The 55,010-nt window shown below is 70.7% G+C and carries 55 protein-coding genes and 1 pseudogene (1 of these 56 only partly in view); 30 read left to right on the forward strand and 26 right to left on the reverse strand.

Annotated features, from left to right (window positions below; all coding sequences use genetic code 11):
- The 5 genes from ACXIZN_RS00735 to ACXIZN_RS00755 all read left to right on the forward strand — a co-directional run.
- On the forward strand, positions 1-927 hold the 3' end of the coding sequence (locus ACXIZN_RS00735) for an AAA family ATPase (RefSeq protein WP_457951870.1). It extends 1,860 nt beyond the left edge of the window; the window shows 927 of its 2,787 coding nt (coding positions 1,861-2,787); its start codon lies off the left edge, out of view; it ends in the stop codon at positions 925-927.
- Positions 928-1,210: 283 nt separating this feature from the next.
- The gene (locus ACXIZN_RS00740; protein WP_457951872.1) at positions 1,211-2,641 is read left to right on the forward strand and encodes an NAD(P)/FAD-dependent oxidoreductase; all 1,431 of its coding nucleotides are present in this window, start codon (positions 1,211-1,213) and stop codon (positions 2,639-2,641) included.
- A complete protein-coding gene (locus ACXIZN_RS00745) occupies positions 2,638-3,873 on the forward strand; it encodes an aldehyde dehydrogenase family protein (RefSeq protein WP_457951874.1) in 1,236 nt (411 codons plus the stop codon). Before ACXIZN_RS00740 ends, ACXIZN_RS00745 begins: the two co-directional genes overlap by 4 nt.
- Positions 3,874-3,879: 6 nt before the next feature.
- A complete protein-coding gene (locus ACXIZN_RS00750; protein WP_457951876.1) occupies positions 3,880-5,556 on the forward strand; it encodes a thiamine pyrophosphate-binding protein in 1,677 nt (558 codons plus the stop codon).
- Between the two features lie 5 nt (positions 5,557-5,561).
- A complete protein-coding gene (locus ACXIZN_RS00755; protein ID WP_457951877.1) occupies positions 5,562-6,329 on the forward strand; it encodes an alpha/beta fold hydrolase in 768 nt (255 codons plus the stop codon).
- Between the two features lie 268 nt (positions 6,330-6,597).
- Here ACXIZN_RS00755 and ACXIZN_RS00760 read toward each other — a convergent pair.
- The 3 genes and pseudogenes from ACXIZN_RS00760 to ACXIZN_RS00770 form a co-directional block, all read right to left on the reverse strand.
- Positions 6,598-7,082, reverse strand: a pseudogene (locus tag ACXIZN_RS00760) (SDR family oxidoreductase).
- On the reverse strand, positions 7,061-7,297 hold the full coding sequence (locus ACXIZN_RS00765; protein ID WP_457951879.1) for an SDR family NAD(P)-dependent oxidoreductase: 237 nt from the start codon (positions 7,295-7,297) through the stop codon (positions 7,061-7,063). Before ACXIZN_RS00765 ends, ACXIZN_RS00760 begins: the two are co-directional and overlap by 22 nt.
- On the reverse strand, positions 7,294-8,181 hold the full coding sequence (locus tag ACXIZN_RS00770; RefSeq protein WP_457951881.1) for an NAD(P)-binding domain-containing protein: 888 nt from the start codon (positions 8,179-8,181) through the stop codon (positions 7,294-7,296). The genes ACXIZN_RS00765 and ACXIZN_RS00770 overlap by 4 nt, the downstream gene beginning before the upstream one ends.
- A 105-nt stretch (positions 8,182-8,286) precedes the next feature.
- Here ACXIZN_RS00770 and ACXIZN_RS00775 point away from each other — a divergent pair, with 105 nt between their 5' ends.
- Positions 8,287-11,502: a BTAD domain-containing putative transcriptional regulator gene (locus ACXIZN_RS00775; RefSeq protein WP_457951883.1), complete on the forward strand. Its 3,216-nt coding sequence runs from the start codon at positions 8,287-8,289 to the stop codon at positions 11,500-11,502.
- Between the two features lie 84 nt (positions 11,503-11,586).
- Positions 11,587-12,114, forward strand: a complete 528-nt coding sequence (locus ACXIZN_RS00780) for a YceI family protein (RefSeq protein ID WP_457951885.1) — start codon at positions 11,587-11,589, stop codon at positions 12,112-12,114.
- A gap of 62 nt (positions 12,115-12,176) precedes the next feature.
- Here ACXIZN_RS00780 and ACXIZN_RS00785 read toward each other — a convergent pair whose 3' ends face one another.
- Positions 12,177-12,605 (reverse strand): YybH family protein, encoded by a 429-nt coding sequence (locus ACXIZN_RS00785; protein ID WP_457951887.1) that lies wholly within the window; start codon positions 12,603-12,605, stop codon positions 12,177-12,179.
- Between the two features lie 135 nt (positions 12,606-12,740).
- Here ACXIZN_RS00785 and ACXIZN_RS00790 point away from each other — a divergent pair, with 135 nt between their 5' ends.
- From ACXIZN_RS00790 to ACXIZN_RS00805, 4 genes are all read left to right on the forward strand, one after another.
- Positions 12,741-13,487, forward strand: a complete 747-nt coding sequence (locus ACXIZN_RS00790) for a helix-turn-helix domain-containing protein (RefSeq protein WP_457951889.1) — start codon at positions 12,741-12,743, stop codon at positions 13,485-13,487.
- A gap of 54 nt (positions 13,488-13,541) precedes the next feature.
- Positions 13,542-13,937 carry a VOC family protein gene (locus tag ACXIZN_RS00795; RefSeq protein WP_457951890.1) on the forward strand — a complete coding sequence of 132 codons (396 nt, stop codon included), beginning with the start codon at positions 13,542-13,544 and terminating at the stop codon, positions 13,935-13,937.
- 58 nt (positions 13,938-13,995) lie between these two features.
- Entirely contained in the window at positions 13,996-14,382 is a 387-nt protein-coding gene (locus ACXIZN_RS00800) for a hypothetical protein (protein ID WP_457951891.1), read from the forward strand.
- Between the two features lie 69 nt (positions 14,383-14,451).
- Positions 14,452-15,486: an AraC family transcriptional regulator gene (locus tag ACXIZN_RS00805; RefSeq protein WP_457951893.1), complete on the forward strand. Its 1,035-nt coding sequence runs from the start codon at positions 14,452-14,454 to the stop codon at positions 15,484-15,486.
- Between the two features lie 9 nt (positions 15,487-15,495).
- On the opposite strand, the gene ACXIZN_RS00810 is transcribed toward ACXIZN_RS00805, so the two are convergent.
- Complete coding sequence (locus ACXIZN_RS00810) at positions 15,496-16,014, reverse strand: DUF4188 domain-containing protein (RefSeq protein WP_457951895.1); 519 nt, start codon at positions 16,012-16,014, stop codon at positions 15,496-15,498.
- A 142-nt stretch (positions 16,015-16,156) separates the two neighbouring features.
- The gene (locus ACXIZN_RS00815) at positions 16,157-17,320 is read right to left on the reverse strand and encodes a DUF418 domain-containing protein (RefSeq protein WP_457951896.1); all 1,164 of its coding nucleotides are present in this window, start codon (positions 17,318-17,320) and stop codon (positions 16,157-16,159) included.
- 179 nt (positions 17,321-17,499) lie between these two features.
- Here ACXIZN_RS00815 and ACXIZN_RS00820 point away from each other — a divergent pair, with 179 nt between their 5' ends.
- Positions 17,500-18,456: an alpha/beta hydrolase gene (locus ACXIZN_RS00820; RefSeq protein ID WP_457951897.1), complete on the forward strand. Its 957-nt coding sequence runs from the start codon at positions 17,500-17,502 to the stop codon at positions 18,454-18,456.
- Here ACXIZN_RS00820 and ACXIZN_RS00825 read toward each other — a convergent pair.
- Complete coding sequence (locus ACXIZN_RS00825; RefSeq protein ID WP_457951899.1) at positions 18,402-18,659, reverse strand: hypothetical protein; 258 nt, start codon at positions 18,657-18,659, stop codon at positions 18,402-18,404. The two genes, ACXIZN_RS00820 and ACXIZN_RS00825, sit on opposite strands and share 55 nt — an antisense overlap.
- Positions 18,656-19,228 (reverse strand): TetR/AcrR family transcriptional regulator, encoded by a 573-nt coding sequence (locus tag ACXIZN_RS00830; RefSeq protein WP_457951901.1) that lies wholly within the window; start codon positions 19,226-19,228, stop codon positions 18,656-18,658. The genes ACXIZN_RS00825 and ACXIZN_RS00830 overlap by 4 nt, the downstream gene beginning before the upstream one ends.
- Positions 19,229-19,321: 93 nt before the next feature.
- Between ACXIZN_RS00830 and ACXIZN_RS00835 the strand changes: the two genes are divergently transcribed.
- Entirely contained in the window at positions 19,322-19,741 is a 420-nt protein-coding gene (locus ACXIZN_RS00835) for a GNAT family N-acetyltransferase (RefSeq protein ID WP_457951903.1), read from the forward strand.
- A gap of 161 nt (positions 19,742-19,902) precedes the next feature.
- Here the strand turns inward: ACXIZN_RS00835 and ACXIZN_RS00840 are convergent, their stop codons facing one another.
- Positions 19,903-21,195, reverse strand: coding sequence for an amidase family protein (locus tag ACXIZN_RS00840; protein ID WP_457951904.1), 1,293 nt, complete (start codon positions 21,193-21,195; stop codon positions 19,903-19,905).
- Between the two features lie 101 nt (positions 21,196-21,296).
- Here ACXIZN_RS00840 and ACXIZN_RS00845 point away from each other — a divergent pair, with 101 nt between their 5' ends.
- From ACXIZN_RS00845 to ACXIZN_RS00860, 4 genes are read left to right on the forward strand one after another with little or no spacing between them, the layout of a single operon-like run.
- Positions 21,297-22,280: an ornithine cyclodeaminase gene (locus tag ACXIZN_RS00845; protein WP_457951906.1), complete on the forward strand. Its 984-nt coding sequence runs from the start codon at positions 21,297-21,299 to the stop codon at positions 22,278-22,280.
- Positions 22,271-23,617: a Y4yA family PLP-dependent enzyme gene (locus ACXIZN_RS00850; protein ID WP_457951908.1), complete on the forward strand. Its 1,347-nt coding sequence runs from the start codon at positions 22,271-22,273 to the stop codon at positions 23,615-23,617. The genes ACXIZN_RS00845 and ACXIZN_RS00850 overlap by 10 nt, the downstream gene beginning before the upstream one ends.
- Entirely contained in the window at positions 23,614-24,672 is a 1,059-nt protein-coding gene (locus tag ACXIZN_RS00855) for a PLP-dependent cysteine synthase family protein (protein ID WP_457951910.1), read from the forward strand. Before ACXIZN_RS00850 ends, ACXIZN_RS00855 begins: the two co-directional genes overlap by 4 nt.
- A complete protein-coding gene (locus ACXIZN_RS00860; protein WP_457951912.1) occupies positions 24,669-26,051 on the forward strand; it encodes an MATE family efflux transporter in 1,383 nt (460 codons plus the stop codon). The genes ACXIZN_RS00855 and ACXIZN_RS00860 overlap by 4 nt, the downstream gene beginning before the upstream one ends.
- Here the strand turns inward: ACXIZN_RS00860 and ACXIZN_RS00865 are convergent.
- The gene (locus ACXIZN_RS00865) at positions 26,027-26,989 is read right to left on the reverse strand and encodes a hypothetical protein (RefSeq protein WP_457951914.1); all 963 of its coding nucleotides are present in this window, start codon (positions 26,987-26,989) and stop codon (positions 26,027-26,029) included. The two genes, ACXIZN_RS00860 and ACXIZN_RS00865, sit on opposite strands and share 25 nt — an antisense overlap.
- Positions 26,990-27,115: 126 nt before the next feature.
- Here ACXIZN_RS00865 and ACXIZN_RS00870 point away from each other — a divergent pair, with 126 nt between their 5' ends.
- Together ACXIZN_RS00870 and katG are read left to right on the forward strand one after the other, a co-directional pair.
- Positions 27,116-27,541, forward strand: a complete 426-nt coding sequence (locus tag ACXIZN_RS00870) for a Fur family transcriptional regulator (RefSeq protein WP_457951916.1) — start codon at positions 27,116-27,118, stop codon at positions 27,539-27,541.
- Between the two features lie 25 nt (positions 27,542-27,566).
- Positions 27,567-29,801, forward strand: a complete 2,235-nt coding sequence (gene katG / locus ACXIZN_RS00875) for a catalase/peroxidase HPI (RefSeq protein ID WP_457951918.1) — start codon at positions 27,567-27,569, stop codon at positions 29,799-29,801.
- Positions 29,802-29,864: 63 nt separating this feature from the next.
- Here the strand turns inward: katG and ACXIZN_RS00880 are convergent, their stop codons facing one another.
- Complete coding sequence (locus tag ACXIZN_RS00880; protein ID WP_457951920.1) at positions 29,865-30,647, reverse strand: GAF and ANTAR domain-containing protein; 783 nt, start codon at positions 30,645-30,647, stop codon at positions 29,865-29,867.
- Positions 30,648-30,733: 86 nt separating this feature from the next.
- Entirely contained in the window at positions 30,734-31,111 is a 378-nt protein-coding gene (locus tag ACXIZN_RS00885; RefSeq protein ID WP_126734427.1) for a VOC family protein, read from the reverse strand.
- 85 nt (positions 31,112-31,196) lie between these two features.
- On the opposite strand from ACXIZN_RS00885, the gene ACXIZN_RS00890 reads away from it, so the two are divergent.
- Positions 31,197-31,541 carry an STAS domain-containing protein gene (locus ACXIZN_RS00890; RefSeq protein ID WP_457951922.1) on the forward strand — a complete coding sequence of 115 codons (345 nt, stop codon included), beginning with the start codon at positions 31,197-31,199 and terminating at the stop codon, positions 31,539-31,541.
- Here ACXIZN_RS00890 and ACXIZN_RS00895 read toward each other — a convergent pair.
- The 3 genes from ACXIZN_RS00895 to ACXIZN_RS00905 are packed head-to-tail and all read right to left on the reverse strand — an operon-like array spanning position 31,538 to position 33,323.
- Positions 31,538-31,909, reverse strand: a complete 372-nt coding sequence (locus ACXIZN_RS00895) for an Orn/Lys/Arg family decarboxylase (RefSeq protein WP_457951924.1) — start codon at positions 31,907-31,909, stop codon at positions 31,538-31,540. The genes ACXIZN_RS00890 and ACXIZN_RS00895 overlap by 4 nt on opposite strands.
- On the reverse strand, positions 31,843-32,979 hold the full coding sequence (locus ACXIZN_RS00900) for an aminotransferase class I/II-fold pyridoxal phosphate-dependent enzyme (RefSeq protein ID WP_457951926.1): 1,137 nt from the start codon (positions 32,977-32,979) through the stop codon (positions 31,843-31,845). The genes ACXIZN_RS00895 and ACXIZN_RS00900 overlap by 67 nt, the downstream gene beginning before the upstream one ends.
- A gap of 11 nt (positions 32,980-32,990) precedes the next feature.
- On the reverse strand, positions 32,991-33,323 hold the full coding sequence (locus ACXIZN_RS00905) for a plasmid stabilization protein (RefSeq protein WP_457951927.1): 333 nt from the start codon (positions 33,321-33,323) through the stop codon (positions 32,991-32,993).
- Between the two features lie 195 nt (positions 33,324-33,518).
- Between ACXIZN_RS00905 and ACXIZN_RS00910 the strand changes: the two genes are divergently transcribed.
- Positions 33,519-34,304, forward strand: coding sequence for a SigB/SigF/SigG family RNA polymerase sigma factor (locus tag ACXIZN_RS00910; protein WP_457960433.1), 786 nt, complete (start codon positions 33,519-33,521; stop codon positions 34,302-34,304).
- Here ACXIZN_RS00910 and ACXIZN_RS00915 read toward each other — a convergent pair.
- The 3 genes from ACXIZN_RS00915 to ACXIZN_RS00925 form a co-directional block, all read right to left on the reverse strand.
- Complete coding sequence (locus tag ACXIZN_RS00915; protein ID WP_457951929.1) at positions 34,294-35,031, reverse strand: maleate cis-trans isomerase family protein; 738 nt, start codon at positions 35,029-35,031, stop codon at positions 34,294-34,296. The two genes, ACXIZN_RS00910 and ACXIZN_RS00915, sit on opposite strands and share 11 nt — an antisense overlap.
- Before the next feature lie 53 nt (positions 35,032-35,084).
- Positions 35,085-35,465 carry a DUF6292 family protein gene (locus ACXIZN_RS00920; RefSeq protein WP_457951931.1) on the reverse strand — a complete coding sequence of 127 codons (381 nt, stop codon included), beginning with the start codon at positions 35,463-35,465 and terminating at the stop codon, positions 35,085-35,087.
- Between the two features lie 95 nt (positions 35,466-35,560).
- On the reverse strand, positions 35,561-36,001 hold the full coding sequence (locus tag ACXIZN_RS00925; RefSeq protein WP_192742836.1) for an Hsp20/alpha crystallin family protein: 441 nt from the start codon (positions 35,999-36,001) through the stop codon (positions 35,561-35,563).
- Between the two features lie 104 nt (positions 36,002-36,105).
- Here ACXIZN_RS00925 and ACXIZN_RS00930 point away from each other — a divergent pair, with 104 nt between their 5' ends.
- Both ACXIZN_RS00930 and ACXIZN_RS00935 read left to right on the forward strand, forming a co-directional pair.
- Positions 36,106-36,720 carry an HSP18 transcriptional regulator gene (locus tag ACXIZN_RS00930; protein ID WP_457951933.1) on the forward strand — a complete coding sequence of 205 codons (615 nt, stop codon included), beginning with the start codon at positions 36,106-36,108 and terminating at the stop codon, positions 36,718-36,720.
- 62 nt (positions 36,721-36,782) lie between these two features.
- Positions 36,783-36,971: a hypothetical protein gene (locus ACXIZN_RS00935; RefSeq protein WP_457951934.1), complete on the forward strand. Its 189-nt coding sequence runs from the start codon at positions 36,783-36,785 to the stop codon at positions 36,969-36,971.
- Positions 36,972-37,276: 305 nt separating this feature from the next.
- On the opposite strand, the gene ACXIZN_RS00940 is transcribed toward ACXIZN_RS00935, so the two are convergent.
- Together ACXIZN_RS00940 and ACXIZN_RS00945 are read right to left on the reverse strand one after the other, a co-directional pair.
- Positions 37,277-37,402: a hypothetical protein gene (locus ACXIZN_RS00940; RefSeq protein ID WP_007031507.1), complete on the reverse strand. Its 126-nt coding sequence runs from the start codon at positions 37,400-37,402 to the stop codon at positions 37,277-37,279.
- An 82-nt stretch (positions 37,403-37,484) separates the two neighbouring features.
- The gene (locus ACXIZN_RS00945; protein WP_457951936.1) at positions 37,485-38,234 is read right to left on the reverse strand and encodes a nucleotidyltransferase domain-containing protein; all 750 of its coding nucleotides are present in this window, start codon (positions 38,232-38,234) and stop codon (positions 37,485-37,487) included.
- A gap of 86 nt (positions 38,235-38,320) precedes the next feature.
- Between ACXIZN_RS00945 and ACXIZN_RS00950 the strand changes: the two genes are divergently transcribed.
- A complete protein-coding gene (locus tag ACXIZN_RS00950; RefSeq protein ID WP_457951937.1) occupies positions 38,321-38,797 on the forward strand; it encodes a TspO/MBR family protein in 477 nt (158 codons plus the stop codon).
- Here the strand turns inward: ACXIZN_RS00950 and ACXIZN_RS00955 are convergent.
- The gene (locus ACXIZN_RS00955) at positions 38,790-40,106 is read right to left on the reverse strand and encodes a type VII secretion protein EccE (RefSeq protein WP_457951939.1); all 1,317 of its coding nucleotides are present in this window, start codon (positions 40,104-40,106) and stop codon (positions 38,790-38,792) included. The genes ACXIZN_RS00950 and ACXIZN_RS00955 overlap by 8 nt on opposite strands.
- Before the next feature lie 127 nt (positions 40,107-40,233).
- On the opposite strand from ACXIZN_RS00955, the gene ACXIZN_RS00960 reads away from it, so the two are divergent.
- From ACXIZN_RS00960 to ACXIZN_RS00975, 4 genes are read left to right on the forward strand one after another with little or no spacing between them, the layout of a single operon-like run.
- Positions 40,234-42,348 carry a fibronectin type III domain-containing protein gene (locus ACXIZN_RS00960; RefSeq protein ID WP_457951941.1) on the forward strand — a complete coding sequence of 705 codons (2,115 nt, stop codon included), beginning with the start codon at positions 40,234-40,236 and terminating at the stop codon, positions 42,346-42,348.
- Complete coding sequence (locus tag ACXIZN_RS00965) at positions 42,345-43,298, forward strand: AAA family ATPase (protein ID WP_126734414.1); 954 nt, start codon at positions 42,345-42,347, stop codon at positions 43,296-43,298. The genes ACXIZN_RS00960 and ACXIZN_RS00965 overlap by 4 nt, the downstream gene beginning before the upstream one ends.
- A 2-nt stretch (positions 43,299-43,300) precedes the next feature.
- Complete coding sequence (locus ACXIZN_RS00970) at positions 43,301-44,428, forward strand: DUF58 domain-containing protein (protein ID WP_457951942.1); 1,128 nt, start codon at positions 43,301-43,303, stop codon at positions 44,426-44,428.
- Positions 44,425-46,596, forward strand: a complete 2,172-nt coding sequence (locus tag ACXIZN_RS00975) for a transglutaminase TgpA family protein (protein ID WP_457951944.1) — start codon at positions 44,425-44,427, stop codon at positions 46,594-46,596. The genes ACXIZN_RS00970 and ACXIZN_RS00975 overlap by 4 nt, the downstream gene beginning before the upstream one ends.
- Before the next feature lie 444 nt (positions 46,597-47,040).
- Here ACXIZN_RS00975 and ACXIZN_RS00980 read toward each other — a convergent pair whose 3' ends face one another.
- Complete coding sequence (locus tag ACXIZN_RS00980; RefSeq protein ID WP_457951946.1) at positions 47,041-48,447, reverse strand: serine/threonine protein kinase; 1,407 nt, start codon at positions 48,445-48,447, stop codon at positions 47,041-47,043.
- A gap of 102 nt (positions 48,448-48,549) precedes the next feature.
- Here ACXIZN_RS00980 and eccD point away from each other — a divergent pair, with 102 nt between their 5' ends.
- Complete coding sequence (gene eccD / locus ACXIZN_RS00985; protein WP_457951948.1) at positions 48,550-49,932, forward strand: type VII secretion integral membrane protein EccD; 1,383 nt, start codon at positions 48,550-48,552, stop codon at positions 49,930-49,932.
- Between the two features lie 3 nt (positions 49,933-49,935).
- Positions 49,936-51,369 (forward strand): type VII secretion protein EccB, encoded by a 1,434-nt coding sequence (gene eccB / locus ACXIZN_RS00990; protein WP_457951949.1) that lies wholly within the window; start codon positions 49,936-49,938, stop codon positions 51,367-51,369.
- Positions 51,370-51,538: 169 nt separating this feature from the next.
- On the opposite strand, the gene ACXIZN_RS00995 is transcribed toward eccB, so the two are convergent.
- From ACXIZN_RS00995 to ACXIZN_RS01010, 4 genes are all read right to left on the reverse strand, one after another.
- The gene (locus tag ACXIZN_RS00995; protein WP_457951951.1) at positions 51,539-52,744 is read right to left on the reverse strand and encodes a hypothetical protein; all 1,206 of its coding nucleotides are present in this window, start codon (positions 52,742-52,744) and stop codon (positions 51,539-51,541) included.
- A gap of 11 nt (positions 52,745-52,755) precedes the next feature.
- Complete coding sequence (locus ACXIZN_RS01000; RefSeq protein ID WP_457951953.1) at positions 52,756-53,166, reverse strand: hypothetical protein; 411 nt, start codon at positions 53,164-53,166, stop codon at positions 52,756-52,758.
- Positions 53,167-53,177: 11 nt separating this feature from the next.
- Positions 53,178-54,422 (reverse strand): hypothetical protein, encoded by a 1,245-nt coding sequence (locus tag ACXIZN_RS01005; protein ID WP_457951955.1) that lies wholly within the window; start codon positions 54,420-54,422, stop codon positions 53,178-53,180.
- 166 nt (positions 54,423-54,588) lie between these two features.
- A complete protein-coding gene (locus ACXIZN_RS01010; protein WP_457951957.1) occupies positions 54,589-55,008 on the reverse strand; it encodes a hypothetical protein in 420 nt (139 codons plus the stop codon).
- Between the last annotated feature and the right edge of the window lie 2 nt (positions 55,009-55,010).

A 55,010-nucleotide genomic window follows, 5' to 3' on the forward strand; every position in this document is an offset into this window, starting at 1 on the left:
GCCGCGCTCCGGCTCCTGAACCGCCAGAGCTGGGGAGTGCTGATCGGGCTCCCGCTGTCCACCCTCCTTTCCGTGCACATAGCCAAGAACGACCTCACCGCCGCGGGCGAGGTACTGAACCACGTGGTACCCGTCGAGCTCTTCGGAACCACCTTCGGCCTGCGGTACCTGAACGCGCGGGCGCGCTACCACCTCGCGAGCGACCGGCCGCTGGCCGCGATCCGCGATCTCGAGCGCTGCGGTCACCTGATGCGCGAGTGGGACTTCGACCTGCCGGCGGTGGTGCCCTGGCGGGCCGGTCTCGCCGAGGCGTACCTCAGGCTCGGCCGCGAGGAACACAGCCGGGCGATGCTGGCCGAGCAGCTGGACCGGCTCGGTGCCGACAACCTTCCCAGGGTCAAGGCGATGTCGCTGCGTCTGCTCGCGGCGAGCGGCGCGATGAAGGACCGGGTGCCGCGGCTGCGGAAAGCGGTGCAGCTGCTCGAAATCTGCGGGGACCGGGTGGAGCTGACCTACGCGCTGGCCGCGCTGAGCACCGCGCATCGGGAACTGGGCGACGAGGGCCGGGCACGGCTGGTCGCGCGCCGCACGGACCTGGAGGCCAAGGCGTGCGGGATGCCGAATCCGCTCGCGCGGCGCCTTCCGGAGCAGACGGCACCGGAAACACCGCGGCAGCCGGAGGAATTCACGCTCGACGAGCTGAGCGACGCCGAGCGGAAGGTCGCGACGCTGGCCGCGCTCGGGCAGACCAATCGGGAGATCGGACGCAAGCTCTACATCACGGTGAGCACGGTCGAACAGCATTTGACCCGTGTCTACCGGAAACTCAACGTGCGCAAGCGTTCCGACCTGCCGGCCGAACTCACCCGGCGCGCGCCGGGTGACCGGCTGCCGGAACTGGCGCTCTCGGCCCGCGGCACGTCCTGACTCCCCCAGGGGGTGCCGTTCTCCGCGACGAAGGTGACTTTCCCGCGCCCCCAGGGGAAAGTCACCTTCGTCGTGCCCATGGCGAGGTCCGGGTGCCGGTCCCCTTACCGGTTCGACAGGGGCGACTAGGGGTTGGCCGCGCCGGGGGCGCCGCTTAGCTTTGGCATCGGGAATGCAGGCCGGTCGGGTGTCCGGAAATCGTTCCTGAAACCCCGATCGTCAACGCAGCCAAAAGGAGACTGTGACCGTGACTGCCAGTCCTATCGACAAAAAAGCCTTTGACGTGATTGTTGTCGGCAATGGCGTGCTGGGTCTTTCGCTCGGGCTGACGCTGGCCCGCCGAGGGCTCGGTGTCGCGCTCATCGGTGAAGCGCACCGGCCGACGGCGGCGTCGACCGCGGCGGGCGCGATGCTCGGCTGCTTCGGTGAAGTCACCACCACCCTGCTGAAGTCGGAGCACGGGAAGACCAAAATGGACTTCGGTGTCCGTGCGTCGAAGATGTGGGACTCGTGGTTGACCGAGCTGTCCGAGGACGCCCCCGGCGAGGAGATCCGCACGGCCGACGGAACCGTCGTCATGCTGAACACGGTCGGCGTCTCCGGAATCGACGACGACAATTTCGCGGCCATCCGTAAAACCGTCCAGGAATACGACGAGCCGTTCGAGGACGTCGACCCGGCCGACATCGAATGGCTGGACCCGGACCCCAACGCGCGTCCGCTGCGTGCCATGTACCTGCCGAACGAGCACGCCGTCAACACCCCCGAGCTGCTCAACCGGCTTCAGACGGCCTTCGTCGGGCGCGGCGGCACGATCGTCGCCGACACGGCGATCCGGCTGCACCACGAGCAGAACACCATCAACGGCATCACGTTGACCTCGGGGGACCGGCTCTCCAGCGGCAGGGTCGTGCTCGCCGGCGGCGCGCGGACCCAGGAACTGCTCGACACCATCCCCGAGCTGTCCGTGCGCATTCCGCGGCTGGTCAGTGGATACGGCGTCTCGGCGCTGATGCGCACCGAGGGCGGCAGCGGTCCCCGCAGCGTCCTGCGCACGCCGAACCGTGCCTTCGCCTGCGGCCTCCACGTCCTGCCGCGTGGCGAGGGCGAGGTCTACGTCGGCGCCACCAACGTCATCTCGCCGGAGCCGGTCACCACGCCCGCCATGGGCGACGTGCTCTTCCTGCTCGAGTGCTCCGCCCGCCAGGTGCGGCGCGACCTGTGGGGCAGCGGCGTGCACAAGCTGCAGGTGGGCAACCGGCCGGTGTCGCTCGACGGGTTCCCGTTGCTCGGTGAGGCCGGTATCGACGGACTGTGGATGCTCACCGGCACCTATCGCGACGGTCTGCACCTTTCGCCGCTGCTGGCGGAGGAGATGACGCGCCGGCTGCTGGGGGAGGAGCACCGGCTGGATTGGGACGCCTTCCGCCCGGTGCGCTCGCCGATCGCCCCCGCGAGCCGCGAGGAGATCGTCCAGACCGCCGCCACGCATCTGCTCGCCACCGGGTACGAATACCCGTGGCGGATGCCGGTGATGTACCCGATGATCATCGAGGCCGGGTTCCAGGGCGCCTTCGCGGACTGGGCCGACGAACTCGACCCCGAGTTCACCCCGCCCGCCGAACTGCTCGCCGTGTCGCGCCGCCTCTACCCGGTCATCGGGAAGTGGCTGCGTGAGTACTACGCGGCCAGCCGATCCGCGAGGGACGAGTGATCCCCGTTCTGGGCTCCGACCGGTCCGCGATCCCGTTCGCGGACCGGTCCGAGCGGCTGGTGGATCTTCTGGACCTGTTGCGGAACCGGCGATCCGAGGTACTGGCGCTGCTCACCGAGATCAGCAACCATCGGACCGCGGACGGCGAGATCGACGCCGCGATCGCCACCCTCGAAGGCGCCGTCGACGAGGTCGGGCGGTACCGGCCGCCCGAGGTGGGGCAGCTGGCCGTGCTGATGTCGTCGAACGTCCCGCTCTACAGCTACATCCTGTACCTGGTGGTGCCGTCGCTGTTCACCCGGCAGCTGGTGTTCCGGCCCTCGCGCAAGATCGAGAGCCAGACCCGCAAACTGCACGAGCTGCTCAGCGGTGTACACGGGCTGCCGATCACGCTGGACGACAGCGAACAACGGGAGTTCCTCGAAGGCTCCGGCGCCGCGTCGGACGTCCTCGTGTTCACCGGTGCCTACGCCAACGCCGAAAAGATCCGGACGAGCCTGCGGCCCGATCAGCTGTTCGTCTTCTTCGGCCAGGGAGTCAATCCGTTCGTCGTCGGCGCCGACGCGGACGTCGAGTCGGCGGTGGACGGGCTGATCGAAGCCCGGATGCTCAACTCCGGTCAGGACTGCTTCGGACCGGACGTGGTCTTCGTGCACACCTCGATCAGCGCGCGGTTCTGCAACCTGCTCTGCCGCCGGGTCGACGGTCTCCGGTACGGCAGGTACGACGATCCGACGGCGGACTACGGGGCGATGTTCTACCACGACGCTTTCGACGCGTCGCTGGAACTGCTCCGCAAGAACCGGCGCCACATCGCCGCGGGCGGTGAGGTGGACTTCGCCGAGGACCACCTGCGCCCGACCGTGCTGATCAGGCCGGCGGACACCAAGGTGACCCCGCCGGAGCTGTTCGCGCCGGTGTTCAACGTCGTCCCGTTCAGCTCGCTGGAGTGGTTGCACACCATGGTGGACCACCCCTACTTCGAGGAACGGGCGATGGCGGCGACGGTGTACGGGAACCTGCCCGAAACCGTGGAACTGTTGCGGCGCAGGCATATGGTCAGCGTCAACGAAACGATCATGGACATCGAGAGCGGTAACGAGCCGTTCGGCGGCACGGGGATACGGGCCAACTACGCGGCCATCGCCAAGAAGCGGCACGCGCGGCCCCTGCTGCTGAGCAAGACCATCGCCGAGTTCCTGCCCGGCGGCGGCGTGGACCGAGAGGGCTGAACCGGAGTGGAACACGTGAAGGGCGGCTGGCGCGCGGTCGCCGCGGTGTTGCGGGCGGCCGGCGTCCGGTCGGTCTTCGGCCTGCCAGGTGACGACCTCGACGCGCTCGGCGCGTTCGCGGGGACGCCGGTGGCGTTCCGGCTCTGCCGCGACCAGCGCAACGGGGTCTTCATGGCCACCGGGTACGCCCTGCAGTCCGGCGGTGTCGGAGTCGCCATCGTCGGCAAGGGACCGGCGGTGACCAACACGCTGACCGGCCTGCTGGAAGCCCGCTGTTCGGCGGCGCCGGTGCTGCTGCTCGCCGGCGGCACCTCGGCCGAACGGCTCGGAAGCGGCGCCTTCCAGGAGGTGGACCAGCTCGCGGTGATCCGGCCGCTGGTCAAATGGGCGGCGAGGGTGGAACACCCGGCCCGGCTCGTCCCCCTGCTTCGGCGGGCGCTGCTCGCCGCCGAGGCGGGTGTGCCGGGCCCCGTCTACCTCGAGCTGCCGGACCATCTTCTCAACGCGGAGATTCCGTTGCCGACGGCGGAAAGCACCGTCGAGAAGCCGTCCTCCGTGGCGTTCGGCACCGATTCACCGGCGCTGCGGGCGATTCGTGCCGCGCGGCGTCCGCTCGTCCTGGTGGGCGGCGGGCTGCGGCACCGCAATTCCGGTGGTGTGGTGGAGCGTTTCGCGGCCGCCTACGGTGCCGCGCTCGCCTGTACGGCGAGCGGTCGCGGCACGATCGACGAGACGGCGCCGTCCTTCGTCGGGTTGGCCGGCCTCTACACCCCCGAGGCGGCGGCACGGATCTGGGCGGAGACCGACTGCGTGATCGCGCTCGGCAGCAGGCTGGAGGAGACCGCGACCTTCGGCTGGCCCGACCGGATCGGCCGGGACATACCGGTGGTCCAGGTGAACGTCGACGCCGCCGAGTTCAGTACCGACTTCGGCGGTCCCCGGGTCGTGGCGGACGGCGGGGCGGTGCTCGAAGCCTGGCTGGAGCAGGCACCGGCCGAGCCGTCCGGGTGGGGAAGCGGCGTGCGCGAGGTGCACGAGGAACTCCGGGCGGCCCATCGGGCGAAGCTGGAGCTGATGGCCGCCGAGGACGAGCTGCACATCGCCGAAGTGCTGGACGTACTCGACGAGGTCGTACCCGCGGACCGGATCCTGGTGCAGGAGAACGGTCTTCAGGACATGTGGTCCTATTTCTTCCCGGTCCACAGCTGTGCCGGGGCGGCGGGTTCGATCGTGCCGTCGGAGCAGACCAGCCTCGGCTTCGGCGCGGCGGCCTCCGTCGGTGTCAAGGAGGCGGCTCCCGACCGGCCGGTCGTGGCTTTCGTCGGCGATGGCGCGTTCACGGTGTTCTCCGCCGATGTGGGCACCGCGGCCGAACGCGGCGGCATCCTGTATGTGGTGTTGCGCAATGGAGGCTACGGCTGGTTGCAGTCCCAGCTGGACCAGCGCTCCGAAGCGGTGCCCGGAGTGACGTTCGTGGACGATTTCGTGCCATCGGTGGCACCGGGGCCTGCGGGGCTCAGCCAGGTGACCGTGACGGGCAAGGAGAACCTGCGGTCCGGTGCCGCCGAGGCGTGGAAGCTCTGCGAATCGGGCCGTACCGTGGTGCTGAACGTCCAGGTCCGCTTCGTCGACGCCATGTTCGGCGGCGACAAGGCAGGCGGCGACTTTCCCGATCTCCACTGAGCCGCATGACTTCTTCGGAGTTGTCGGCCATGGTCGCCGGTAGCGGTCCGGCGCTCCTGCTCGCCCACGGTGCCGGGGGCGGGATCGAGCTGAACTACCGCCCGGTCCTGCGTCTTCTCGAACGCCGGTTCAGTGTGATCGGGCCGGACTTGCCCGGCTCCGGCTCCACCCCGAGAAGCACCCGGCCCCTGGACATTGACGACCTTGCTGATCGGCTCGTGGCCGCCGCCGTCGAAAGGGGGCACCGGACCTTCGCCGTCTGTGGGTATTCACTGGGGGCGGCGCTCGCGATCCGGGCGGCGACAAGGCATCCGGACCGGGTCACGGCCCTGGTGCTGACCGCCGGGTCCGCCGGACTCGACCGATCGAGCCGCGCGAAGATCGAAAAATGGCGCTCGCTGCTCGACGGCCCGCGGGACGCCGCCGCCCGGTACCTGCTGTCGGTGATGGTGAGCGAGCGGTACCACCGTGCACTGACACCCGCGCAGGCCGACGGGCTGACGGAGCTCATCGGGCTGGGTATCCCGGCTGGCAGCGCCGACCAGCTCGACCTCATCCTCCGGATCGACGTCTCCGCCGACCTGGCGGCGATCACCGTTCCGACGCTCGTACTCGGCGCGGCCGGCGACAGACTGCTGTCCGTCGAGAACGCGAAGTGGCTCGCCGCGGGGATAGCCGGTTCCCGGTATGCCGAACTCGACGGCGGGCACGCGACGGCACTGGAAAGCCCGCTCGCGTGGGCACAGGCGATTCAGGAGTTCCTGCTGCCTTGAGCCCGCCGGAGGTCCTGTGTCGGAAGGAGCGCTGCCGGAAGGCCCTGCTCCACAAAGGACACAAGCACTTCTCCGGTGGGCGCGGCCCGCCCGTTCCTATGGGCGGGCCGCGCCAGCGGCGCACCAAAAACGCGAAATCCTTTGACCAAAAAATCGAAAACGGGAAAGGAAGNGCCCTGCTCCACAAAGGACACAAGCACTTCTCCGGTGGGCGCGGCCCGCCCGTTCCTATGGGCGGGCCGCGCCCACCGTTTTCGCGCGCCGCGGATCACCGCGGGGCGGAGATTCCCTGTCCGAGCCCGCCGTCGACGGTCAGTCCGGCGCCGGTGGTGAAGGTCGCGTCGAAGGCCAGGAACAGCACCGCCGCGGCGATCTCGTCGACCGTTCCGTGCCGTTTCATGGGCGTCGCGGCGTCCCCGGCGGCCATGAAGCCTTCCCGATCCTGGCCGGACATCCCGGTGATGCCCATGCCCGGGGTGTCGATGAATCCGGGCTGAGCGTGTTCACCCGGATACCCCTGGGCAGCAGTTCGCTCGCGATCCCTTTGGCGAACGCCCTGACCGCGGCTTTCGCTCCGGAGTAGACGGTCATGGCAGGGGCGCCGCCCTCGTCGGCGATCGAGGTGGTGAACACGATCGAACCGCCGTCACGGATCAGCGGGGCCAGCCGTTGCGTGGTGAAGAACGCGCCCTTGGTGTTGGTGGCGAAGCCCTCGTCGTAGGACGCTTCGGTCACCTGCTCGAAGGGTTCCATCCTGGCGATGCCGACGTTGACGAACACGAGGTCGGCCCGTGGGCGGGGCGGGACGCGAGTCCGGTCCGCGTCGTTTCGATGTTCCGCTCGTCGCGTCCGGTCAGCACGACTTCCGCGCCGCCGTCGAGCAGCGCCTTGACGACCGCCTGCCCCATACCGTGTGTCCCACCGGTGACCACGGCCTTCTTGCCCGGGTATTTCCCCGCCGGCGTCACAGCGCCGCCTTCCTGGCCAGCTCGATCAGGCCCGGCAGATCGTGGCCGCGGTGGCCGATGAGGTCACGGAGCGGGACGAGCAGGTGGGAGAGCAGTTCGCCGTCGACGCCCTGGCCGGCGCTGGCCTCGGCGATGTTGGCGATGGCGACCGCCTGCATGCTTTCCGGGGACACCGGGTCCTCGGCCTCTCTGACGGCGCCGGTCTGCTCGGCGAGCGCGGGCAGTCCGACGGTCATCGCGGTGGTGAGCCAGGGGATGAGCAGTGACGAGGTGAATTCCGGCAGGTCGGCCTGCTCCGTGCCGACGAGGGCGAGCGCGTGCCGGGCGCCCGCGGCCTGTCCGTACATCGCGCTGAGCAGGGCGAGGTCGTAAAGCGCCGCCAGCCCGGCATCGGTGCCGAGGTACCGGCTGCCGCCGAGTCGGCCGAGCAGGCCTTCATGCTGGTCGAAGGCGGATTTGGAACCGCTGTAGAGCACCAGGGCCTCGGGACGGCCGATCATCGGTGGCACGGCCATGATGCCGCCGTCGAGGTAGTCGGCACCGTGCCCGGCCGCCCAGACCGCGGTCTCGCGGGCCTGTTCCGGGGTGCCGTTGCCGAGGTTCACCAGGAGACGACCGGAAAGGGCGCCGGCGGCGGGGGCGAGCACGTCGTGCGTGACCTCGTTGTCGAGCAGGCAGACGATGACCACCGGGCCGGCAGTGATCGCTTCGGTGATCGAGCCCGCTCGCACGGCTCCGTCGGCGACGAGGGTGTCGGCTTTGGCGGCGGACCGGTTCCACACCGTCGTCCGGTGGCCCGCCTTCAGCAACGCCGCCGCGAGCGCCTTGCCCATGGCGCCGAGGCCGACGACCGTCACCGGGGTGAGGGCATCTTGCTCACTCACGAAAACTCCGTTCTGTCTTTGTGTTCTTCCGATCCGCACCCTGAGGTCAGCCGCACTGGGTCCGGTCAAGGTCTGGTCTAGGTCCGGCGGGGTTACTGTGGTGACGTGCGTTTCGGGGTGCTCGGTCCGCTCGAGGTGTGGACGGCGGACGGGACACCGGTCACGATCCGGGAATCGAAGGTCCGCGCCCTGCTCGCCGACCTGCTGGCCAACGAGGGCCACCTGGTGTCGGCCGACCGGCTCATCGCGGACCTGTGGGGCGACACGCTTCCCGGCAACCCCGCCAACACGCTGCAGACCAGGGTGTGGCAGCTGCGGCGCGCCCTCGCGGAGGCCGAGCCGGGCGGCCGGGATCTCGTGGTGTCGCGCCGTCCCGGGTATCTGCTGCGTGCCGGCCCGGACGCGCTGGACATGCACCGGTTCCAGGCGCTGCTCGCCCGCGCGCGGACCGTCCGCGATCCGGCGGACCGGGCGGCGGTCCTGACCGAGGCACTGGGTTTGTGGCGGGGACGCGCCTTCGCCGGCTTCGAGGACACCGACTTCGCCGGCCCTCTCGCGCAACGCCTTGAGGAACAGCGGCTGTACGCGATCGAGGAGCAGGCAGAGGCCAGACTGGACGCCGACGATCGTGACGGCGCCGCCGTGGCGAGCGAGCTCGGCGACCTCGTGACGGCGCACCCGCTGCGGGAACGGTTACGGGCGGCGCAGATGCGCGCGCTCTACCTCGCCGGCCGCCAGAGCGAGGCGCTGGCCGGATATCGCACGCTGCGGCGGCAGCTGGCCGAGGAACTCGGGGTGGATCCCAGCCCGGAGCTGGCGGACCTTCACCAGGCGATCTTGGCGCGGTCGCCCACGTTGGTCCCCGCGGCGAACCCGGCGCGGCCGCGGACGAACCTGCCTGCTCCGCTGACGCCCTTGATCGGCCGCGCGGAAGCCCTGCCGGTGGTGCGATCGATGCTCGACACGGGCCGGCTGGTGACCCTCACCGGCCCGGGTGGTGTCGGCAAGACCCGGCTGGCGGTGGAAACCGCCCGGCGGCTGGCCGCCACCTTCCCGGACGGCACCTGGCTGGTCGAACTGAGCGCACTGGACCGGGCCGACGACGGCGACCCGGGCACCGCGGTGGTCGATCTGGTGGCGCGGGTCCTCGATCTCCGCGACGACACCCCGGCCGGTCCTTTGCCCGCGGGCGAGCGGCTTCCGCTGATCGACCGGCTCACGTCGTCGCTGCGCAACCGGCGATCGCTGCTGGTGCTCGACAACTGCGAGCACGTCATCGAGCCGGTCGCCGACCTGGCAGGACGGCTGCTGGCGGCCGCGCCGGGGCTGCACATCCTGGCGACCAGCAGGGAACCGCTGGCCGTCGAGGGGGAGCAGGTCCGGCCCGTGCCGCCGCTGGACCTACCCGAGCCCGGTACGCCGCCGTCCGTCCTGCGGCGATCCAGCGCGGTCGAGTTGTTCGTGGCCCGCGCCTCCGCCGCCGTGCCGGGTTTCGAGCTGGACGCGGGCAACGCCGACGCGGTCGCCGCCGTCTGCCGTCACCTCGACGGCATCCCTCTCGCCATCGAGCTGGCCGCCACTCGCGTGCGGGCACTGGACGTGCGGGAACTCGCCACCCGGCTGAACGACCGGTTCCGCTTGCTCACCGGCGGACGGCGTCGCGGACCGGCCCGCCACCGCACCCTCGAAGCGATGATCGACTGGAGCTGGCGGCTGCTGACCCAGGCGGAACGGATCGTGTTGCGCCGCCTGGCCGTCCACGCCGACAGCTGCTCCCTCGCCGCCGCCGAAACCTTGTGCGCGGGGGACGGTGTGCGGCCGGACGACGTCCTGGACCTGCTGGCCAGGTTGGTCGACCGGTCGCTGGTGGTCGTGGTCGACACCCCTTCGGGTGCCAGGTACCGGCTGCTCGAATCGATCGCGGCGTATTGCCGGGAACGCCTCGGCGAGAGCGGCGAGGCGGCGCGAATGCGGCGGAGGCACAGCCGCTACTACACGGAGCTGGCCGAACAGGCAGAACCGCACTTGCGCGGCGGGCAGCAGCGACGGTGGCTGGCATCGCTGGACGCCGAGACCGCCGACCTCCGCCGCGCCCTCGACAGTGTCGTCGACGAGGGCGACGTCGTGCTCGGCCTGCGGCTGGTCGGCGCGCTGGGCTGGTACTGGTTCCTCCGCGGCAGGCTCGGCGAAGCCCGCCGATCGTTCGAACTCGTCCTGGGACTCGACGTCGACCGTGGCGCCGCCTCGGCCATCGCCCGGGTATGGCACGCGGGAATCTCCCTGATGATCAGGGACACCGGCACACCGGCGCCGTCACCCGAGGAACTGCGACGGCTGTGCGACGGCATCGACGACCCGGCCTCCCGGGCCAGAATGGAATGGTTCCTCGGGTTCGCGCAGGCGGGTTTCGGTGCCCCGGCCACCAGTGAGGACTCGGCAGGCCGGTCGCTGTCGGCCTTCCGTGCCACCGAGGACCGATGGGGGATCGCGGCGGTGTCGAGCACGCGGGCGGCACTCGCCCTCGCCCGGGGTGACCTCGGCGTGGCCGAACGGCTCGGCGGGGAGAGCCTGGCCGTCTTCGACGAACTCGGTGACGACTGGGGCCGCCTCAAGGCAGGCCAGGTTCTCGCCGTGCTGGCCGAAGTCGTCGGTGACTACGGCACGGCGGCCCGGTTGCACCGCGACGGGCTGCGCACCGCCGAGGAGCTCGGCCTGCGGACCGAAGCCGCGTGGGAACTGTCCGGGCTCGGCAGGATCGCCCTGCTGGAGGGCGACTACGCCGCGGCGGGCGACTGGCACGACCGGTCGATGCGGCTCGCCGTCGAGCAGTCGCACCATCGGGGTATCCAGTACGCCGAGGTCGGTCTCGGTCTCGGTGCCCGAAGGCAGGGCAGGCTCGACGCGGCGGAGAAGCATCTGCGGAACTGGCTCGACTGGTGCCGCCGGTGGGATGGCGACGCCGGCGTCGCGCTCATCCTCGCCGAGCTCGGCTTCATCGCCGAGCAACGCGGTGACACCGCGCAAGCGCTCGCCCTGCACCTGGACGGTTTCCGCGCCGCCCGCTCCACAATGGACCCGCGCGCGATCGCGCTCGCGCTGGAAGGCCTGGCCGGCGCGCAAGCCCTCGCGGGACACCACGGCCACGCCGCGCACTTGCTCGGCATGGCCGCCGCGCTGAGAGGATCCGCGGGAGCACCCCTGCCTTCTGCCGAACGAGGCGACGTCGAGCGGATCACGGCGGCCACCCGGCAAGCGCTGGGGGAGCAGGACTTCGCCGCCGCGTTCGAGCACGGCGCCGGAACGACTTTCGACGAACTGTGACGCTTCCGGGAACATCCTCACATCCGATGGGGGTGCCTCGTCGTACCACCGAACCGAACACCGTCCGGCGAGGAGCGACCAGACATGACCATGACCACGTTGAGCGAGCTGACCGGCGATTACGTCCTCGACACCGCCGGCACGCGGATCGGGTTCGTCGCCCGGCACACGATGGGCACCAGGGTGCACGGCCGGTTCGACCTGTTCGAAGGCGGTGCGCACCTGGACGGCGACGACCCGTCGAAATCCAGTGGACGGCTCGTGATCCAGGCGAAGAGCATCCAGACCCGCAACGAACGGCGCGACGAACAACTGAGCGCCAAGTTCCTGGGGGCCGGCGACCACCCGGTCATCACGTTCACCACGATCGCGGTGGACCAGGTCGGCGAGACCGGCTTCGACGTCGCCGGTGACTTGACCATCCGCGGCGTGACCAAGCCGGTGACCGTGGGCTTCGAGCTGACCGGCGCCGAGAACGACCGGCGGGTCGCCTTCCGGGGCGGCGTCACGATCAGCCGCGGGGACTGGGGCGTGAACTGGAACGCCGCGACCGGCGTCATGGTCGGCGCGAAGGTACGGCTGGAGCTCGACGTCGTCTTGATCCGGCGGTGACCACCACGGCGTCGGGACCGGGCGGGACACGTGCTGCCCCGCCCGATCCGGCCCGGCGCCGCTCACGTCTCCGGCGGGAACCAGGCCTGCAGGGTCTCCATGTCGATCGGCAGCGAGATGTGCTCGTGCGTGATCAGCCACGCGCCCTCCGATCGGCGGCAACCGACGGTCGAACGCACCCAGATCGAGGTTTCCAGGCCGTTCGTGCGCTTCCCGGAATCCAGGTGAAGCATGTGCGCGAACGCGACGTCGCCGCTCGCCGCGACGGTCAGCTCGTGCGTCCGAAGGCTGATGGGCCCGTCGTAGCCGTCGAACCACCGCAGGAAGTTGCCGCGGACCTCGTCGGTTCCGGTGAACCGGAGCGGGGGAACGGCGTCGTAATAGACGATGCCGGGCGAATAGTGGGACATGAGCCGGTCGATGTCCTTCGCTTCGGCGGCGGCGACCCGGCTCTCCAAGAATTCCCTGACATCGGGATCGAGTGAAGTCATCGTGTTCTCCCTTTCACCGTCCGGTTCGGGGCGGCGATCCCCGTGGTTCCGGTAGCCCGACGACGCGGCCCGGCGAATTGTCAGGCGGCCGGACGAAGGCTTCACCGGCCTCGCCCGAGTGTTAGTTTCTCGACCGTGAGCCTTGATCCGGCTGGTGGCGTCGAGCAGCGCCCGTCCGATTCTCCGTACGTGGAGCGGGTTTACCGGGCCGGGACGGATGCCGTCGCGATGCCGGCGCGGATGCGGTCCATCGCGAACTCGAACTGGGAGCTCGTGGTGTGGCGTGACCGGGGCGAGACGCATGTGGCGGTCCGTGGCCCCGAGACGAGTCCCACGGTGCTGGACCTGGAATCCGGCGAGGGTGAGACGGTCGGGATCATCTTCTCGCACGGTGCGTTCCTGGCGCCGCTGCCGGTGCCGAAACTGGTCGACACCGCCGTGACGAGCCCGCACACCACGGCTAGCTCGTTCGTCCTGCAGGGCGAGGAGTGGGAAACGCCCTCGTACGACAACGCCGACGTCTTCGTGGATCGGCTGGTCCGTGCCGGATTGCTGATGCGTGATCCGCTGGTCACCGACGTTCTTCGCGGCGACGCCGCCACGTTGGTCACGCCGAGGTCGGTGCAGCGGCGGGTGGCCGCGGCCACCGGGCTGACCCAGGGCGCGATCCGGCAGATCGAGCGGGCACGGCAGGCCGTGATGCTGCTGGGGCAGGGGATACCCGCGATCGAGGTCGTGCAGCTGGCCGGGTACCACGACCAGCCGCACCTGGCGCGCTCACTGACCCGGTTCACCGGCTGCACGGCCTCCCGGCTGCGGCGGGCCGACGGCGGCGAGATGTTGTCGCTTCTGTACAAGACCGACGTCGCGGTCCGCCCGTAGTTTCGTGGTGACGCCGGGAGTACCCGGCACACGAGACATCCTGGAGGGCTTGTCATGGCGATCACCCAGATCTACGTCAACCTGCCGGTCACCGACCTGGAAGCGAGCACGAAGGTCTACCTGGCTTTGGGCGGAACGGTCAATCCCGATTTCAGCGGGGACACCTCCGTCCAGGTGGCGTTCGCCGACACGATCATGGTGCAGCTGATGACCCGCGAGACGTTCGCGACGTTCACCAAGCGGTCCACATCGGACGGTCCGATCGAGGTGATCAACGCACTGGCCGCCGGATCCCGCGAAGAAGTGGACCGCCTGGCCGGCGCCGCGCTGGCCGCGGGTGCCACCGAGCCACGCGCCGCCCAGGACATGGGCTGGCTGTACAACCGGGCGATCGACGACCCGGACGGCCACTGCTGGGAGCTGCTGGCTTACGACCCCGGCGCCCTGTGACGGACCGCACGGCGCACTTCGTTGACCTCCAGTCCGATCGAGGTCCGACCATGAGGCCATGACCCTCGAAGCTGACGAAATGCTCCTGTTCCGGAACACCATGCGGATCACCGACGGCCACCTGGAGGAGTTCACCGCCGCCGTCCGGGACGCCATCGACTTCGTGGAGCGCAACGCGCCGCAGGTGATGGTGCAGACGTTCGTGGACGCCGAACGGATGCTGGCCTACAGCTACCAGATGTACGCCGATTCCGACGCCGTCCTCGAACACTGGCGGGTTTCCGAGAACCACATCAACGCCGTGTCGGCGCACTGCACGGTGGTGGACTTCCAGGTGCACGGCTCGCCGGACGAACGGGTGCTGGCGGGGATGCGCGGGATGATCGACGACGGCACCGCCGTCGTCACGCCCCGGATCGCGGGGTTCGTCCGCCCCCTGGCCTGAAGCCTTCCAGTACGGTGACACGGCGACGAAGAGGGGAAACGGGGGCACCGTGGCGGGAACGGCTCGTCGATGACACCCGCTGACGCGGCCATCCCACCGACGCTGCTGAGCGCGGTCGTGGCGATCGGACGGCGAGCCGGACTGCCGGTCCCGGCCTGGTTCTCGGGGACCGGGCTCGAACCCGGTCTCCTCGACGAGGTGGATATCCGCGTGTCGTTGGAGCAAGCCAGGACGGTGCTCCGCAGGGCCGTCGCGGCGATGCCCGGCCGTCCTCTCGGCCTCGAGGTCGGAGCCCGCGACGCGTTGCTGTCCTTCGGCTTCGTCGGCGTGGCGATGAGATCGTCCGCGACCGTCGGCGACGCGTTCCGGGTGGTCGACGAACTGCATCGGGCTTCCGGCAGCCTCGCCGACTTCACCGCGGAGGGCCTGGACGGCGACGAGATCGAACTGTATCTCCGGGAGCGTTGGCCGGACCCCGTCCTGCTGCCGTTCCTCGCCGAGGAGGCGTTCGCCAGCACCATCGCGTTCCTGCGCTCCGTCCTCGGTGAGACCTGGACACCCACCCGGGTGTTCCTCTCCTACCGCCCGCCGGTCCATGCCGCCCGATACCAGCGGTTCTTCCGTTGCCCGGTGCACTTCGACGCCGACGCCGACCGGCTGGTGATCGGTTCCGACGTCTTGCGAGTGCCGATCCCCACGCATCACGAACCGACGCTGCGGACGGCTCTCGCGGTGTGCCGGAGCCTGATCGCGCCGGAGCGGACCAGGCCCGGAGTCGTCGCCGCGGTGGAAGGACTGCTGAAGGCACACCTCCACCGCCCGCTCACCATGACCGACATCGCCGCGCAGATGCACATCAGCGAACGCACCTTGCGACGGCAGCTCGCCGAGGCGGGCGAGAGTTTCGCCGCCATCCGCGACCGTGTCCGCGAGCGGCACGCGACCGCGCTGCTCCGGCATTCCGCCCTGGCGATCTCGGCCGTGGCCGCCGAAGTCGGCTTCAGCGATGGACGCGAGTTCCGCCGTGCTTACCGGCGTTGGACCGGCCGGACACCCCTTGCCGCCCGCACCACGGGCGACGGATGTCCGGCCGGCGAGACCTGACCGCCGAGGTCAACCGGCCCGGCACAGCCGATCCTCCGCGCTTGCCGGCAGCGCGGTGGCGCCGTCCGCAAGACGCGTGCGGGCACGGTGGTATCGCTTCTCGACGGGGACGGTCTTCGTCGCTTTGGGCAGCCCCATGGCGGGCGTCCCGACGAACATGCTTTCGGCACGCTCGACGACGAAGGTCTCGTGCCAGACTCCCACCGCTTCGGGGTGTTTCCTCGCCATCGCGTTGAACCTCGTCCACGCCGGCCGGTGGCTCAGCGACCCGGCGGACGCGTAGGCGTAGAGCTTGTCGGCCGACGACCAGTACTGCACGGCGAACGGCCCTCTGCGGTTGAACAGGAACTCGTAGCCGAGCAGTCCCGAGTCCGGGTCTTCGGCGAGTTCGCGCATCATCGCCGGCATGGCGAAGAAGACCGGAAGCCAGAGATCGGGCCGCCACCACCGGTTGAACGTCATGCCGATGTGGAACACCACCAGCTCCCCGTCGTACTGATGTGTGACCCTGCCTGGGGTGATCTTCATCGGTTCTCCTTCGCCGCACCGTCGATTTCTTCCGGTGCCCAGTTCACCGCGCGGAAGGTCTTCGGGCGGAGGGCATCGACGGCCACCACGGGGGGCGAACCGGACACGTTCCGCATCCTCGGGACCGCCGCGCGGTGAGCCGTCATCGCGTGTAGAGGCGATGCATGAGCAGTTCGAGCGGGCCGCGGTCGAACCGCCGGAGCCACAGGGCGGCGAAGGCGACGTTCACCAGCCCCACGAAGGCCCAGAGGCCGACGATCCACCATGGACGGACGTCCGCGAAACGCTCGGCGAGACCGAGTCCCCAGCCGTAGCACAGGGCGCCGGCCAGCAGGTTCTGGAGGACGTAACAGGAGAGCGCGGTGCGGCCGACCGCGATCAGTCCACTTCGGACGGCTCCGGGCCGCTCACGCATCCGGAGGCTGAGGTGGGTGACCAGGGCGAGCAGGCCCAGGGCGACGAGCGGGGGCAACAGATACCGGTCGACGAGCAGCCAGTCCGGGCCACTGAACCCGGTCAGCACGTTCAGCGGCAGGCCGACGGCGAAACCGAGCACGAGCAGGCGCGAGCGGAGCCGCGCTCCCTTGTCGGTGTCGTCGAAAACGCCTGCCCTGCGGAGGCGGGAACCGAGCAGGAACAGGACGACGGCGGAGGGCACGATCAGCACGATCTCCGCTCGCAGCAGGAAGAAATCGTTCAGCCGGGCGGCGACCTGGGCGGGCCAGCTCGCGGTCTCGGAGGGGTCGACCGGGACGGGTTCTCCGGCGGCCTCCGGGGTGGCGGCGAGCAACGCGGTCGCGGCGAGCAACAGTGTCACGTACACGCCGCCCACCACGACGACGACGTTCCGCACGACCCGATCGCTCCGGCCGACGAGGTACGCCACGAGCAGCGAGGTGAGCCCGTAGGCCATGAGCACGTCGCCTTCGAACACGAGCAGGAAGTGTGCGACCCCTTCCAGGAACAGGATTCCCGCCCGGAGCGGATACCTGCCGGGCCAGGGGGCGCCGCGCCGGCGGGCGGACTGGTACTGCAATTCCAGGCCGACGCCGAACAGGATCGTCAGCAGCGCGAGGAATTTGCCGTTGGTCAGCACGCGTAAGCCGACCTCGGCCCGCTCCGCGAAGGTCGTCGCGGTGCCGACGAAGTCCTGGAAGAAACCGGCGGGCCCGCCGGGATGCGCGAACAGGAACACGTTCGTGCCGAACGTGCCGAGTATCGCCACGCCGCGGAGCAGGTCGAGGGAGGAGATCCGGCCGCCACGGGATTGCCGCGCGGCGGCGACTGCCGACGTTTGGTGACTCATGGTATCGAGCCTGTCACCGCACGCGGCCGCCTACCTCCGTCGTTGGGACGACCTGGCACCGTCACTTCGTAGCACGCCCGATCAGTGATGCGCTTGCCGTTGCACGCAGTGCGTGCATAATGGCGGGGCAGGTCATGCGAAGACGAATCCGGCGTGACGCCGGGAGGGGAGCGGAAGAGATGAGCGACGAGATCGCCGCCGGGCTACGGCCGCCGGAGCCGGACTTTTCGACGATCACGACCGAGGAGCTGATCGCCTACCGCGAAGCGGAAAACCGGGCACGGGCGTCGAAGGCGGCCCGGGCGTTCCTCGGGGAGCCGGACGACGGCGCCCTGATCGACTGGCGGATGATCGCGTTGCCCGGCCGCGATCTGCCGGTCCGGGTGTACCGCCCGGCAGTCGGCGGCGACGTGGCTCTGCCTCTCGTGGTCCACGTCCACGGAGGCTGCTTCGTCGGTACCGCGGTGCAATGCGATTGGCCCAACAGCCGCCTCGCCGCGCGGCTGCCGGCGGTGGTGGTTTCGGTCGAGCACCGTCTTGTCGCGCCGGGCATCGCGCTCCCGGACGCGGCAGGCGACGGCTGGGACACGCTCGTGCACGTGGTGCGGCACGCCGGGGAATGGGGTGCCGACCCGGAACGGGTGGCCGTGGTCGGCGAGAGCTACGGAGGGCTGATCAGCGCGCTGACCGCCGTCCGGTCCAGGGAAGCCGGACCGCGGCTCAAAGCGCAGGTGCTGGTCAATCCGGCGGTCGACGTGACCGAGTCGATGTTCGACTATCCCTCGATCGCCGAGTACGCCTACAGCCCGACCCGGGCACTGCCTCTCCTTCAGTTCGTCCAACGGCTTTCGGCGCCGCCGGGGGTCGACGCCCGCGCGTGGTCGCCGGTCCGCTTCGACGACTTGAGCGGGCTCCCGCCGGCGCTCGTGGTGGTGCCCACCCGTGACGCGCTCGCCGACCACGGACGCCGCTACGCGGAACGGCTGCGTGAAGCCGGGACCGAGGTCCGGCTTTCGGAATATCCGGGAGCGAGGCATGGATTCCTGACGCTACCCGGGGTGGAGCCGCAGGCCGGGGCCGCTCAGGCGGAGATATCCGAATTCCTGCGCGAGGCACTCGCTTCGGCCTCGATCTGATCGAGGTGCGCGGCGAGGATGTCCGCGTAGGCGTCCCGGCGGTCGGTGCCGAGCGGGCGGATCTCGCGGGCGAAATGGGCCACCGCGGGGAACTGTTCCGGGTCGGCCCCGAGCACGGCGACCCGGAACGATTCCAAGCCGTGTTCGCGATCCTCCGTGGCGAGGGTGCCGATACCGCCGTCGGCGGCGATCAGCGCGGTCACGAGAACCGCGATCCGGTGACAGTGGACGGGAAGGCGCTCGTCGGGCAGGCCCGACGAGCGCAACGCCTGGAGCAGCGCTTCCAGTACGGCGCGCGATCCGCTGCCGCCCGAGGCGTAGCGCCCCCAGACGGTGGCGATCTGGGGCCGGCGGGCGAAGACGTCGCGGAGCCGGAACGCGACGTNTCGGGCAGGCCCGACGAGCGCAACGCCTGGAGCAGCGCTTCCAGTACGGCGCGCGATCCGCTGCCGCCCGAGGCGTAGCGCCCCCAGACGGTGGCGATCTGGGGCCGGCGGGCGAAGACGTCGCGGAGCCGGAACGCGACGTCGGTGACGCGCTTTTTCCAGTCGCCTTCGGGGCTGTAGCCTTCCATGGCGGTGAGGAGGGCGCGGTCCGCGACGGCGCGCAGGAGTTCGGCCTTGTTCCGGAAATGCCGGTACAGACTGGAGGAATCGGTGCCGAGCACCGCGGCGAGCTTGCGCACGCTGAACGCCTCCGCGTCGCCGCCCTCCAGGAGTTTTCCTGCCGCGTCGAGGATGTCGTCGCTGGTCCAGCGCCGTCGGCCTGTCATCACCGGTACTTCTTCCTGTCGCCGTCAGTGGCACAGTCTACGATCGCACGCGCCGGGTGCAACGCCGTCGGCTCGGATAAGGGGTGATCAACCATGGACGACTCCTACCGCCTGGAAGCGGGCTCGCCGCCGGTCGACGACTACCTGCGGTTGCGCCGCGAGGCGGGCCTCAGTGAACCGCCTCGGGAACAGGCCGAGCGTGGGGTAAACGGTGCTTGGGCCTCGGTCAAGGTGATCCACCGGCCCACCGGTGAGACGGTCGGGATGGGCCGGGTGATCAGCGACGGCGGGTGGTACTTCCACATCGTCGACATGGCGGTCCTCCCCGCGCATCAGCGGCGCGGTATCGGGGACGCCGTCCTCGACGCCCTGCTCGCCGAAATCGACGCCGCGGCCCCGGGCGCGTACGTCAATCTGCTCGGCGACCCGCCCGGATGGCGGCTGTACAAACGGCACGGGTTCGTCGAGACGGCGCCCGGGACCGTGGGTATGCGGCGGGTGCTCGACTCCTGAGGCAGGCCGCCGCCTAGCTCGCGGCCGGTGTCGCGAAAGCCACTTTCGCGACCTCTGATGTCCCGAAAGTGGCTTTCGCGACGCCACTTTCGCGACCTCTGATGTCCCGAAAGTGGCTTTCGCGACGCGAGCGGGGCGATCACTCGCCCCAGCCCTGCCGCCTAGCTCGCGCCCAGCACCCGCTCGACGAAAACCCCGGCCGCCAGCAGTTTCCGGTCTTCGCCGGCCGGACCGTCGAGGGCCAGCCCGGCGGGCAGGCCGTCGCGGTCGCGCCCCATCGGGACGGTCAATCCCGGGAAGCCCGCGATGCTGCCGGGCTGGCAGTTGCGGATGAAGGTCGGGAAGGTCGGGACCGCGCGCCCGCGGTGGACGAATTCCCCGACGGCCGAGAAATCCCGGGCCGTCGCGGGGGTGGCGGGGAAGGCCAGCGCGTCGATCCCGTTGTCCGCGAAGATCTTCGCGTAGGAGTCGCGCAACACGGAGCGGTTGGCGAGGGCAGCCTCGTAGACGCCCGGCTCGACACCCGGCACGACCGCCTCGGCGAAGATGGCCCGGACGTCGGCGGCGGCGACCTCGGCGACGAGGCGCTCGAACGAGACCTCAGGCACGTATTCGGCGAGATAGGACCGGAGCGCGACGCCCGCTTCGTGGATCACCAGCGGCATTCCCTGGTCGGCGACGAGTTCGGCGAGGGGCGTGTCGTCGACCGGCACCAGGTCGGCGCCCGCCGAACGCAGACGGGCGAGCGCGGCGTCCCACAGTTCTTCGACCTCTTCGGCCAGATCGCCGGTCAAGAAGCCGTGCGGAACGCCGAGCCGGATCGGTGAGCGCTCGATCAAGGGTTCCGGCTCTTCGCCCGCGAGCACCGCGTCGAGAAGGGCGAGATCGGCGACCGTGCGGGCGATCGGCCCGGCCGTGTCCCGGGTGGTGCTCAACGGGGTCATACCGCCGGACGGATAGCGGCCCGACGTCGGCCGGAAACCGCAAACGCCGTTGAGCGCGGCGGGAACGCGCACCGAACCTCCGGTGTCGGTCGCCAGGCCCGCCGGAACGATGCCCGCCGCGACGGCGACCGCGGTCCCGCCGCTGCTGCCCCCGGCGAACCGGGACGGGTCGCGGGCGTTGCGCACCGGGCCGAGCGGGGTCGTGTCGCACGTGATGCCGAACGCGAGTTCGTGCATGGCCGCCTTGCCGACGATCACGGCACCCGCGCCGACCAGGCGCCGGACCACCTCCGCGTGTTCCCGCGGAACGTGGTGCGCCAGCGCCGGGGTGCCCGCGGTGTTCGGCATACCGGCGACGTGGATGTTGTCCTTGACCACCAACGGGACTCCGGTGAGCGGGCCACTCGCCTCCGGTGCGCCGTCTACCGGCGCGAGATGGCTGATCGCGTTGAGATGCCGGACTTCTTCCGCGCGCGAACGGCTTTCCGAAGCGCTCCAAGGCCCACTCACGGTTGCCAGCCTAGCGTGACAAGGGCCACACTCAACGAAAAAGACAATCGTTTTCATTAAGCTGCGGCGCGCCACCTTCCCACGAGAAAGGTCGATCGTTCATGAGCTCCGGTCCCTCGCTGCACATTCTCACGCGCTCGGATCTGCACAACCTCGAACTCACCCCGGACGAGGCGATCACGATGGTCGAAGACGGCTACCTGGCCTACGCGTCGGGAGCCTCGCGGAACCCGGCGAAGCTGATGGTGCCGATGCCGGATCCCGCGCGGGACGCCGTCGCGTACTCGATGCTCGGCTACGACGGCTCCCTCGAGCAGGCCGCGTTCAAGACGAGCTACCGCCAGGGCGGCACGTCGGCCGAGAAGTACTACACGACGATCACCCTGTACGACGACACCACGGGCATGCCGTTCGCGCTCATGGACTGCCACCGCGTCGGCGCCACCCGCACGCCGGCCAGCACCGCGCTGATCGCGCGTTCCTGTGCCCGGCCCGGCGCGCGATCGGCGCTCATGGTCGGCACCGGCGCGCAGGGGATCCGGACGCTGCCGTACCTGCTCACCGCGCTGCCGGAACTGGAGCGGCTGCGGTTGTTCGGCACGCATCCCGACGGCCTGCGCGACAGCGTCGCCGCGGTGAAGGAGCGGTTCCCCGACCGCGAGGTCGAACTCGTCGACGACGTGGAGGCCGCGGCGCGCGAGTCCGACATCGTGGTCGCGGCGTCGGGCCGCGCGGCCCACCCGAAGATCCGGCTCGGCTGGCTGCCGCCGGGCGGGCTGCTGATCTCGGTCGCCAGCAAGGGGGTCCAGGAGGGCACGCTCGCCGAGGCCGACTACACCGTGGCCACCAGCGGCGCGCAGGTCGAGGTGACCGGGCAGCGGATGGCCGGGCCGGACGGCGTCTTCCGGATCGACGCCGAACTGCCGGAGATCCTCGCCGGTCGCGCGCCCGGCCGACGCGGCGGCGAAGACCGGGTTTTCGCCTTCAGCAGCGGCATGATCATCACCGACATCCCGGTGGCGCACGCGCTGGCCGCCCGCGCCATCGCGGCGGGCCGCGGCCGCGAGGTGGCCCTGTGGACCTGATCGACACCCTTTCCCCGCCTTTGCCCGCGCTCGAACGCCCTTGGGCGCCGCGACTGCGTGACTCGGAGACCCTGTGGGAGATCGCGCGCGCCGTCGGCGGCGGGCCGTTCCACGTGATCCATCCGGCCACTTTCGCCGAGAACCTCGAAGGAATGGTCGCGGCGCTCGCCGCCGAGCGCGTCGAAGGCACCGTCTACTACGGGAAGAAGGCCAACAAGGCGGCGGCGTGGCTGCGGGAATGCGTCCGGCCCGGCACGGGCGTCGACGTCGCGAGCGTGCCCGAACTGGTGCACGCACTCGGAAACGGCCTGCGCGGCGAGTCGATCGGGGTCACCGGCGCCGCCAAACCGGACGGCCTCCTCTGGCTCGCCCTGCGGCACCGCTGCCTGCTCGCGGTGGACGCGGCCGACGAACTGGAACGCGTCGCGCGCATGGCCGCCGAGCTCGGGGAGACGGCCCAGGTGCTGCTGCGGGTGCGGCCGCCGTCCGCGCCGGAGAGCCGGTTCGGCTTCGCTCCCGGCGCGGTGAAGGCGGCCGTGCGGCAGTGCGCCGAATCGGTCGTCCTGCGCGGTTTCTCGTTCCATCTCGACGGCTACGATCCCGTGCCGCGGGCGGAACTGGCCGCGTACCTGATCGATCTGTGCCAGGACGCCCGCGCGTTCGGGCAGCCCGCGTCGAAGATCAGCATCGGTGGCGGGATCGCGGTGTCCTATGTGGACGCCGGGGACTGGGCGCGGTTCGAGTCCGGCAGGAACGACGGCTGGTTCCACGCCGGCCGCAATCCGTCGAAGACCTATCCGTACCACCAGGCGCCGGCCGGGGCGGCCATGGTGACCGCGATCCTGCGCCACGAGATCGCCGGGAAACCGCTCGCGGAGCGGCTGCGCGCGGCCGGGATCGAGCTGCTGCTCGAACCGGGCCGTGCCCTCGTCGACGGCGCCGGATTCTCGGTCTTCCCGGTGCTGGGCTGCAAACCCGCCGAGGGCCACCTGATCACCACGGTCGCCGGTCTGTCCATGAGCCTGTCCGAACAGTGGAAGGGCAGCGAGTTCCTGCCCGATCCGGTCCTCGTGCGCCGGGAAACCACGGACGGCGGGCCGGTGCGCACCGTCGTCGCCGGTTCGAGCTGCATGGAGTACGACGTGCTGACCTGGCGCGCGGTGGAACTGCCCGCGCGGCCGAGGACCGGCGATCTGCTCGTGTACCCCAACACGGCCGGCTACCAGATGGACAAGAACGAGAGCGGCTTCCATCAGCTTCCCCTTCCCCCGAAGGTGGTGGCAGACGGCGACCGCTGGCACGTCGACACCGACTACCCGATCCAGGAGATCCGATGACGATCGTCCAGCGCGCGTCCGAGCTGATCGGGAACACGCCGCTGCTGGAGCTCGCGCGCACCGGCACCGGGACGCGCCTCCTGCTCAAACTCGACCACCTCAACCCGACCGGCTCGTGCAAGGTGCGCATGGCCAGGCAGATGATCGACGAGGCGGAACTCGAAGGAAGGCTGCGGCCTGGCGGGCATATCGTCGAACCCACCTCCGGCAACACCGGCAACGGGCTCGCGCTGGTGGCGCTGGAACGCGGCTACCGGTTCACGGCCGTGGTCGACCACCACGCCGCCAAGGAGAAGCTCCGGATGCTGCGCGCGCTCGGCGCGGAACTGGTGTTCGTCGAAAACCCGCCGGACGGCGGGGTCGGCTCGGTGCGGCGGCGGCTGGTCGCGGCCCGGATCGCCGCGGAAACCGGTGCCTACCATCCCGATCAGCACAACCATCCCGGCAACGGCAACGGGTACGCCGGGCTGGCGCGGGAACTCATCGGGCAGCTCGGCGACGTCGACGTGCTCGTCGCGGCGATCGGCACCGGCGGCTCCCTGTGCGGGACGGCGCGTTCCCTGCGCGCGGCGGGCGCCGTCACCCACGCGGTCGCGGTCGAACCCGTCGGCTCGATCATCTTCGGTGGCGCGCCGGGGATCTACCACCAGACCGGGGCGGGCAGCCCGGCCGGTTTCCCGGTCGGGGACAACGTCGACCGGTCGGTGATCGACGAAGCCCACCGGGTGTCCGACAGCGACGCCTTCGCCGGAGCCCGCGTCGTCGCCCGGCGCACGGGCGTCCTGGTCGGCGGGACCACGGGCGGCGCGATCCACGTCGCGCTCCGGCGGCTCTACGCGTATCCGGCCGGAAGCGTCGTCGTGGTGCTGTGCAACGACGCGGGGGAGAAGTACCTCGACTCGGTCTACGACGACGAATGGCTGCGGGCCAGGGGAGTGCTCGACGAACTGGCCCACCGCCGGATGGAGCGCTGGTTCGCCACCTACGCCGCGTCCGTGCGCGCGGCCACCCGCGACCGGACGGCTCGCCCGGCGCCGGTGGCGGTGGGCGTATGAGCACGGCGGTGGAGACCCGCGGCTACCGCGCGCTCGTCGCGCTGGCCGCGCCGATCGCGGGAATCCAGCTGGCGCAGGTGGCGCTCACCAGCGTCGACCTGGCCATGCTCGGGCTGCTCGGCGTGACCGCGGTGGCGGCGGGCGGGCTGGCGATCCTGCTCTACAACCAGATCCGCACCATGTGCGTCGGCATGGTCACCGGCGTCGGGAACCTCGTGGCCACCGCGGCCGGGGCGGGGGAACTCCGCACCGGCACCGGGGAACTCGACGAGCGGGCGCGGGACGAGATCCGGACGCTCCTGCGGTCCGCGCTGCTCGTCGCGACCCTGACCGCGGCGGCGGGCGCGGCGGTCCTTTGTGGACTGGCGGCCGCGCTGCCGTTGCTCGGGCAGAAACCGGAGATCGTGTCGCTCGCCAGGGCGATGATGTTCGCGCTGGCCGGCGGGTTGTTCCCCATGGTGTGGCTGAACGTGGTGCGCCAGTTCGCGGTCGGGCTGCGGCGTCCGGGTTCGCTCCTCGCCGTGACGCTGGTGTCTATCGCGGTCAACGCCGCCCTCAACGCCGCCTTCATCTACGGCTGGCTGGGCCAGCCCGAGCTGGGCGTCGCCGGGATCGGCCTGGCGACGACGCTGGTCCAGTTCTTCACGCTCGCCGTGTTCGCCTCGGCCGTCCGGCGGGATCCCTTGCTGCGCCCCATGGTGTCGCTCGCGCTCTGGCGCGCGGACCCGGTGGTGGTCCGGCGGATCGCCCGGCACGGGACCCCGATCTGTTTCACCTACGGGTCGGAGGCCGCGATCACCTCGATCGCGACCATGCTGATGGGCGCCTTCGGCCCGGCGATGCTCGCCGCGTCGAACGTCGCGAACCAGCTCGCGTACATCGTCTACCAGGCGAACATCGGGCTGTCGCAGGGATCGTCCATTTTGGTCAGTCGCGCGGTCGCCCACGGCGATCACGGGCGGGCGCGGGTGATCGCCCGCCAGGCGTTCACCCTCTCCTGGTCGCTGATGGCGGTGGTGAGCCTGGCGTACCTGGTGGTGCCGGAAGCGCTGTTGTGGCCGTTCCTGCACGACGAGGCCGGCACGGTGGTGCTCGGCACGGCGTCGGCCCTGCTGGTGTTCGCCATCGCGCAGCAGTACAGCAAGGGAACCCAGAACATCCTCGTCGGTTTGCTGCGCGGCCTCGGCGACACCGTTTCCGGCCTCCGCTGCACCCTCGCCGGATACTGGGCGGTGGGTGTGCCCGCGATGTTCCTGTGCGCCTACGTGTTCGGCTGGGGCGGCTGGGGTGTCTGGACCGGGCTGTGTCTCGGTTTCGCGGCGACGGCGGCGCTGCTCGCCCGGCGGTTCGCCGCTCACGGGCCCGGTTCGGCACGGTAGCGGTCGATCCGGTGGAGCAGGTCGCGGGAGGCGGGGTCGGTCGCGTGCCCGCGCAGGAGCGCCGCCAGCGGCGCGAGCCGGTCCTTGGTGCGGGTGGAACCGAGGCCGCGCGCCAGGTCCAGCGCTTCGGAGCCGGTGCGGACGGCTTCGTCGAAATCGCCTTGGAGCGCGTGGTTCTGCGCGAGCATGATCAGGGTGAGCGCCAGGCTGCGGGACATTTCCGCGCCATAGCCGTCGATGGCGTCGCGTAACCGCGCGATCGCCTCGTCGCTGTGGCGCGAGGCGACCGTCCTGGCCAGCTCGGTCAGGACGGTCCCTCGCATCGCGGCCATGTCCGTGGTGCCGAAGAAGGCTTCCCATGGGTGCGCGGGCGCCCAGGTTTCCGCGCTCTCGAACTGGCACTCCGCCCGCGCGAGGCACGCCAGGGTGGAGCGTTCGTCGCCCGTCTTGGCCAGCGCCCACGCCTCGTTGACGGTCAGGATCGCCCGCGCCCGCCGGGACCCGGACCGCTCGGCCGCGGCTTGGCCGTGCCGGAGCTGGCTCAGCCCGTCCTCGAGGTCGTCGTGGTGCAGGGCCAGCCTGCCGAGGCGGTACCGGATGTTGGCGACGAGATTGTCGTTCCCCGCTTCGGCGGCGAGACCGAGCGCGCGGTCGAACCGGATCCGCGCCGGGATCCGGCGGCCGATGTCGAATTCCGTCCAGCCGAGCAGATTGTGCAGATCGGCGAGCACGGTCAGCAGCCGCGGGCGCAGCGCGCCGGGCACCGAACCCCAATTGAGCAGCAGGCTGACCGATTTCACGACGTGCACCGCGTCGCAGGAAAAGGCGCCACCCTGCCGGTAGTCCAGCGCGCGCAGGACGTCGACGGCGTTTTCGAGACATTCGACGTCGGTGGTGCCGATGCGACCCGGCGGTCCGCCTTTTCCGGTCGTTGTCATGAACTCACCTCACGCAAGTCATGGCCTGCCTCCGGCTACCCGGAGCCGCCCCCTCCGAAACCGGACGTCACTCCTCGGGGGGCCTTGATTTGACCGGTTCCAAAAACGCTCTTATGGTCCATGGTGATGTCCGACTTCGAGGCACAGCTGCGAGCGGTTTCGCTGCGCGTGACTCGGCCCCGGCTGGCCGTGCTCGCGGCGCTGCGCGATCATCCGCACGTCGACACCGAAACGGTGATAGCGCTGGTGCGGGCCGACCTGCCCACGGTCTCCCACCAGGCGGTCTACGACGTGTTGCGGGCGCTCACCGAAACCGGGCTGATCCGGCGTATCCAGCCGGCGGGCGCGCTCGCCCGCTACGAGACCCGGGTGGGGGACAACCACCACCACGTCGTGTGCCGGAACTGCGGCGCGATCGCGGACGTCGACTGCGCCGTCGGTCATGCCCCCTGTCTCGCCGCCTCGGACGATCACGGATTCGTGATCGACGAGGCGGAGGTCGTCTACTGGGGCCTGTGCCCCGGTTGCGCGGCCGAACCCGTCCAGCGATGAATTCGCCTGCCCGGAAGGAAAGAAATTGAGTGACACCCCGGAGAAGGGCTGCCCCGTGGCCCACGACTCCGTGACCGCGCACGGTAGCGAGAGCGAGAACCCGGCGATCGATTCGCCGACGCCGAAGACGGGCGGCCGCCCGCGCACCAACAAGGACTGGTGGCCCAACCAGCTCGACCTGTCGGTGCTGCACGCCCACTCGCCCAAGGCCGACCCGCTCGGTGAGAACTTCAGCTACGCCGAGGAATTCGCCAAACTCGACGTCGAGGCCCTCAAACGGGACATCGTCGAGGTGCTCACCACCTCGCAGGACTGGTGGCCCGCCGACTTCGGCCACTACGGCGGCCTGATGATCCGGATGAGCTGGCACGCCGCGGGCACCTACCGCATCCACGACGGCCGTGGCGGCGCCGGAGACGGCGCGCAGCGCTTCGCCCCGCTCAACAGCTGGCCCGACAACGCCAACCTCGACAAGGCGCGGCGGCTGCTGTGGCCGGTCAAGGAGAAGTACGGCCAGCAGATCTCGTGGGCCGACCTGCTCGTGCTCGCCGGGAACGTCGCGCTGGAATCGATGGGGTTCAAGACCTTCGGCTTCGGCTTCGGCCGGGTGGACACCTGGGAGCCCGAGGAGATCTTCTGGGGTCCGGAAGACACCTGGCTGGGTGACGAGCGCTACGCCGGCGACTCCGAGATGGTGCCCGACGTCGGCGCCACCGAGATGGGGCTCATCTACGTCAACCCCGAGGGCCCCCGCGGCAACGCGGACCCGGCAGCGGCGGCGCATTTCATCCGGGAGACCTTCGCCAGGATGGCGATGAACGACGAGGAGACCGTCGCGCTCATCGCCGGTGGGCACACCTTCGGCAAGACCCACGGCGCGGGTATCGCCGACGACCACGTGGGCCCGGAGCCCGAAGCGGCGCCGCTCGAGACGCAGGGCCTCGGCTGGCTGAGCACCCACGGCAGCGGCAAGGGCGCCGACACGATCACCAGCGGTCTCGAGGTGACGTGGACCGACAAGCCGACGCAGTGGAGCAACCGGTTCTTCGAGATCCTCTTCGGCTACGAGTGGGAGCTCACCACGAGCCCCGGCGGCGCGAAGCAGTACGTCGCCAAGGACGCCGAGGCGATCATCCCGGACGCGCACGACCCGGCCAAGAAGCACAAGCCGACCATGCTCACTACGGATCTGGCGCTGCGCGTCGACCCGGCGTACGAGAAGATCTCGCGCCGCTTCCTGGAGAACCCGGACGAGTTCGCCCTCGCCTTCGCCAAGGCCTGGTACAAGCTGCTGCACCGCGACATGGGCCCGGTCAGCCGTTTCCTGGGCCCGTGGGTCCCCGAGCCGCAGCTGTGGCAGGACCCGGTGCCGGAGGTCGACCACGAGCTCGTGGGGGACGCCGACATCGCCGCCCTCAAGGCGAAGGTGCTCGAATCCGGGCTCACGGTCGCCCAGCTGGTCGGCACGGCGTGGGCCTCCGCGGCGAGCTTCCGGTCCACCGACAAACGCGGCGGCGCGAACGGTGCCCGGATCCGCCTGGCGCCCCAGCGTGACTGGGAGGTCAACCGGCCGGAGGAGCTCAGGAGCGTCCTGGCGACGCTGGAAGGCATCCAGCGCGAGTTCAACGACGCCGGTGGCGCCAAGATCTCGCTGGCCGACCTGATCGTGCTGGCGGGCACGGCCGCCGTCGAGAAGGCCGCGCGCGACGCCGGCACCGAGGTGAGCGTGGCGTTCCACCCCGGCCGCACCGACGCCACGCAGGAGGACACCGACGTCGAGTCGTTCAAGCTGCTCGAACCGCGTGCCGACGGGTTCCGCAACCACCTGCGTCCCGGGGAGAAGCTGCAGCCGGAGGTCCTGCTCGTCGAGCGCGCCTACATGCTCGACCTGACCGCCCCGGAGATGACCGTCCTCGTCGGCGGCCTGCGTTCGCTCGGAATCACCGCCGGCGACACCCGCCACGGGGTCTTCACCGACCGGCCGGGCGTGCTCACCAACGACTTCTTCACCAACCTGCTCTCGCCGGGGACCAGGTGGAAGGTGTCGGAGTCCGAGGAGAACGTCTACGAGATCCGGGACGTCACCACGGACGACGTGAAGTGGACGGCCACCGCGGTCGACCTGGTCTTCGGCTCCAACTCCCAGCTGAGGGCGCTGTCCGAGGTCTACGCGGGGCAGGCCGCGCGCGAGCGGTTCGCCGCCGACTTCGCCAAGGCCTGGACCAAGGTCATGGAACTGGACCGGTTCGACCTCGCCTGAGGTCCTTGCGCGTGAAGGCCCCCTTCCCTCGGCTCAGCCGAGGGAAGGGGGCCTTCACGCGCTTCACGGAACGTCGAGTTCGGTGTGCCGGGTGGACAGGGTGCGGGCGAGTTCGGCGAGTTTGACGTTGAGGTCCTGGGAGGTGCGGCGCAGCAGGTCGAAGGCCTCGTCGGCGGTCAGGCCGCGGCGTTGCATGAGGATCCCCTTCGCCTGCCCGATGACGTCACGCGATTCGACGGCCCGCCGGAGGTGACTCGACTCCAGGTCCGCCCGGCTCACGGCTTTCGTGGCCGCCAGCGCGAGTGAGCCGTGGGTCGCGAGCAGCAACGCGGTGTCCTGTGCTCGCGAATCGAGCGCCCCGGGGCGGCGGCTGTAGATGTTCAGCGCGCCGGGCACCCTCGGCGGGGGCGCGTCGGGCACCATCACGGTGGACAGGATCGCCGTGTAACCCTCCCGCACGGCGGCCCGGCAGAAGTCCGGCCACCGCTTCTCCGCCTTCAGATCCTCACTGCGGATGTAACCAGGGCTTTCGCTGTCGGCGGCGTCGACGCAGGGCCCCGTACCCGCGCGGTACTGCACCTGGTCGAGCGCCAGCGCCACTTCACCGGTCCAGACGGGGGTGTGGAAGGTCCCGTCCGGGGCGCGCAGGGTGACCGACACCAGGTCCGCGCCCGGGACGACCCGGTAGGCGGCGTCGACGACCTGCTCCAGTACCTGGGCAGGCGTCGAGGCCGCCAGCAGCAGGCGCGTGAGTTCGACGAACTGCTCGGCCAGCGGGCCGGCCGACGTGTCCTCGCCGGAGCCGAAACCGGCCTTGTCGCGCTGCCACAGTCGTTCGTCCGCCATCACTGACCATCCACTCGTGTCCGCCGTCCCTCACCGGGTACCCCGCGGCGTCGTCCGCCAACCGAGAGTCCGATGTGGACAGTGGCTCAGGGGTCGACCCGGGCACGGAGGAGGCAGAACACGTTCCCCTCGGGGTCGGCGAGCACATGCCACGACTCTTCCCCCGTCTGGCCGACGTCGGCGGGCCGCGCCCCGGCGGCGAGCAACCGCTCCAGTTCCGCGTCCTGATCGCGGTCGGTGGGGTTCACGTCGATGTGCAGGGGCAGCTTGCCCGGCTTCGGATCGTCGCTGCGGCTCAGGATCAACGTCGGCTGAGGTCCGCCGAAGCCGACGCCGGGCGGCCCGATCTCGATGTCTTCGCCGTCCTTGCCGATTTCGACGTATCCGAGCACTTCGCACCAGAAGGCCGCCATCCGGACCGGGTCGGCGCAGTCGAGGATGAGTTCGGTGATACGGCAGGCCATACGGCGAGGATAGCCCGCCTTTGTCCGGAGCGGACCGTCCCGTGCGACGGTTGCGGTCCCGTCCGCGCCCTTCTACCGTCGAGGAATGGCGATCGATACCGAAGCCGGGCAAGCCGCTCCTCTCGTCGTGGTCGAGGCGGCCCGCTCGGAAGCAGCGATCACCGTCGAGGTGGCGGGTGACATCGACATCGCGACCAGTTCCCGGCTCCGCGCCGAGCTCTTCGAGCTGCTGGCCGACTGCCCCGGCGCCGCGGTGATCGACATGACCGGCGTCGGCTTCTGTGATTCCTCGGGCCTTTCCGTGCTGGTGCAACTGCATCGTCACTGCCAGGAAGCCGGGATCGACCTGAGTTTCGCGCCGTCGAAGGTCCTGCGCCGGGCACTGGAGCTCACCGGTCTGCTGCCGACCCTGAAGGTGACCGGCTCCTAAGCGACGACGCGGACCGTGCCCAGCTCGGGATCGGCGGCGTCGTAGATGAACATGCCGGAACGAACGCCGGTGTGGAGATAATCGATGATCGCGTCGGTGAACACCTCGCCGGGAGCGATCGCCGGGACCCCCGGCGGGTAGGGGCTGACCATCTCCGCGCTCACGCGGCCCTCGGCCTTGTCGAGCGGCACATGCTCGGCGTCGGCGAAGAACGCGTCGCGGGGCAGCATCCGCATCTCCAGGGTCAGCTCGGCGGCGGAGGGAAGGTCGACCGCCTGCCGCCGCTCGAAGTCGTGGCGGGTCAGTCCGCGCAGGCCCTGTACCAGGGCGGATACCGTGTCCTCGTCGTCGGCGTGGGTGACCTGCACCGCGATCCGCCGGTGGTCGGACAACCCGGTGTGCAGATGACGTTCGGCGAGATGGTCGGCCGCCGGTAACCGGTGATGCCGAGCCCGGCGACGTCGATCACGATCTTGAGGGGGTCGTGTTCGAAGGCGAGCGGGTGGAATTCCCCGGCGAGCGCGCGCAGGCCGGGGATGTCTTCGATCTTCGCCCGCACGCGGGCGGCCAGCGCCAGCGCGTCGCCCAGCAGTTCCTCGCCGTGCTCGACCATCTGCCTGCGCCAGCCGTCGAGGGAGGCGTACAGCAGGGCGGAAGTGCTCGTGGTGCCGAGAAGGTCCTCCCTGGCCTTGAGCACGTCCGGGGAGACCCGCTCGCCTTGCAGGTGGAACACCGACGCCTGTTCGAGCCCGCCGCCCATCTTGTGCGTGCTCGTGACGCAGAGGTCGGCTTCGCCGTCCATCGCCCAGGTCGGCAGGTCGTCGTGGAACGGGTAGTGGGCACCCCACGCCTCGTCGACGATCAACGGCTTGTCCACGGCATGGCAGGCACGGGCGACACCGCGGATGTCGGCGCAGGTGCCGTAATCGGTCGGGGTGATCAGCAACATGCCCTTGACATCGGGCGCGTCCGCCAGCGCGGCTCCGACCTCTTCCGGGCCGGGAGGATGCGCGAGATGGTGCTCCTCGTCGTACCGGGGGCGGACCCAGACCGGGTGCACACCGCTGATCACCAGCCCGGCGATGACCGATTTGTGGGCGTTGCGGGACACCAGGAGCCGTTCCCCCGGCCCGGCGACGGCGAGCATGGCGCTCTTGACCGAGAGTGAACTCCCGCAGGTGGAGAAGAAGGTGTGCTCGGCGTCCACCGCGTCGGCCATCAGTTCCTGCGCCTGGCTGAGGATGCCGCGCGACATCCTGCGGTCGTCCAAACCGTTGAGGGTCAGCAGATCCGACGCGAACGCGTCACGGCCGAGCAGGTCCAGCACGCGCGGATCCGCGCCGCGGCCCTGTTTGTGACCCGGTGGGGTGAAGGCGAGCCCGCCCGCGCGGCGGTAGGCGTCGATGGCTTCCAGCACCGGTGCGCGCGAGTGGTCCATCCTGTCTCCGATCAGCGGCCGAGCGCGTTCTGCAGTTCCTTCTTGGTCATGCTGGACCGGCCCTTGATATTGCGCTTCTTCGCTTCGTTGTAGAGCTGGTCCTTGGTCGGCCCGCCGGGACCCTGCCGGTTGCCGGACCGCTGACCGCCGCGTTTCTGCGGCGACTTGTCCTTGGTCGAACTCTTGCTCGCGGTTTTGGACTCACCCGACTGCGCGCGGTTCTTGTTCACTGTGCGTGCGGCGATCTCCTCGGCGCGGCCGGTACTCGCGCCGCGTTTCTTCTGAGAGGACTTGATGTGCTCGTACTGACGTTCGCGTTTGCCGCTCCAGCTCTGTTCAGGCACGGTTCCTCCTTCGTCGTGACCTGCGGATACCCGTTCGGCCCACCGGTCAATCGCAAGATCACCCGTCCAGGCAGGGGCGATGTTTACCGATTCCGCTCGCCGGGTATCGATACGGCGACACGGGGAGAGGTGACTTTGGTGAACGCTACGTCGCTCATGGAAGACATCGATCACGTCGTCCTGCGGGAAGACGTGATGCCGGCCCCTCGCGCCCGCCGTACGCGGCGCAAGGACGATTACTCCCATTGCCGTCCCCTGTTCGACGAGATGGCGGCCCTGCCCGCCGGTCACCCGGAACGGGGACGTCTTCGGGAACGCCTGATCCTCGAACTGCTGCCGATCGCCGAGCACATCGCCGTCCGGTTCAGCGGACGAGGACAGCCGCGGGAAGACCTGATCCAAGTGGCGCGGATCGGCCTGATGAAGGCCGTCGACCGGTTCGATCCGGGGCAGGGCGGGGATTTCCTGGCGTACGCGGTGCCGACGGTGATGGGCGAGGTGCGGCGGTTCTTCCGTGACACCGGCTGGGCGGTCCACGTCCCGCGCGGGATGCAGGAACTGCGCACCCGGCTTTCGCGGGCGACCACGGAACTGACCCAGACCCTCGGCCGCGCGCCGACCCCCACCGAACTCGCCGGGCATCTCGACGTGCACGTCGACACCGTCCGCGAAGGGCTGCTCGCCGCGAACAGCTACCAGACGTCGTCCCTCGACCGGCCGGTCAACGACGGCGAGGGTTCGCTTCCGCTGTCCGATGTGGTGGGAGAACTGGATTCCCGTTTCGAGCACATCGAAGACCGGCACACCGTGGTCCCGTTGCTCGAAAAGCTGCCGGAGCGGGAGCGGGCGATCGTCGCGATGCGGTTCTTCGACGGGATGACCCAGTCGCAGATCGCCGAACGCATCGGGATCTCCCAGATGCACGTTTCCCGCCTGCTCACGAAGATCCTGCAGGACCTGCGCGGCAGGCTCAGCGGCTGAACAACGCGCCGAGTCCCGGCCGGGCCGGCGGAATTCCCAGTGAGTGCAAGGAATCCCAGAGGGTGACGGCGGTGGCCGTCAGGACTGGTTTGCCGAGGGCCGTTTCGAGGTCTGCGAGCAGCGGCGTCGTGTGCAGGGCCGTTTCGGGGATCAGCAGCGCCTCGGCCTCGTCGTGATCGGCCGCCGCGGCGAGTTCGGTGATGCGGTCGCCGTCCCACGCCGCGAGCGCCCGGTCCGAAGGCGCGTCGGCGGAGACCGAATGAACGGTGGAGACGCCCGCCTCCGCGAGGAAACCGGCGAAAGTCGCGGTCGTGTCGCGGTGATAGACCGAGGCGAGCGCCACGCGCCCGGCCTCCAGGTGGGCGAGCGCGGTGAGGTACGCCAACGAAGTGCTGCGCGCGGGGACGCCGAGCCGTTCGCCGAGCACACGGGACTGTTCGAGCGCGCCGTCGAGGCCGCGCGTGAAGCTGCAACTGGAACAGGCCCAGCTGACGACGTCCGGCGCCGTATCGAACCGTGCGGCGCTCACAAGACGGCCCGGTGCGCCGAGTTCGCGGACGGCCTCGTGTTTTCCGGCCGCGTCGAGGTCTTCGACGCGGCCGATGTCGGCTCCCCACGGGACATAGGCGAAGTCCACGGCGAGATCCGGACTCAGTTTCCCCGCCAGGGCGAGGAAATCGTCCTCACCGCAGTCCCGCGTCGGGTACAGCAGGCCGATCCTGGTCACGGCTCACTCCTTCCGGGTCGAAGCCCTTCGGGGGTACCCGACGCGAGCCGCGGTCACTCGTGCGAGGCGGGCACGACGCCGAAATCCGGCGGAGTGAGCTGCCCGACGCTGTGGTCGTCCTCCCGGACGGCCGTGAGGAAACGCGCGACCTGGGCAGGGCGCGGGGTGGCGGTCTTCCCGCCGAGGTAACGGAGGACGATGAGGTCCTCGCCGGAGTGGGTTTCGATCGCCACGGCCCAGCCGTGGATCTCGTCCCACAGCAGGGCGACGTCGCGCTCCGGATGGGTGGGGAGCCGCTCGTCGAGCGCGACGTACGCCGAGACCGGGCTGTCGTGGTCGACGGTGCAGGATTCGAGGCCGACGCCGAGGACCCCGGTGACTTCGGCGAGATACCCCCACACGGCGTCGCGGGTGTGCGGGTGACGGACAGGCATGGTGAGCAACGAGGACTTCCCTTCTTCCCCGGCCTCGTCCGGTGCGGGCGCGGGCCCGCACCGGAGGGGGCGCGGGCCCGCACCGGACGGGCCACTCAGGCCTGGATCTCCTTGCGGTCGGACGCGGAACCGGTGATTTCGATGCGCCGGGGCTTGGCCTTCTCGGCGATCGGGATGCGCAGGGTCAGCACGCCCGCTTCGTAGCCGGCCGCGATGTGGTCGGTGTCGAGCGCGTCGCCGAGGAACAGCTGGCGGGAGAACACGCCGAGCGGACGTTCGGAGACCTGCATCTGGACGTCTTTCCCGGCGAACGGCCGCCGCTCCGCCTTGACGGTCAGGACGTTGCGTTCGACGTCCAGCTCGATCGCGTCGGCGGAGACGCCGGGGAGGTCGAAGCAGACGACGAACTCGTCGCCTTCGCGGTACGCGTCCATCGGCATGGTGGCCGGCTTGGACCAGGTGCCCGGATTCGCGGCGCCGAACATGTGCTGGGTCAGCCTGTCCAGTTCGCGGAACGGGTCGGTGCGCATCAACATCGGGTTCCACCTCCTGGGTCGTCGTCTCTGGTGTCAACACGCGCTACTGTTCTAACATGTCATCGAAACGATGACAACCATCAAGTCGTCGATTGGATGACACCATGGACGAAGACCCCGCCCAGACCGTGCGCGCCGTGCGCGAAGTCGTGGCCGAGGCCCGCTCCGGCGTCTCGGAACCGGAGAGGCTCCTGGCTGCGCTGACCGCGTTGAAGGCCGTCCGTGAGCAGCTGGCGGCTTGGGAGCCGGAACTGATCGCGGCCGCTCGCGCGGGCGGCACCAGCTGGACGGCGCTCGCCCCCGCGCTGGGGGTCGCGAGCCGTCAGGCGGCGGAGCGGCGGTTCCTGCGGTTGCGGCCGTCCGACGGCGGGGAGAGCACGGGGGAGGCGCGGGTCGACGCGGAACGCGACCGGCGGGCGGGTGACCGCGCGGTGGCCGAGTGGGCGCGGCGCAACTCGGCGATCCTGCGGCAGCTGGCAGGCCAGGCGGGCGCGCTCGACGGGTTGAACGCCAAGGCGAGGGAAAGCGCCGAAAGGCTGAACGCGGTGCTCGGCGAGGACGACGTCACCGGTCTCCTGGCGCCGCTGGCCGACCTGCGCGCCCATCTGCCCCGCGAGCACACCGGCTTCGCCGAACGGCTGGGTGAGATCGGCATGCACACCGAACAGGTCCGGCGGTCCGCCGTCGACGACCGGAGGGATCGTCACTCTTCACGGTGAGGTGTGAACACGGCGCGGGGCGGGTACCCGCTGCCGTCCGCTGAGTGAGCCGGAGGTCTTCGATGCTGGTCCGACCCGATTCCCAGCCGGCCGCCGACGTCGTCGAGCTGGCGCTGAAAGTGCTCGCCGCGGAAGGGTTGCACGGGCGCGCCGCGCACGCGGCCCTCGAAGCGATGGCGCGGGAACGGGGCCTGCCGGTCAAGCGGTGCGCCGCGCTCATCGTGGCGGCCGTGGACGGGCGAGTGAACTGACGCGCCTGGTCGCGGTGGTTCGTGGGTGCTGGTGCGGATGTCGCGAAAGCCACTTTCGGGACATCAGACGTCCCGAAAGCGGCTTTCGCGACATGATCACCAGGACGGTGCAGGGTCCGGCAAGCCCAGCACCCAGCGGAACCCCGGTACCGAATGGCTCTGGTCTCGTGAGTGGTGAGGANTCGCGAAAGCCACTTTCGGGACATCAGACGTCCCGAAAGTGGCTTTCGCGACATCGGTCACCAACCGCCCCCAGGTGCGCCCGAGTACGTGAAGGGGTCCTTCATGCACTCGGGGCGGCAACCCTACTGGCAGGCTTCGCAGTCCGGGTCGTCGATGCGGCACGCGGCACCATCGGTGAGCGGGAAGTCGAAGTCGTCGAGTGCGGGGACGGCCAGAGCGGTTTCTTCCGGCGTGGCGGTGGCGGACATGTCACTCCCTCGGTACGGAACGGGTCTTATCTCTCTGTAGCGCTGAAGATCGCCCGTCATTCCGTGACGCGCGCCACAGGGCTCAGGCAGCCGCGCGGAACAGCGCCTCCGCGTCGTCCACCGCCTTGGCGAGGGCGTCCGGATCCGCGCGCAAACCCGCGACGACCGTGTCGATCTCGCGCAATCCCGCGCGCAGCAGCAGCCGTTTCTCGTTGGTGACCCATTCGCCGCGGGCCGCGAGGACCGCGTGCGCCGTCTCCATCGCGGCGGTGGCCAGCGCGCCCGCGACCTCCGTGGCCTGTCCGCGCGGGACGAAGCCGCCGCGGGTGTACCGCAGGGTCAGGCCGGCGCGGCCTCGCCACATCGACGGGGCCGTTTCCCGTAACGCTTCCGGGTAGTCCGGCCGCGGCAGGTCGCCGCGCAGCACCCGGTTGACCGCGAGTTCGGCGACGGGCAGGTAACTCGGGACGCCCGCGAGGTGGAACATCAGCGGTTCCCAATGGAACCGGCCTTCCCTGGCCTCGGCGAGATGATGCTCGACGGAGCCGAGGTCGCGGTAGTGGACGTCGACGTGCCTGCCGTCGATCGTGAGCCAGGCGCCGCCGTTGAACACGCCGCCGCCCCACGCGCCGAGTTCGGAGACCTCGCCGTCCCAGCCGGCGGCCCGCAGGTCCGCCGGGTCGAAGCCGCCGCGGTAGTAGACGGCGAAATCCCAGTCGCTGCCGGGGCCGTGGGTGCCCTGCGCGCGTGACCCGCCGAGGGTGACGGCGTGCACCGCGGGAAGTGCGGCCAGAGTGTCGGCCACGTGGGTAAGAAAGGCGTCGTCGTTCATCGCGCGGACGAGTTTAGGGGCGGGCCCGCCCGGACGCGACCGGTTTTGAGCGCGCGAGAGCGAGTTCCCGGCCTTACGCTCGAAGGATGACCGCGATCCCAGGACGATTCCGCGCGCCGCTGGCATTCCTCCCGTTCTTGGTCGCGGTCGCGGTGGTCGCGCTCGTCGGCGGCCTCGCCGCGTCCGGTGCCCGAACTGTCTACAGTGGACTCGACCTGCCGTCGTTCGCGCCGCCCGCGTGGTTGTTCGGTCCGGTGTGGACGGTCCTGTACCTCGCCATCGCGGTGTCCGGCTGGCTGTACTGGAAGTCCGGTGGCGAACGCCGGGGGCTGACCTGGTACGCGGTGCAACTTGCCCTGAACGCCGCGTGGACGCCCCTGTTCTTCGCTGCAGGCGCCTACGGCGTGGCCCTCGCCGACATCGTCCTGCTCGACGCCGCGATCGTCGTCACCGCCCTGTACTTCCGCCGGTCTTCGCGGGTTGCGGCCGCGCTGCTGGTGCCGTACCTCGCCTGGACGCTGTACGCGACCGCGCTCACCGCCGCGATCGTCGTGCTCAACTGACCCCGAGCGGCAGCGTGGCGGCCACTCCCTTGGCGTGCCTGCCGTCGAGCCGGTCGAGGGTGAGCCCGCCCCGGCGGGCGGCGAGTTCCAGGTCCCGCACCGCGTGTTCCACCGCGTGCGTCCCCGCGGCGGCGATCCGGATCGAGGCGCTGACCTGAGGTTCGGTCCCGGCGGCGCCCCGGCGGGCGGTCACGGCGAGCGTCACCGCGGCTCCGGGGGCGGCGGCGAGCAGTCGGCGCGAGAGATCCGCCGTGAGCACCGGGGAAAGCGCGTCCCAGCCGTCGAGGCGGAACGTCGCCTGGCAGATCGGGCCGCTGTGCCAGTACCGCCAGTCCTCGCGGATACGCGCCCGGCCGGCCGTGACATGCGCCAGCGAGGCGAGTACGCCGAGGACCTCGTTTTCGGCGAGCGCCCGCACCGGCAGGCCCGCGCGACGGAGCTGCCGCCGCACCCGCCGGACCGTGTTCCCGAGCGCCTGCCGCACGTCCGCGTCGCGGTGGACGTCGACGGTGCGCAGCGCCTGCAACGCGACCCAGCCCCGCGGCGGCCGTGAACGGTCCGCGCCGACGTGGTGGATGACCTGCGCGGCGACGTCCGACGCCTGTTCGCGGGCAGGTGGCAGCAACGTGAGCGGCGACGGCATCGGCAGCTCGCGTGCGGCCGGTTTCGGTTGCAGCACAGCGGTGATCCCGTCGGCGCGGCTGACCATGAACACCGTCTCGTCGCCGATCTCGCCGGCGGTCCCCGTCGCTTCCGGCGACAGCAGGCGCAGCAGCGCCCGGCCGGCCTCGCCGGCGTTCCGGAGATCCCGGTCGCGGTCACGCGTCAGATAGCCGGACGCCGAACCGAGCCAGGCGTAGAGCCAGCGTCCGCGGATCCGGACGGTGGTCAGCGCGAGGACCACCACGGCGGCGGTGACCACCGCGGCAGCCAGCGGCCATGGCCGCCCCGCCACCAGGACGAGCGCGACGAGGACGAGTTGCCAGCAGACGATCTGCGGCACCCCGATCCTTCCGAACCGGCCGGCACGCCGCGCTGGGGCGGGCTCCGGTGGATTCGGCCGTGGCGCACCGGGCATCGGGGCGGGGACGGGCACCGCCGCGAACCCCCGCGGCCGCTGCTCCGCCTGGCGAGCGGCGGTGAGCGCGGCCAGCGCGGCCTCACGGGCGGCGGCCCGCGCGGCGGGCGCGGCGTAGGCGAGCGGGTCGGGCGTGGCCGCGGTCCGCGGGACGGCAGGCCCCGCTTGGGGAAGCGGTGGAGGCGGCGCCTGGTACCGCCCGCCCGTCCTGGCCGCGCCGAGATCGGTCATCGTCGTGCCTCCTCAAGCCGTGTCGCCTCAGCGTCCCCGGCGAACATGAGGTTTCGATGACAAGCGACCGCGAGGCCGCGACAGGCTGTTTCATCGAAATTTCATGGTCGCTCTCTAGCTTGATCGCGTGAACACCGAGAAGCGGTTCAGCGCGGTGGCCAGGACGCGGATGGCCGTGGCGCTGGTGGTCGCGGGCTGCCTGGCGCTGGTCGGCCTCGCCGTGACCGGACAGGCGGCGACCCCGGAACGGCTGGAGTTCGTCCAGGTCGGGCACTGGGTCTACAACGACGCGGCGCAGTCCGCGTTCCACGTCGACGGTTCGACGAACCGCGTCGACGCGCGCGCGGACGTGCCGGGGGCGAACGGCAGCCAGGTCGCGCAGGGGGACGGTTCCGGTTACGTGGTCGAGCGGAACCGCATCACGGAGTTCGACAAGGCGACCTTGAGCGTGGAGGAGTCCGTGCCGCCGCCCGCGCCGGAGACGCCGTTCGTGCTGGAGATCGCGGGCGGCCCGTACCTGGTCTACCGCAACGCCGGCCAGATCGTGCGGCTCGGGGACCCGGCCGCGACAGTGCCCGCAGGGGGGCCACTGTCCCGGCCGGTCGCGACGACCGAGGGAACCGTGTGGACGCACCGTGTCGACAACGGGTCGGTCTGCGAGCTGCCCAAGGGCGCCGCCGTCATGGCCTGCCCCGCGCAGCTCCCGCCCGGGCACGGCGGCGGGCTCACGCTCGTCGGCGACCGGCCGGTCGTGCTCGACACCACCGGCGACAGCCTCCACCGCGTCGGCCCGGACGGGCTCGGCGACGCGCTTCCGCTCGGTATCAAGCTTTCGCCGTCGGCGCAGGTCGCGAACAGCGCCGTCGGCGACCGGCTGGCCATCGCCGACCCGGAGCGCAACCAGCTGCACCTCATCGACATCAGCGGCCTCGACGAGGACCGCCCGTCCGCGAAGCCGATTTCGGTCGAGCTGTCCAAGGGCAGCCGGTTCAACGGCCCGCTCTCCTCGTCGAACGTCGTCGCCATGGTCGACGAGACCCGCGGCGAGGTGCTGACCTACGACGTCACCGGCAAGCTCCGGTCCACCACGAAGGTGCCGGGGCAGGGAACGGCGCCGAGGCTGGCCAAGGGCGAGGACAACCGGATCTACGTCGACAGCTCCGACGGCTCGCACGTGCTGGTCGTCAACGGCGACGACGGCACGGTGGTCGACGTCGACGTCGACAAGGCGGCCAGCAGCCAGACCGCGGGCGCGCCGTCGGCCGATCCGGAACCGCCCGGGGACCAGCCCGCGCCGCCGCAGCGGCAGCAGGCTCCGCCGAACACCCAGCAGGCACCGCCCCCACCGGTGGCGAAGGCGACTCCGCCCGGCGCGCCGAGGAAGGTGGGCGCGACGTCCGGGGACGGCTCGATCAAGGTCTCGTGGAGCCCGGCCGCGGACAACGGCGCGCGGGTCACCGGCTACCGGGTGACCTGGACCGGAGGCTCCATGCGAGTCGGGGGATCGTCACGAGGGGCGACGATTTCCGGGCTGACCAACGGAACCCCGTACGTGATCACCGTGATCGCGGAGAACTCGGCGGGGGTCGGTCCGGGCGCCAGCGCCAAGGCGGTCATCCCAGGACCCGCGAACCGGCCGGCCGGCGCGCCCGCCGTCACCGCGAACGCCACCGCCGCCGGGAACGTTTCGGTGAGCTGGACCCAGCCCGACCTCCGCGGCGGCACCCTGGTGCATTACCTCGTCAGCGTGACGGGCAAGGGGCAGCGCACGGTTTCGGGCACGTCCGCGAACTTCACCGGGGTCACCGGCACCGCGACCGTCACGGTCCGCGCGGTGACGAGGTTCGGCTCGGGAGCGGCGGTCAACGGCGCCACCGGCAGCCGGAAGATCACCGTGCCGGTGGCCTCGGGGCCGCCGACCATCACGATCACCCAGGTCCGGGGTAAGGACAGCGCCCTGTACGTTTCCGTGAACGTCGACGGGAAGGGCGTTCCCGCGACCTGCACGGCCGAGTTCTTCAGCGAGACCAAGCCGACGGCCTGTTCCGGGGCCACGACCCTGACCATCCCCAGCGTCGCCTGGGTCGGTGCCATCACGATCACGGCGACCGTCAAGACCTCCGCGGGTACCGCCTCGGACACCTGGCGAGGTGTGCCCACGGTGAACGGCGGCGCGCTCCTGTGGCTCGGCCCGCTGGCATTGGTCGGCCTGCGCCGACGAAAGGAAAAGGAAATTCTGTGACGCTCACACCCAGGGTCGCCTACGAGCAGATCGCCGAGAACGTGCAATCGGTGGTGCGCGGCAAACCGGAGGTCGTCCGGCTCACCGTGGCGGCGCTGTTCGCCGAGGGACATCTGCTGATGGAGGACGTGCCCGGCGTCGGGAAGACGACGATCGCGCGCTGTGTCGCCGCCAGCATCGGCGGCCGGTGGAGCCGGATCCAGTTCACCCCCGACCTGCTGCCCGGCGACATCACCGGCGTGATGGTCTACCACCAGAACGCCGAACGCTTCCAGTTCCACCCCGGCGGCATCTTCGCCAACGTGGTGCTGGCGGACGAGATCAACCGGGGCACGCCGAAGACGCAGGCCGCGCTGCTGGAGGTGATGGCCGAACGCCGCGTCACCGTCGATTCGGTCGGCCAGGCGGTGCCGAGGCCGTTCCTCGTGGTGGCCACGCAGAACCCGATCGAACTGGAGGGCACCTACCGGCTGCCCGAGGCGCAGCTGGACCGGTTCCTCATGCGTATCTCGGTCGGCTACCCGGATGTGGAATCCGAGATGCGCGTGGTCATGGGGGACTGCGCCGGGGTGACGCCGGACGAGCTCAAGCCGGTGCTGAGCATCGCCGACGTCCAGTCGGTCATCGACGAGGTCCGGAAGTCCCATCTGGCACCGGAAATCGTCAACTACGCGGTCCGGCTGGCCGCGTCGAGCCGGTCTCATCCGGACGTCCGCTACGGCGCGAGCCCGCGGGGCAGCATCGCGCTGATCCGTGCGGCGCAGGGGCTCGCGGCCACCTTCGGCCGCGACTTCGTCACCCCCGACGACGTCAAGGACGTCGCGCATCCGGTGCTCGACCACCGGCTCGTGCTGACCGCCGACGCGGAACTCAACCAGCGGCGGACCGCCGACATCGTCGACGAACTCCTGGGCGCGACGGCCGCTCCCATGGCCGCGATGGGGAGGTAGGCGTGCGGCTCACCCGCCGCGGCGTCATCGTGCTGGCCTTCGCCGCCGGGTCCTACGCCCTCGGCGAACTGGCCGGGTACACGTTTTTCCGTGCCATCGCGGGGATCGCCGCGGGCGCGGTGCTGATCGCACTGGTCACCACCAGGTTCCGGCCGCGGGTGGAGATCGGCCGGACCGTCCAGCCGGACCGGGTCGAACGGGGGAAACCCGCGCTGGCCTCGCTCGTCGTGCGCAACACCGGCTCGCGGCGGCACGGCGGTTTCGCCGCGGGGGACGGGATCGGGAACGAAACGCACCGCCTGCGGGTCCGCCCGCTCGCGCCCGGCGCCGAAGCGACGTACCACTACGAGCTTCCGACGACGACACGCGGGAAACTGCGCGTCGGGCCGCTCGTGGTGCACCGGCCCGACCTGTTCGATCTCGCCCGCGGCGACTCGACCGTCGGGGATTCCGCGTGGTTGTGGGTGCACCCGCGACGGCACGCGGTGCGCGCGGCGCAGGCCGGGCACCCGAGACACCACCACGAAGGCCCGATCACCGACCCGCCGCTGCGCGGTTCGGCGGATCTGCGCGCGGTGCGGGAGTACGTGATCGGCGACGAGGTCCGGCATCTGCACTGGAAGGCGACGGCAAGGACCGGACGGCTCATGGTGCGCGAGTACGCCGACCCCGCCCAGCCCCGGTTCACCACCGTGCTCGACACGCGGCCCGCGTCGATGACCCCCGCCGTTTTCGAAGAGGCCGTCGAGGTGGCGGCCTCCCTGTTCTACGCGTCGGCGTCGTCGGGGCAGCACTGCCGCCTGATCACCTCCGCCGGCGCGGACACGCTGACCGACAGCGGGGTGCGCGCGGCGAGGACGCTGCTGGACGAACTCGCGCTCGTCACGCAGGACGCGGCCGACGACGCCCCGTTGCTGCCCTCGGCGCTCGCCGCCGGCGAACGCCCCGGCGGGGTGCTCGTGGTGATCACCGGCCCGGACGCCGATCTCGGTCACGCGGCCCGTTGGCGGCCCGACACGGTGGTCCGGCTCGGTGACCTCAGGCCGTCGGCGGGCTCCGGCGGCCTGATCGTCGCGGTCGACGCCGCGGGTGCCGCGGCCCAATGGAACTCCTTGGCGGGGAAGGCATGAGCGCCCGATTCGATCGGCTCGCGGTCGCCGGGCTGCTCGGCGCGACAGGGGTCGCCGGGTTGCTGTTCGCGCCCGTGTTCGGCTGGGCGGAACTGCTCGTGCCGGTGCTCGTGGTCGTCCTGGTCGCGTACGGCTGCGTCGAACTGACCGCGAGGTTCCCCAAACTGACGCCGTATCGGCCGCTGCTCGTCGCGGTGCTCGGTCTGCTCGGGCTGATCGAGACGGTCTTGACGTCGACGACGCTCGCCGCGCTGCCGACCGGCGCTTCGTTGCGCGGGCTGGCGCGCGGCTTCACCGAGGGCTGGCGGCTCACGTTGCAGTCCACCTGGCCGGCGCTGCCGGTCCCCGAACAGCTGCTGTTCGTCCCGCTGTCGGTGCTGCTCGCCGTCGTGCTCGGGCTGGAAGTGTTGCTGCGGCTGGGCAAACCGCTCGTGGCGCTCGTGCCGAGCCTGGCCGTCGCCGGGCTCGCGCAGGCGTACCAGGCGTCGACGGGACTCGTCGCGGTGGCGGCGGCGCTGGGGTACGCGCTGCCCGCCGGGCTCCTGCTGTGGTCGGGGCGACGCGTCCGGTCCGTGAGCCGGGCACCCGGCGTGCCGCGTTCGTGGCGGGTGACGGGATCGGCGGTCTGGCCCGCACTGTCCACTGTGGTCGCACTGGTCGCCGGGTCGGTCGCGTTCGCCGCGCTCGATCCGGTAGGCCGGGATCCGCTGACGCTCAAGGACACCCAGGCCGCGCCGCCGCCGAGGAGCAGGGTCGGCAACCCGCTGGACGAGATCGCCCAGCGGCTCATCCAGCCCGGCGAGGAGGTGTTCCGCTACCGCGGCGACACCCCGGTCGACCAGTGGCGCCTGATCGTGCTCAACGGCTTCGACGGCGCGAACTGGCTGTCCGATTCCCGGCTCCACCGGCTCGGCGCGGGTCTGGAGGGCGCTCCGGGCGGTGCGGGTGGCAGCGCCGAACTCGAGGTGCGCGGGCTTTCGGGCCCCTGGCTGCCGAGTCATCAGGACCTGACCGGGGTGGACGGGGTGACCCCGTTGGTCGACCAGGCCGCGGGCACGCTGATGCTGGAATCGCCGTCGACGACCTCGGTGCGCGACTACCGGCTCACCTGGTCCTCGCCCGAGGTCGATCTCGGTGCCGGCGAAGTCGACGCGCGCGCACCGGGCGGGCTCGGCGGACTCGGCACGGTGCCGCCCGACGTCGAGCAGGTGGCGAAGGACGCCGTGCGCGGGCTGCGCCCGACGTTCCAATCCGCGTTGCAGCTGGAACGGTTCCTCAGCACGAACTACCAGGTCGCGACGGGCACGGAGGATCTGCCGACCGGGCACGGCTGGCCGCAGCTCCGGCACTTCCTGCTGGAGAGCAAGCGGGGGACGAGCGAGCAGTTCGCCGCCGCGTACGTGGTCCTGGCGCGGATGAGCGGTATCCCGGCGCGGCTCGTGGTCGGATTCCGGGGCAATGCCGAGAAAGACGGCGACACGCACGTCGTCCGGAACCGCGATGTGCTGGCGTGGCCCGAAGTCGCGGTCGCCGGGGCGGGCTGGGTCGCGCTCGATCCCACCGCCGCGGCCGTGGGATCGAGCCGGAACCAGGCGGGTCCCGGTAAGGCGGTCGCCAAGGCGAGGGCCCAGCTGCCCGCCGAACAGCAGCTGCGGCCGCCGCAGCTGCCGCCGGGCACGCAGCCGGACTCCGCCGAAGACCAGAGCGCGGAAGCGGGGGTGAGCTGGTGGTGGCCCGCCCTTGTCGGCACGATCGTCCTTTTCGGACTCCTGTGGCTGGTGGGGGTTCCGGTGGCGAAGGTGATCCGCGCCCGAAGGCGCCGCCGCCGGTCCGGTGAGGAAGGCGTGCTCGGCGCCTGGGACGAGATCCGCGACCGGCTGCGCGCGCACGGGGTGCCGTTCCGGATCGGGATGACCCCGCGCGATCTCGCCGAATCGGCCGGATCGCTCGCCGGGGAAAGGATCCGCGAGCCGGTCGCCCGGCTGGCCAAGGTGCTGGACGTGACGCTGTGGTCCGGCGTCCCGGTGGGCGACGGCGCGGTCCGGCGGGCGTGGCAGGAGGTCGCCGAGGTACGCCGGGGCCTGGCCACCAGACCGTTCGCGGCTCGGGTGCTGGCGGCACTCGAGCCGCGGACCCTGGTGCCGGTCAAGGGGCGTAAAGAGGGCTGAAGGACGGGTTGGTCGGATGTCGTGGGTGGCGGCCTCGCGCTCACCCAGGCATGGCGAACCCTTGACTGTCCATAAGGGACTGCTTTGCGCGGGAATGGCGCCCGATTCGGGGCCTTTGTGCTGCTTGGCCCGGGGGTCGTGAGTGGTAAAGGTCGTTCTAACGCTCCTTTTTCACTCACGACAGGGCTCGGGCCGCCCCCCGCACGGCCCGCGAGAGGTGTCGCGAAAGCCACTTTCGGGACATCAGACGTCCCGAAAGTGGCTTTCGCGACATGCACAGCCGAGCCTCAAGCCCGGTCGATGACCGCCTTGAGGAACCGCCGCGTCCGGTCGTGCTCCGGATCGTTGAACAGCTTGTCCGGCGTGGCGTCCTCCNGCCACTTTCGGGACATCAGACGTCCCGAAAGTGGCTTTCGCGACACGGCTGGGAAAGCGCCCTTCGGCTCACGGGTTACAGCGGGCGCCGCGGATCGCGATTGGCTCGGTGATGTAGATGTGGCGGCCGTCGGTCGCCCTGAGCTGGAAGCAGTACCGGCGCGCCGGGTCGACCGGGACGTCGAGGCTGCGCTGGCGGTGGGCGACGAGCTGTTTCGTCTCGAGCCGCTCGCCCGCCATGATCACGACGAAGTCCAGTTCGCCTTCCGCGGTCCAGTTCAGCTGCACGTGATCGCTCTGGTCCCGCGGCGGGGCGAGCGCCAGTTTGACGTCCGGTGCCGGTGCGGAAGCCGGTGCGGGCGGCGGGATCGCGGCCGCGACCGGGACGGCCTGCCCGCCGATCTCCGCCGGGCCGAGAACCAGCGGCACCACGGCCAGCCCGGCGGCGAGCACTCCGGCGCCCGCGAGCGCGACGGGCTTCCAGGGGAGCCGGCGCTCGGTCTTGAGCGGGCCGCTGAACTCGCGGATCAGGGTCCGGCCGCCCGAAGGCGGCGTCTGCACCACCTGGACCGGTGACGGGGCCGCGGGCTGCTGCTGGACCACGGCGAAGTCGTCGAACTCGACGTCGGCGTCTTCCTCTTCGGCCGGTACGTCGACGGGTTCCGCGGTGACGACTTCGCCGCCGGGCTGCCGCAGCTTCGTGAACAACCGCGCCAGCGACGCGACGTCCTGCGGCCGGTCGGCCGGTTCCTTGGCCAGCAACCGGAGGATCGTGGCGGAAAGCTCCCTCGGGACGCCCGGATCCTGGATCGGCGCGACCGGTTCCCGCAGCACCTGGAGGATCCGCTCGCCGGGCTGTTGCCCGGTGTGCCGGGGAAAAGGCGGCGTCCCGGTCAACGCGGCGTAGAGCACCGCGCCGAGTCCATAAAGGTCGGACGCGGGGGAAAGCGTGTCGTCGCGCAGGGTTTCCGGCGCGGTGTACTCGACCGCGTACATCGGATCGCGCGGGAATCGCCGCCGCAGCGCCACCCCGAAGTCGGCGAGCACGAATTCGCCGGAAGCGCGGTACAGCACGTTGTGCGGGGTCACCCCGCCGTGCAGCACGTCGGCGCCGTGCGCCGCGGCGAGCGCCGACGCGATCGCGGCGCCGAGGGCGAGTACGTCGGGAACACCCGGCCTGGCCCCGGAATCCAGCAGACCGGCGAGTGAACCCGGGCACAGTTCGCGGCGGATGCCGGACCGGCCGCCCGCGTCGGTCAGGACGTCGTCGATCTGCAGCACCGAGCGCGTCGGACGCACGGCGGCCAGCGCCTTCCGCTCGCGTTCCAGCCACGCGGAGGTCTCGCGGTCGAAGGCGCCGGGGAACATCTTGATCGCGAAGTCGTTACCCCTGGCGGGATCCCGGCCCGCGTAGACGGTGGCGATGGGGCCCTGGGCGAGCAGCCTCGGTCCGCCGACTCCTGTCTCGATGCTCATGACCCCATTGTCGCGCAAGAAGACCGGATCCGGAGTACTTTCCCGGCGGCAGGTTCCTGCCGCCGGGGCCCGGCGGGCGGGCCGCTGGCCGACCCTTTTCCCATGCAGACTGCCGGCCTGGTCAGGGTCACCATCACCACTCCGCACCGGCGCATCGACATGGCGCTGCCGGAACACGCGTCCGTCGCCGAAATCCTCCCCGGCCTGCTCGCGCGGGCGGGCGAGGGGATGGCGGACGACGGGGTCGCCGGCGGCGGCTGGCAGTTGCGCCGCGCCGACGGGACGCCCTTCGATCTGGACCGGACGCTGGGCGCGCACCGGGTCCGGGACGGGGAGATCCTCCATCTGACGCCGCGCCGCGCCGAATGGCCCGAGCCCGAGTACGACGACCTGGTGGACGCGATCGCCACCGGGTCCGGCCGCACCGGCAAGGCCTGGGGGCCGCGGCACACGCGGCAGGCCGGACTGGCCGTCGGCGGGGTGGCGATGTCCTTCGGCCTGCTCGCCGTCCTGCGTGCCGGCCCGCCGTGGACGTCACCGGCGGCGTGGGCGCTGGCGGTCTCCGCGCTGCTGCTGGCCGCCGGTGTCCTGCTCGCGCGGGCACTGCGCGACGCCGGTGCCGGAGCGGTGCTCGCCGCCGTCGCGCTTCCGTTCGCCTTCGCCGGCGGCGGGCTCCTGCTGGCGGGTGACGACCCGATCGGCGCGCTGTCCGCCGGCCATCTGCTGCTGGCGAGCGCGGCGCTGCTGCTCGCGGCCGTCGTCGGCCATCTCGGGGTGATCGCCGCGCCCGAACTGTTCGCGGGCGCCGCCACCGTCGGCCTGCTCGGGGTGCTCGGCGGCTGGCTCGCCACCTTCGACGACCTCGCCGGGTACCGGTCGGCGGCCGTGATCGGCGGCGGGGTCCTCGTGCTCTCGACCACGTTCGCGCCGCTGGCGCTGCGGCTCGGCCGGGTGCCGATGCCGGTGCTGCCGCGTACGACCGCGGACCTGGTCCGCGACGATCCCCAGCCGCCGCTCGATCTCGTGCACGCCGCCGTCGCCAGGGCGGACGCGCTGCTCACCGGGATGCTGGGCGGTGCGGCGATCGTCGTCATGTACTGCCAGCTGCAGCTGATCCGCGGCGACAGCGAGGCCGCGGTCGTACTCGTCGCCCTGCTCGCGGCCGGTTTCCTGGTGCGGGCGCGGTTGTACCCGATCCTGCGGCAACGGCTGCTGGTGCTGGTGACCGGGATCTTCGGCGCCGGCTGCCTGCTGGCGGGCCCGCTGATGGCGGACCGCTCGCTGCTGCTCGTCCTGGCCGGGCCGCTGTCCTTGGCGGTGGCGGCGGGCGTGATCGCGTCCGGCGTCGTGCTGAGCACCCGCGCCGCCAACCCGTATCTCGGCCGGATCGCCGAGTACTTCGAGATCCTGCTGACGATCGCCGTCGTCCCGGTGGCCTGTTCGGTGCTCGGGTTGTACGGCTACGTGCGCGGGCTGGGGGGCTGAAACATGGCGTCCAAACGGGATCAACTGCAGGCGTACCAATTCCTGGTGCAGCGCGCCATCTCCGCGCTCGTGACGAGGGAGACCGATCCGGAGCAGCCGCCGTTCCGGCGGCCGTCCGGTGCCGCGTTCGCCAGTGTCGCGCTGGCGATCGTGGCGCTGGCGTGCGTCGGGGTCTACGGGATGATCGTGCCCGGCGGGAACAACGCCTGGCGCAAGAACGCCGCCGTCATCGTGGAGAAGGAGAGCGGGACACGGTACGTCTATCTCGACGAACGGCTCCACCCCGTCGCGAACTACGCGTCCGCGTTGTTGCTGCTCGGCGAACACGGCACCACGGAAAGGGTTTCGCGTGACTCGCTCGCCGGAGTCCCGCGAGGACCCCGGATCGGCATCGCCGACGCGCCGGACGGCCTGCCCGGCCCGGAAAAGCTGCTCACCGGATCGTGGTCGCTGTGCTCGGCGCCCGCGAGCGACCTGGCGGGCAGCCGGATCGAGGAATCGGTCCTGCTGGCGGGCGCGTCGCCGTCGGGCGGCGCGGAACTGGGAGACCAGGCGCTGCTGGTGGAATCGACGTCGACCGGTGACCGGTTCGTCGTGTGGCGCGGGCACCGGCACCGGATCAACGACTACGGCGCCGTCGGCACCGGGCTCGCGCTGACCGCCGAGCCGTGGGCGCGGGTGGGCCGGGCGTGGCTCGACGTACTCCCGGAAGGCACGCCGATCGGCCCGCTGCCGGTGGCGGCCGCGGGCGAGGTGTCCACCGCGGTGCCCGGCCGGACCGACATCCGGAACGGGATGCTGCTGATGGTGCAGACCTCCGGCGGTGGGCAGCAGCACTACCTCGCCGAGCGGGATGCCTTGCGCCCCATCACCGAACTGCAGTACGACGTCCAGCGCGCGAGCGCCCAGATGCTCGCCGCCTACCCCGGCGCCGAACCGAAGACCGTGCCGCTGCCGCCTTCGCTGGCGACCATGTCCCGTCAGCTGGACCCGGTCCGCGCCGACGCGGGCGCCGCACCAGCCACCCGCCCGGCCATCGCGCGCCTGCGCGATCAGGACGCCACCGTGTGCGCCACCTTCGGCGACGGCTCCGCGGCCCCCGCGCTGACCGTCGACCCCGCGATGCCCGCCGCGGACCCGATGTCCACCACCGCCCGCCGGACCGCCGCCGGAACACCGCTCGCGGACCGCGTCCACGTGCCACCCGGCAGCGCGATCGTCGTCGAGGCGATGCCCTCGTCTTCTGCCGCCGTTGGAACGCTGACCGTCGTGACCGACATGGGGCGCCGCTATCCGCTGGCTTCGCCCGACGTGCTGAAGATGCTCGGCTACCCGTCGGCGCGCCCGGTGCGGCTTCCCGCCGGTTTGGTCGCGCGGCTGCCCGAAGGCCCGAGCCTCGACCCGGCCGCCGCGCGGCGCCAGACCCTGGGTGGCTGACCGGCATTCGCGTGTCCCTGGGCGTAACTCGCGTGTTTGGAGGCGTAACTCACGAGTTACGCCTCCAAACACGCGAGTTACGCCTTCAATCACGCGAGTTACGGGAACGACGTGAAGGCCCCCTTCACTGCGTCCAGCGCAGTGAAGGGGGCCTTCACGTCCGAGCGGTTCAGCGGGAGGTCGGCCGCCAGAGGTCTTCGTCGAGCATCTGCACCGAACCCGACTCCGACTCACCCGGCCGCCGGCCGCGCGTCAGCGTGAACCCCGCGTCGGGATTGCCGTTGGCGGCCCGGCCGCGCAGTTTCGCCGGAACGCCGTCGCTACCGCCGGAGGACGTCCTTCGCGACGCACCGTTCCGTCCCGTCGGCTGGTCGCTCGAGCCGGGGCGCAGCGTGCCCGCGGTGGACTGCCCACCCGCGCTGGGGGGCATCATCGGCGACATCGGGCTGGCGCTCGCCTTCGCGCCGGACGACGCAGCGGTGCCCGGAAGGACCTCGGACGCGAGGCTGGGTGCCTTCTTCGCTCCGACGGGCTTCGCTGCCACCGGAAGGCCGGCCATACCGCCCGCGACGCCGAAACCGCCCGGCAATCCCGCCGAGACCGGCGCGGAGCCGGAACCACCGGGTAGCCCTCCGAGCGGAGAGAGCGCGTTCGCCGAGGGCGGCAGCGGAGCGAGGCCGGCGAGCGAAACACCGGAAGAGCCGTCGTAGCCCGGAATTTCCGGAAGGGAGACGTCCGAGCTGCCGCCGCCGGCACCCAGTGACTCGCCCAGCCCTTGGAATTCGCTCAGCGTGTCCATGCCGGCCTGGGCGGCCGCGATGAAATCGGCCGGGGTGTTGCCTTCGGCGGAAGGGGCGGCCGTCGGCACCATATGGTCGGGCGACTTGATCCCGGACGCTTCGACCACCTGCAGCATCGACAGGTCGAACTCCCCGCCGAGCTGGGTCATCTTGCTCCCGGCGGCCTGCTGGATGGCCAGGGCTTCCATGGCGGCGAACGGATTGAGGAGCGACGCCGCGACGGCCGCCGAGTACGCGGCCTCCATCCCCAGCATCGTCGCGTGCGTCTCCGTGATCCCGGACGCCAGCGTCGTCAAGGTCTCCGCGGGTTTCGCCAGGTCGATGCGGTCTCCCCAGAATTTCAGCTCGGCGGCCGAGCGCTCCATCTTCTCCTGGAGCTGGCGGCCGTTGTTGTCCGTCCATTCAGGAGTGAGCTCGCTGATCCTGCTGTTGAGCTGTACTTGCGCTTCCTCGATCCACGCCCGTGCTTCGGTCCACATCCTCGCAGCGTCGTGAAGGGTCGAAACGTTCGCGAACTCGGCCCGGATCATCCCCATGAGAACTTCCATGGGGAACGCGTTGTAAACGGCGGTCATGGTTCGGCTCCTCAGACGGAGGCCGGCGGGTTTTCGCCGGAGGGTTCGATGGTGGACGGTTTCTCTTCGCCGGGCTGGGCGGCCGAGGACTGTTTCACGAAGTCCACGCCCTGTTTGATGACCTTGGTCGCCTTGTTGGCCAGTTCCAGTGCGCTGGCCACGTCGGCGGCGCTGTAGGTGATCGCGGCCGTCCTGGTCTTGCCGGAGAAGGTCGCGATGTCCTCGGTCACCTTCCCCATGAACGCGCTCATACTGGCGGTCGCGGCCTTGTCCAGTACGGACATCGCGATGCCCTCGAACAGCCCGGCGAGGCTGGGCATGGTGCCGAGCCTCGCCAGTGAAGGTGGCAGGTCCGGTGCGCTGAGTTGCTGGGACACCGCGCTCATCGCGGTGATGTTGCCGTTGATCTCGGTTCCGGGCATATGCCCCCTCCTCAGTGTCCGGCGCGGTACTTCGCCGGTTTGCCGTGCGAATCGGTCGTTTCCTGCACTTGCCACAGCTCGTCGTCGAGTAACTGGACGGTGTCGTTCTCGGTGTCCCACCGGCGTCGCGCCGTGGCCGGCCGGGTGCCGCCGCCTCGCGATCGGCCGAGGAGCGGGACACCGGGGGTGCCACCGCCCTTCGGCCCGCGCTGCCTGCTCGAGCCGGTGTGTTCCGCGTCGCCCGGTTTGATGCCCGACGGCGAGTTCTTCCCGCCACCGTTGGGTGGCGCCATCGGTGGCGGCATTCCTCCGGCGCCCGAGGCGGAGCCGGAGCTTCCCGCCGTTCCCGCGGAGCCGATCCCGGGCATCGAGCCGACGCCTGCCGCCGCGCCTCCCGGTGAACCGTTCAGGTCCGAGATGGCGGGCATGCCGCCGAGGCCGCCCATCCCACCGCCGGAACCCGGCAAGCCGCCGCCACCCGCCAGGCTCGGCATGCCCGAGCCACCCGACGCGCCGAGAGGGTCTTCGAGCCCCGGATAGGCGGAGCCGTCGTAGGGCGGAAGCGTCCAATCCGCGGGATCGATCGCGTTGGGGTCGGGCAGGTTCACGGAGGAGCCGTTGCCCAGCAACTGTTGCGCGGACTCGGCGGCCTGGCTCAACGCGCTCAGCGCGTTCGAAGCCTGTTCGAGCGCGCTGGGGTCTTCTTGCGGATTCTGCGGGCTCGGCTCGCCCGGAACCTCGGGTGTGCCCGGGTCGACCGGCGCGCCGTTCTGGTTCGGCCCGCCGGTTCCGGCCGCCGAAGGTACCGCGCCGTTGTAGGGGATGGCGGAGCCGACCTCACCGCTCGGGCCGTCCCAGGGGCGGCCGCGGGCAGCGAGCATCGCTTGGGCGGTCAGCCGATACTGCGTCGCGATTTCGTTCAGTTTGTTGCCGAGGTTCTGCCGGGCGGCCAGCTCGTTCTTGGGATCGCGCTGGACATTGGCGAGCTCCGCCTCGGCGACGGAGACACCGTGCGCGAGCTGAGCGTCGGCCCTGTTCAGCTGGTCGATCACGCCCGAAGCCACGATGCCCCCGTCGAGCGGCTGACCGAGCAGCATGCCCGCCGCCGTGGGGAGGCCGCCGCCGGCGGCCCCTTCCAGGCCACCCCACGATCCGAACGAGAAGATGCAGTTGGTCCGGAGCCGCTGTACGAACTCCTCGCCTGGACGGTCCAGCCATTCCGAAGCCACTTTGTCCGCCGCTTGCCGAAGCTTCAAATGCGTAGTGTCGATCCATTCCGCGGCCTTCGTCCACATTGGCACGGCGGCTTGAAGCCGAGGTCGGGTGTGTTCGATTTCGGCGCGGAGAACGTCAATCTGGTCTTTAAATTCGTATTCGCAATAATTCGTCATCGAAAGTCCCGGGTAAGTCGGCTCACAGGTCTCATTTGGGCACGAGATCGATCAGGGTCCCCGTGGTCGGTTCCAGTTGTGTGGTTGCGGGAGCGAGCGGGCTCGGCCCCAGCGCGGTGGGTGACATTCCTTCGACAGGTACGCGGCCTTCGTCCGGCCGTGACCTCTTCGTCAGCTCCCAGACAGCGGCCTCGCTCGCGTTCTGATAGGTGCTCAGTGCTTGTGTCGCGATGGAGATGTATCCCCAGACACCTTTCTCGGCGGCGGTCAGGAAATTCCGCAGAGCCTCGGTGCTGTCCCGGTCGGCGCCGGCGAGGAGCTTGCATTCCTCCATTCCGCCGCAGCCGTCGTTCAACGGCCGATCGATGGTCGGCGGGTTCGACCCCAGCATCTGCTGAGTGACCGTGTCGGCGAAATTCTGGATGGCGGGCAGATAAGCGTTGATTCCCATGT

It is taken from the genome of Amycolatopsis sp. TRM77291, from assembly GCF_054166285.1.

What these genes read in the sequence shown, in the direction of transcription:
- ACXIZN_RS00755 (WP_457951877.1), top strand. Translation starts at nt 5,562, where the DNA reads ATGACTTCTTCGGAGTTGTCGGCCATGGTCGCCGGTAGCGGTCCGGCG.
- ACXIZN_RS00780 (WP_457951885.1), top strand. Translation starts at nt 11,587, where the DNA reads ATGACCATGACCACGTTGAGCGAGCTGACCGGCGATTACGTCCTCGAC.
- ACXIZN_RS00785 (WP_457951887.1), bottom strand. Translation starts at nt 12,605, where the DNA reads ATGACTTCACTCGATCCCGATGTCAGGGAATTCTTGGAGAGCCGGGTC.
- ACXIZN_RS00795 (WP_457951890.1), top strand. Translation starts at nt 13,542, where the DNA reads ATGGCGATCACCCAGATCTACGTCAACCTGCCGGTCACCGACCTGGAA.
- ACXIZN_RS00800 (WP_457951891.1), top strand. Translation starts at nt 13,996, where the DNA reads ATGACCCTCGAAGCTGACGAAATGCTCCTGTTCCGGAACACCATGCGG.
- ACXIZN_RS00805 (WP_457951893.1), top strand. Translation starts at nt 14,452, where the DNA reads ATGACACCCGCTGACGCGGCCATCCCACCGACGCTGCTGAGCGCGGTC.
- ACXIZN_RS00810 (WP_457951895.1), bottom strand. Translation starts at nt 16,014, where the DNA reads ATGAAGATCACCCCAGGCAGGGTCACACATCAGTACGACGGGGAGCTG.
- ACXIZN_RS00815 (WP_457951896.1), bottom strand. Translation starts at nt 17,320, where the DNA reads ATGAGTCACCAAACGTCGGCAGTCGCCGCCGCGCGGCAATCCCGTGGC.
- ACXIZN_RS00820 (WP_457951897.1), top strand. Translation starts at nt 17,500, where the DNA reads ATGAGCGACGAGATCGCCGCCGGGCTACGGCCGCCGGAGCCGGACTTT.
- ACXIZN_RS00835 (WP_457951903.1), top strand. Translation starts at nt 19,322, where the DNA reads ATGGACGACTCCTACCGCCTGGAAGCGGGCTCGCCGCCGGTCGACGAC.
- ACXIZN_RS00845 (WP_457951906.1), top strand. Translation starts at nt 21,297, where the DNA reads ATGAGCTCCGGTCCCTCGCTGCACATTCTCACGCGCTCGGATCTGCAC.
- ACXIZN_RS00855 (WP_457951910.1), top strand. Translation starts at nt 23,614, where the DNA reads ATGACGATCGTCCAGCGCGCGTCCGAGCTGATCGGGAACACGCCGCTG.
- ACXIZN_RS00860 (WP_457951912.1), top strand. Translation starts at nt 24,669, where the DNA reads ATGAGCACGGCGGTGGAGACCCGCGGCTACCGCGCGCTCGTCGCGCTG.
- ACXIZN_RS00865 (WP_457951914.1), bottom strand. Translation starts at nt 26,989, where the DNA reads ATGACAACGACCGGAAAAGGCGGACCGCCGGGTCGCATCGGCACCACC.
- ACXIZN_RS00870 (WP_457951916.1), top strand. Translation starts at nt 27,116, where the DNA reads ATGTCCGACTTCGAGGCACAGCTGCGAGCGGTTTCGCTGCGCGTGACT.
- ACXIZN_RS00880 (WP_457951920.1), bottom strand. Translation starts at nt 30,647, where the DNA reads ATGGCGGACGAACGACTGTGGCAGCGCGACAAGGCCGGTTTCGGCTCC.
- ACXIZN_RS00885 (WP_126734427.1), bottom strand. Translation starts at nt 31,111, where the DNA reads ATGGCCTGCCGTATCACCGAACTCATCCTCGACTGCGCCGACCCGGTC.
- ACXIZN_RS00890 (WP_457951922.1), top strand. Translation starts at nt 31,197, where the DNA reads ATGGCGATCGATACCGAAGCCGGGCAAGCCGCTCCTCTCGTCGTGGTC.
- ACXIZN_RS00900 (WP_457951926.1), bottom strand. Translation starts at nt 32,979, where the DNA reads ATGGACCACTCGCGCGCACCGGTGCTGGAAGCCATCGACGCCTACCGC.
- ACXIZN_RS00910 (WP_457960433.1), top strand. Translation starts at nt 33,519, where the DNA reads ATGCCGGCCCCTCGCGCCCGCCGTACGCGGCGCAAGGACGATTACTCC.
- ACXIZN_RS00920 (WP_457951931.1), bottom strand. Translation starts at nt 35,465, where the DNA reads ATGCCTGTCCGTCACCCGCACACCCGCGACGCCGTGTGGGGGTATCTC.
- ACXIZN_RS00925 (WP_192742836.1), bottom strand. Translation starts at nt 36,001, where the DNA reads ATGTTGATGCGCACCGACCCGTTCCGCGAACTGGACAGGCTGACCCAG.
- ACXIZN_RS00930 (WP_457951933.1), top strand. Translation starts at nt 36,106, where the DNA reads ATGGACGAAGACCCCGCCCAGACCGTGCGCGCCGTGCGCGAAGTCGTG.
- ACXIZN_RS00935 (WP_457951934.1), top strand. Translation starts at nt 36,783, where the DNA reads ATGCTGGTCCGACCCGATTCCCAGCCGGCCGCCGACGTCGTCGAGCTG.
- ACXIZN_RS00940 (WP_007031507.1), bottom strand. Translation starts at nt 37,402, where the DNA reads ATGTCCGCCACCGCCACGCCGGAAGAAACCGCTCTGGCCGTCCCCGCA.
- ACXIZN_RS00945 (WP_457951936.1), bottom strand. Translation starts at nt 38,234, where the DNA reads ATGAACGACGACGCCTTTCTTACCCACGTGGCCGACACTCTGGCCGCA.
- ACXIZN_RS00950 (WP_457951937.1), top strand. Translation starts at nt 38,321, where the DNA reads ATGACCGCGATCCCAGGACGATTCCGCGCGCCGCTGGCATTCCTCCCG.
- ACXIZN_RS00955 (WP_457951939.1), bottom strand. Translation starts at nt 40,106, where the DNA reads ATGACCGATCTCGGCGCGGCCAGGACGGGCGGGCGGTACCAGGCGCCG.
- ACXIZN_RS00975 (WP_457951944.1), top strand. Translation starts at nt 44,425, where the DNA reads ATGAGCGCCCGATTCGATCGGCTCGCGGTCGCCGGGCTGCTCGGCGCG.
- ACXIZN_RS00980 (WP_457951946.1), bottom strand. Translation starts at nt 48,447, where the DNA reads ATGAGCATCGAGACAGGAGTCGGCGGACCGAGGCTGCTCGCCCAGGGC.
- eccD (WP_457951948.1), top strand. Translation starts at nt 48,550, where the DNA reads ATGCAGACTGCCGGCCTGGTCAGGGTCACCATCACCACTCCGCACCGG.
- eccB (WP_457951949.1), top strand. Translation starts at nt 49,936, where the DNA reads ATGGCGTCCAAACGGGATCAACTGCAGGCGTACCAATTCCTGGTGCAG.
- ACXIZN_RS00995 (WP_457951951.1), bottom strand. Translation starts at nt 52,744, where the DNA reads ATGACCGCCGTTTACAACGCGTTCCCCATGGAAGTTCTCATGGGGATG.
- ACXIZN_RS01000 (WP_457951953.1), bottom strand. Translation starts at nt 53,166, where the DNA reads ATGCCCGGAACCGAGATCAACGGCAACATCACCGCGATGAGCGCGGTG.
- ACXIZN_RS01010 (WP_457951957.1), bottom strand. Translation starts at nt 55,008, where the DNA reads ATGGGAATCAACGCTTATCTGCCCGCCATCCAGAATTTCGCCGACACG.